Here is a 57,671-nt window from a genome sequence, read left to right on the forward strand (position 1 = left end):
GTTCATCAATTACCTTCACTGCAAATGTTCAGTACCTAAATTCGGTGTTTTCAGGGCTTAGAACACGTCTATCTTGAGATCAAGGTTCGTGTCGATCCAGTAGTCGTACAGCTACAAAGGGCCCCAACCAAGTCATCCAGCGATTGCGGCCGCTACTGATGTTCATTGGGAGTATTCATTAGGTGTGTTCACTACATTCATCAATGAGGTTCACTCATTGGTGCGTCTGACGTACATTCAAGAGGGATGCCACGCATGTCGGGTACATGTTAGCGTACTCGACGTACAGCGAGGCTGGCGGGGTGGGTAAAACCACGACCGCAGCGAATTTGGCAGTCGCGCACGCGCGCGCGGGACTCAAACCCCTTGTCGTTCCGCTCGACCCCCAAGACGGCGACCTCTCTCGGCTATTCGGCGTCGACGACGAGCGAACCGACCCCGTCGACAATCTCGTTCGGCACATGATTCGCCGGCCGAAAGGGGAGTTCGAGGATCTGATTCGGACGGTCGAAGGCGTCGATATCGTCCCCGAACACAACATGCTCTCGGACCTCTCGGAGTACCTCCAGCGCGAGAAAGACCAGGCAGAAGCGATGGGCGAAGCCTTCGGCGTGCACGCGCAGCTCCTTCGCGTCCTTCGGGAGGCAAACGTTCCGGACGAGTACGACGTTCTCATCTGCGACCCGCCCGCAACCGAAGGACCGCACCTCTACAACGCGATCCACGCCACCCGGTCGCTCGTCATCCCCGTCGAACCGAGTGCGAAAGGTCGAGCAGCAGTGGAAGGACTGGAAGCACTCGTGGCAGGGTTCGAAGAGCAGTTAGAGATCGACGTCGGGGTGCTCGCGGCCATCCCCGTCGGGTTCAAAAACACCCGAGACCAGCGGACGATCCTCGAAGAGATCAACTACGCCATTCCGGAGATCATCGGTGAGCGCGCATCGCTGATGGAAGGGTGCTGGATGCAGCAGTGCTCGGCGTTCACGTACGTCCGTGAACACCGCGACCGCCACCGCGACTACGAACTGGAGACCCTCGCACAGTTCGACCGGATCGCACGACATCTGGAAGCGGAAGTGGGTCTCGAAGCACCAAACCCCCCGGAGCCGGGTGACCTGAACCACGAGGTGCCGATTCCATGACGGGGATGAAAGAGGGTGCCGGTGAAGACCCCTTTGCGGAGGATACTGAGACAGGAGAATCCGATGATAAAGCGTTTAATGCGATATCAGATTCCGATGCGGGGGTAGAATCGGACGAGAACGCAGAATCGTCGACACGAGAACGATCGACACACCAGCAGGCGATACAGATTCCGTACAAATTCCGCCGCGACGGCGTACAGGACGGAAGAACCCGGGTGCCGCTGTTCCTCCAACCTGAAACGAAGAACGCCGAGCGCGACGCGCTCCGCGAGATGGAAGAACGATTCAACGACGGCGTGTCGTTGACCGACCTCCGGGAGGCGCTGATGAAAGTCGGACTCGAGCATCTGGACGAAGCCGAAGACCACCTCGAGGAGTGGGGCTACGGGATGACGTTCGAATGACATCCTTCTCGCCGTGAACGGCGAGGTTTCCTCATGCTGGGGTATCGCTTACCGGCCCACGGAGGCAACTTGCGGGTTTGTATGTTCCTCGTTGGGTCGGTGAGAGCGTGGTGACTCCGACCAGTTGTGGTCATCCCACTTGAGGCAAACAGGCTGTGCCATCGACCGTGTTACCGTTGTCTGCCGCCGAAGGAACGTCTCAGACGCGGTGAGGTCTGCGTGTCCCTCGAATCCACACGGACACGTCAGCGTATCTCTGTGCCGCGTTGTATTCTCTGTTGAACCGCAGTTCGGACACTCCTGACTTGTCCACGCTTCAGACCGAACTTCCACCGACATACCGTACTCTTCAGCGGTACACGCCAGTCAATTCACGAACGCTCGGAACGCCCAGAAATTGTGCGTCTTCTCGTTCGCCTCCACCGACCAGTGCGTTGAGAGTACGTCCGTGAGTGCCCCGACGTACACCGTCGAAACACCCTCATCGTACAGACGCTCGATGAGGTCACGGGCAAGTGCCTCTTGGGCGTGGTCGCACCGTTTGGTTCGTCGGTCGTGCAAGCGTCGGATGCGGTGGCTACTGTATCGACCCTCCTCTAAAGATAACAGCGAGAGTTCCACGGGTCACCTGACCCGTGGTCGTTTACGAGCGATTGGAGACGGGCGATTTCTCGCGTTGAGTCTCGGAATCGCTCGAACAGGTCGCGTCCTTCGTACAGGAATTGCTTATCAGTCCTGGCCGTGCAGGCGACGAGATTGTTCGCACCGATGTCCAGCGCGGCTTCTTCTGAAGCCAGTGGGTGTGCCAGTCGAGAATCATCAACGGTAACTGGCTGAAAGGTCCCGAACGTTTGTGCTTGCTCGTCGTAGTACAGTTCCAACCGACCCTGTTTGTCGTACACTTTCCAGTTGGGCTCGCCCCGGACTTCGAGGCGGAGCGTTCGCGGTATCCCAGTCCGTACTCGTCTTTCAGGAGGCGATCGCTAGCTTTAGAATTCAGAATCAAGAACCTTCGTTCACCCTCCACCACTCTACCAATTCCGGAGTAATTACTCGAATAACCTCCTATACCCCGCAAATTCACGAGATAACGTTGCTACGGAAATAGTGGTCTACCGGAGGGCGCATCTCACAATGTGTGAGAGTCTCTATCAATCTATTAAACGTTATGATTTGTGGTCGGACCACACCACCAGTTCCGAAGCTTTCGAGGAACAGATGGAGATCGGACACCCTCACTCCACTGTTTCCGAAGCTATCTCCTCCGAAGGAAGGAAACCCTCGGAAGTTCAGGCACGTTTTGCCGTGGCTTCGACGGGCAAATTCGAAGACGAATTGTGCGCGTTATTATTCTCAGATTAATTATAAACCATTAGAAAACACTACGGGTATGGTTTCTTACTCATTCATTTATAACTTCCCATTATATATAACCCGTTCAGCGAGGGGTGGCTCCCTGAATACGATAGCTTCGGAAATAGTGGAGTGAGAGGGTGTTATAAACGACCGGGGCTTCGGAAGTGGTGGTGGGGGGTGGGTATTAATATTTGGAAGCTCCGGACGCTCCGGAAACGGTGGTTTTATTCCTCGATAACCTATGTGGCCATCTATCATGGGAATGTTCGAGCGGGACCGTCTCGTCTTCGCCAACGCCGAACCGTTGGACGACTCATACGAACCGGAGGATATCCGCGAGCGAGATAAAGAGCTTGCAAAGTATCAGCGCGCACTTCAACCGATAATCGACAACCGTCCGACCTCGAATATCTTTCTCTACGGAAAAACGGGGACGGGAAAGACCGTTGCGACCAAGTTCATGCTCTCACACCTCGAACGTGACGCCGAGAAGTACGACGACATCGATCTCTCGACGGTCTGGGTCGGCTGCGAGAATCTCTCCTCGTCGTATCAGGTCGCAGTCGCCCTCGTGAACGAACTCCGGCTGGAAAAGGGCAAAGAGCGGATCAGCACCACGGGCTATTCTCAACAACGTATCTTCGATATTCTCTACGCCGAACTCGACACCTTCGGTGATACGGTCGTTATCGTCCTCGACGAGATCGACAACATCGGCGATTCCGACGACATCCTCTACGGACTGCCCCGCGCTCGCTCGAACGGGTATGTCGAAAACGTCCAACCCGTCATCGTCGGCATCAGCAACGACTTCCAGTTTCGAGATAGTCTCTCGCCGAAGGTGAAAGATACGCTTGCGGAGAAGGAAATCCTCTTTCCACCGTACGATGCGAACCAACTCCGCTCGATTCTCGAACCCCGCGCCAAAAAGGCGTTTCACGAAGGGGTACTCGAGGACGATGTCGTTCCACTCTGTGCGGCGCTCTCTGCACAAGATACAGGATCTGCTCGTCAAGCGATTCGGCTCCTTCGAGAAGCGGGCGAGCTCGCGCAGGCAGAACACGTCGATGCCGTGACCGATGAGCACGTTCGCGGTGCCCAAGACGAAATCGAGAAAAATCAGCTCTACGAAGGGATGCAGGAGCTGACGACGCAGGGGCACGTCGTCTTGTGTGCGCTCGCGTACCACGAAGCACGTGACGAGGTTCCGGTGCGCTCTCGCGATCTTTACGATCGGTACGTGACCATCTGTAACCAACTCGATGCCGACAGTGTCAGCGGCCGACGGGTTCGAGACCACCTCTCCGATTTGAATATGTTGGGGTTGATTAACGTCTACGAGCGAAACGAGGGCCTCTCTGCCGGTCGGTACCACGAGTACGAACTCAACCTTCCGCTGGATGCAGTGCTCAACGTCTTGCTCTCGGTATCTCGGTTCGAAGAAATCGCCAACTCGATTCAGTCAAACGCGAGCCAAAACAATTTACTTCAATCTGATATCTCCGATTACTGAATTTCGACCGCGTCTCTTTTTGGACCGTCCAAGCAGCCAGATTCCCTGTGTGAAGCTTCGGAAATAGTGGCGTCTCCGCTTGTTTCGCCGAATGAGAAAATCCGAAAATAGCGTGCGATTGAGAATACACTCGATAATAGCTTCGGAAATGGTGGAGTGAGGGCGCCCTATTACCACGGAAGCTACGGAAATCGTGGTGTTTCTTTCATCGCAGAACTGTTCTCTCTGTCTTAGAAAAATCAAACCCCCCCGTAAACGTCACAGACACCTTTCAGTACTATGATTAATCTCGCCGGATTTCAGCGGAACCTGCTGACTGTTGTGGCGGGTGAGCTAGCAGGCTCTTCAGGGCGTGACGCTCAGCGGGAGCTTCCGTTCTACCCATCGAGGGCAGTAGACAAACAGTCGGTATCCACGTTCACCCTCCTACTCTTCCGGTACACGCCTACGGTTAATTGACCACTTCACCTACGCTGTTAGTGCGACGTACTGGTCTTCCCATTCGCGGCGCTCCCGCATCGACTCTCTGCCTTTCTCGGTGATTGTGTAGTAATTCGTCCGACGGTCGATCGGTCCCTTCTCGACGTACTCTTTGTTTACGAGAGTGTCGAGATTCGGGTACAACTGGCCGTGGTTGATCTCCCCGTCGACGTACTGTTCGAGTTCTTCCTTGACGTCCTAACCTGACGGTTGACTGAAACCCGAAATCACGTACAGGAGGTCGCGTTGAAACCCGCTTAAGTCGTGCACATGCCATTCCGAACGACTCTGTATATAATCATTCTCAACATCATAATTTCTGTCATCTTCGTGCGTAGTGGTTCGAGATGGTAAATTATCTCTTCGTCGCCCGAAACGACACAATACGCGGTTGTTGAACGATTTCGGCGAGCGAGCGCACGTCTTTCAATCCTCCCCCGAGAAACGCATCGTATCGAATGTTGAACCGTCCCCTGAGGTTTGTGGCCTCGCCAAAATACTTATATTCTTGACAGATGATTCTACTCACGAGCTTTTGCTATAATACCTAGATACGAACGGATGTCACCGCACAGACGCGATCCCAGGAAAGTAAAGGAGATGTGTTCTCTGACGTAGGGCGGCACTCGACTTGGATTCGCCACGCTCCCTTCCTTCCTCAACGTCGCGTTTGGTTTGTGCGAACTTGGTCGAACGACAGTCAGCTACGAGTTGTATGCGTCTTGAGCGAGGCGGTGGAACTTGTGGACGGTGTGTTCGTTAGGGCCAAGCTGTGCTTGCGCGAGCGCGCCCGTCTTCAGTCCATCCCACTGCCGTTCGACCAGTTCGAAGTCCTCTTCTTGGAGTTGACGACTCGTCCGGATGAACTCACGTTCCTCCTCGGAGAGGTCACTGTCGCGGAAGTAGTAGTCTGCGATGAGTTGGAAGCGGTCGGTATCGACAGGGTCGATGATGTACGTACCGTAGCCGTCGGCGGTGCCGTACATGTTCACCGTGAAATTCGGCCAGAGGTAGTGGAACTGCGCCTCGTGTTCATCGTGGATACGCATCTCGTCTTCGACATCCTCCTCGTGGGTGTAGTGGAGCACCCAATGGTAGTCGTTGACTTCGAGTTCCGACTCATCCAACGAGATGCCCTTGATCCAGTCTTGGTGGTTCGCCTGGCAGTGGTCGCATTCAGAGTAGTTGCTTGCGAACACCTTCCAATTACACTCAACCTCCGAGACGATACGACAGGCGTGTTCGTACTCGCCAAGCGGAAGCGCCTCCAATCGGTCTTTCATCACGCCCGCCTGCTCGGACAACGGCATCGGGTCGTCGGCCAGATTCACGAAGACGAGCGGTCCGATACTGTCCACGTGGACGCTCTCTAGGTCAGTGAATTCGTCCGGGTCAATGTATCCCGGATCTGACATCGGTGTCTCGTCGACGATTGGTGCGCCATCGCGAGCCGAGAAGTTCTTGACGCTGCGGATGTCTCCGTCGGCGGTCCGAACCAGAATGAGAGTCTGGTTGCCGACGGTCCGGGTGAAGAACTGCCACGGTTCAGAGATACTGTTTGCGTGACCTGCGTAAATCCAGTACTGGCCGAACACTTTCTCTTTCTCCATCTCGAAGAACTCCGGCTCGGTGAAGTACTTTGCAGGCAGTGCGTTCGATCGATCGGTGATGTCGGGGCTCACTGGCTTCGCTTGAGCGCGTTCCCACTGCGTCATACAGTAGCATAGTTACGGCGTATCGTAAAAAGAATTAGCCAGTGATATAGAAGACTATTATAAGGGTTTATCACCCAGATTGGAGTGTCGTTGGGATGAGCCTGCGGCCGAGACACTGTCAGGCTAGCAAGCACACGCTCACGAATCCGAGACGATACTCTGTCGCTGCTGAAGAAGGATAAGCCGAGGATGGCGACTGACGCACTACGACGTCAAACGCACCCACGGTTCAGAATGCACCAAGGTAATTATCCCGTGGTTCGTAGAGACCGCCGGTCATCCGGACTTCGTGAATCTTGTCCAACGTTTCGCCGATCGTGAGACCGTGTTCGTTCATCACGGCCGCGACGACGCCGATGGGGACGCCGTTTTCGTACTGCTCTTCGAGTTGGCGAACGACACCCTTGATATCAGTGCTGGTTACCTCCTCGAAATTTAGCTCTGTACGTTCCAGTTTCACGTCGTGACCGGTGACGCGGTAGTGTCGTCGGTGGAACGCGACGATTTCGTTCGGCTCGTCCGTCTGCAGGTCGACGTCGCATTCGGGACAGACCGCGACGTACGACGCCTGTTCTTGCGTACTCATGATTCGGTTTCTGTGTCTTGGTGAGGGTTTGTCAGTTCTTCGGGAGTCTCCGCCCCACGATCGACCAACCGCAGATCGGAGGCGTTGCATCACCCGAGGACATTACGAGTTGTAGGCATCCTGAGCGAGGCGGTGGAACTTGTGGACGGTGTGTTCGTTAGGACCAAGTTGCGCCTGCGCGAGCGCACCCGTCTTCAGCCCATCCCACTGCCGTTCGACCAGTTCGAAATCCTCTTCTTGGAGTTGGCGACTCGTCCGGATGAACTCACGCTCTTCCTCGGAGAGGTCGCTGTCGCGGAAGTAGTAGTCTGCGATAAGCTGGAAGCGGTCAGTATCAATAGGGTCGATGATGTACGTGCCGTAGCCGTCGGCAGTGCCGTACATATTCACTGTAAAGTTCGGCCAGAGGTAGTGAAATTGTGCTTCGTGTTCATCGTGGATACGCATCTCGTCTTCGACGTCTTCCTCGTGAGTGTAGTGGAGTACCCAATGGTAGTCGTTGACCTCGAGCTCTGATTCGTCCAGCGAGATGCCTTTAATCCAGTCTTGGTGGTTCGCCTGGCAGTGGTCGCACTCCGAGTAGTTGCTTGCAAACACCTTCCAGTTACACTCGACCTCCGAGACGATGCGACAGGCGTGTTCGTATTCGCCGAGGGGGAGCGCCTCTAATCGGTCTTTCATCACACCTGCCTGGTCGGACAACGGCATCGGATCGTCGGCCAGATTCACGAAGACGAGCGGTCCGATGCTGTCTACGTGGACGTCGTTCAATCCGTTCTCCTTGCAATCGAACTCCTGTACGTCTTCATCGTCAAGGTCTGGATTGAGGCTCGCCTCCTCGAAGCTCTTAGGGGTACTCTGGAGATTGCCCTCCAGGTCGTAGGTCCAAAGGTGGTACGGACACCGGATTCGATTCGCCTCCTCAGGTTCGGTCATCGGCGTATCTTCCACCATCTTCGACCCTCGGTGAGCGCAGACGTTGTCGAATGCTTTGATCTCACCGTCGTGGCCTCGGACGACGATCAGTTGGCGGTTGCCGACATTTCTAGTGAAGAACTGTCCTGGCTCGGAGATACTATTTGCGTGACCTGCGTAAATCCAGTACTGGCTGAACACCTTCTCTTTCTCCATCTCGAAGATTTCAGGTTCGATGAAGTATTTCGCAGGTAGTGCGTTCGATTTCTCCGTGATGTCGGAACTCACTTCCTGAGTTTGTGAGTCGTTCCACTGTGTCATACGATACCATCAATACAACCGTCCCTCAAAGCCGTTCACCAGTGATATTCCACATAAATATATACACCCCGCTGTTTGTATCAACCAAGGAGAATTCTCGTGCGTCGCCCGAGGGGGGTGATTCTCAATCGAGAACAAACCGACCGGGGTTGACCATCAATGGATCGGGGCGACGCTTCCTCGGACTCGATTGGCAATTTCGTCGCGGCTGGGGGGATGTTCAGGATCCTCTGTTCCGTAGACTCGCTTCACGACAAGGTCGATGAGGTTCAATTTCTCCAGAAGCTCGCGGGTTTGCCGCTGGTCAAGTCCCAGTTGTCGTTGGACGTCGTAGAGTGTCATCGACGACTGGACCGCATCTATTAATTCCTCGAGTTCAACGTCATTCGGCAATCCAATTCCGTCGGCGATGAGTGGCTTTTGAGGTTCACCTTCGTCTGTCTCGTCGGTTCCTATCGGCTCAACTGAGGGTTCTCTCTCGACAGTCGGTGCTTCAACGTACTGATGGTCACCTTTCCGTGTGGGCGTCTTGTTGCTCTCGGTCGATGATTGGTCGTCTTCGGACCGACTCTCGGTTTCGTCGCTGGTGTCGTACGTGGTCGGCTGATGGACGCCGGCGTCTATCATGTACCGACGGACAGTTTCGGACGCGACGTCCATTTCGAGGGCGTCCGCCATCGCAGTGAATGTGTCGAACGAGTCGTACAGACACTGTAAGTACTCGGTGTCCTCGTAGGGAGGAACGTCTTCGTTCCGCGTGTCCGCGAGTATCCGTTCGATATCGGTCGCTGGAGCAGTCTCCGATTCGGTGTCTGGTCGCGAACTCGTCATGTTCAAGTTGTCACCGCCGACCCTGCTCTCGTCTTCGGACGATGAACTCGGGGATGTTTCGACGATAAAGTCGAGAGTAAATCCAACGAGTACAGTACCGTTCGCCGTCACGTCAGCCCCTGTTCGGTTCACCGACACGTTTTCCGGCGTGTGTTCCTCCAGCGCCGGAACTACCGCCGGCGAAAACTCGACCTGAACGCCGCCGTCATCTCGAAGCGTCGCCGCCTCCGGTGCGGTATCGACGTTCCTCCGATTGGTCGAAGAGTCGCTCACTGGCAACTCGACATCTACCTCGACAGATGCAGCCGCCCCCTCGTTTCGGGAGTCTCTGACTTCCGCGTCAACGCGGTGGACCGACCCCCCTGCCGCCTCGTACCGTTCGATGATTTGCGAGAGGTTATCAATCGTGTCACTTACTCCCATATCACTACCCGTCCAGCAGACGGCATAAGAATACGTGAGGAATAGTTCACCTATTCATAAGGAAGCTACTATGCCCCCGATTTGGACGGGAACTATCGTACTCCAGTAAATTTGACCCCAAAGGTATTCGTAGCTAGTTGTCACGAGAGTACCTCTTCGGGGGAGACCAGCAGGCGTACGGAACGGATAGATCGTCACCTCCGAGGGTCGACCGACGGAACGGTGCGTTGCATCGCCGAGGAAGGACTCCGTTCCGCGTTCGAATAACAACGATATCATTGTTATTTCCCTCGAAACTCGACTCATCAACACGTTGAATCGTTGTTGGCGATTTCTCGCTGAACGATAACTATATCCGTCCGTCTTGGGGATATGGCAGTGTCAGATATGAACACGCACGACAGCTTGCCGACCGAAGCGGATACTGTTGTTGTCGGTGCTGGTATCGTTGGGTGTAGTACGGCGTATCACCTCACCGAGCTGGGTCGCGACAACGTGGTCGTCGTTGACCAGGGTCCGCTCCCGACGACCGGCGGATCGTCCAGCCACGCCCCCGGTATCATGTTTCAGACGGCCGAGGAGAAGGTCCTTACCAAGTTCGCGATGTACAGTCGTGAACTCTACTCACAGTTCGAAGATGAGGACGGGAAACCGCTCTACAACCAAGTCGGCGGAATCGAAGTCGCACGTTCGGACGAACGGATGGACTTCCTGCAGCGCCGCGTGGAGTGGGGAAAATCGTGGGGACTACCGAACCCTCAGCTCCTCTCGCCCGAAGAGGTGGAGGAGAAGCTTCCGCTCGTCGACAGCGACGTGATAAAAGGGGGGTACTACTCACCCACCGACGGACAGGTCTCGGGAGTGAAGGCGTGTGCGGCGCTCGCAGAGGCGGCGATGGAACAAGGAGCGACGTTCATTCCTCATACGAGGACCAAGAATGTGTCCGTCGAGGACGGCGAGGTACGCTCGGTCGTCACCGAGAACGGCGAGATCGAGTGCAACGAGATCGTCATCGCGACGAATATCTGGGCGCGTCAGCTCGGAGAGAAACTGGGTGTTCACCTGCCGGTGACGCCGGTGGAACACCAGTACACGATCACCGAGCCGCTCGAAGAGCTCGCGGAGAGTCGAGAGGATGTCAGCAACCATCCGGTGTACGAGAATTACCGAGACGTTTCCGGAGAGAAAGCCGATAGACTTCTCGTCGGTCCCGACCGACCCATCCTCCGCGATCAGGACAACGCGATGTACTTCCGGACGCACGGGGACGCCTACGGACTCGGATCGTACAACCACGAGCCCATCGTCCCCGACCCGCAGGAACTCGGCGGCAACGAGGAAGACGGCGAGCAGGGTTCGATTCACGAGTTCTCCGAGTATCACATGAACAACGCGACTCACCCTGACCGCCCGGATAAAGCTCCCCGGAAGGCGAGTGACGAACTGCTGCCCGCGACAGAGGGGAAGATACTCGAACACAGGTACAACGGCATGTTCGCGGAGTCGCCGAACGGCCTTCCCGTGATGGGGCCGGTACAGGAGTACGACGGGCTCTGGTCTGCGGCCGCGATCTGGGTAACTCACGCCGGCGGTGCAGGGAAAGCGCTCGCCGAGTGGATGGAGAACGGCGTGCCGAGCCTTCCCGAAGGGCCAATCGACCTGCGCCACTGCGACGTCAACCGATTTCAGCCCCACGAGGGGAGCTGGGACTTCGCTCGCGACATCGGTGGCGAGGAGTACCGTATCGTCTACAATATCGTCCATCCGAAGTGGACCTGGACCGATCACCAACGTGACATCCGCCGGAGCTCGGTCTACCACAAGCTCCAGGAACTCGACGCCGAACTCTGGGCGGAGGCGGGCTGGGAGGAGGCTCACTGGTTCGACTCCAACGCCGACCTGCTAGCGCGGTATGGCGACCAGGTTCCTGATCGGGACGGCTGGGAGGCGAAGTATTGGTCGCCCATCGAGGGCGCAGAGGCCCTGCATGTGCGTAATGCGGTCGGGCTCCACGACATGACCTCCTTCAACAAGATGGAGATCAGCGGGACAGGAGCCGGTGAGTTCGTCCAGTACCTCTGTACGAACGATATGGACATCGACATCGGACAGGTCCGATACACGCTCATGTGTAATGAGGAGGGCGGCGTGCGTGCGGACATCACCGTCACGCGCGTCGACGACGACCGGTATCTAGTGCTCACAACCGGGCGCGAGGTCGGACAGAATCACCTCGCGTGGATTCGCCAGCACGCACCTGACGGCGTCGTCGTCCGCGATGTGACATCAACGCTCTCGTCGTTCGTCCTCACAGGTCCGAACGCCCGAAAGGTGCTTCGGAAGATTACCCGTGCAGACCTAACGAACGACGCGTTCCCCTACTTCTCGTCGCAGCAGCTGTTCGTCGAAAACGTTCCGGTCACCGCACTGCGCGTCTCCTACGCCGGTGAACTCGGCTGGGAACTGTACACCCCCACCGAGTACGGCGAACAGCTCTGGGAGATTCTCTGGGAGGCTGGACAGGAGTACGACCTCAGGCCGTATGGGAACGGTGCTCTCGATTCGCTTCGTATCGAAAAGGGGTTCCGTCTATGGGGTGAGGACCTCCACACCGAGCATAACCCGTACGAAGCCGGACTCGGCTTTGCCGTCGATTTAGAGACCGAGTTCATCGGCAAGGATGTCGTCGCCGAGGCTGCAGACGGCAACCGAATCCGCCACAAAGTTGCCTGTCTTACGCTCGACGACGAGGAGGCCGTTATCTTCTCCGACCGTCCCGTTCTCGACGAAGATGAGACGCTGGGCTACGTCCACAGCGCAGAGTACGGCTACACCGTCGGCGCTTGTATCGCCTATGCGTATCTCCCCCCGGAGTACGCCGAACCGGGAACCGAGGTAGAAATCCTCCACGAGGGCGAGCGTTACAGCGCGACGGTTCGCGAGGAGCCGCTCTTCGACCCTGAACGCGAACGCGTACGCTCGTAACCTACCAAACCTCGTTTTACTCTCAAGTCCGCGAACCGTGTTCTCGCTTGTTGTCATAGCGAATTGTCGGATCGGGCTTAGGCCGAGGGTCCATTATCGAAGTTGGACGGCCTTGTTTAGACGCGGAACAAAAGTCTACTGTTTCGCAGTCTACCAATGCTGTCATCTTGATTGATCTGAAGGTGAGTATGTCCAATTTGCGCAGTGATGGCTGGCCGAATAGCGGTCGAAGCCAATTGCATAGATAGCCTGCACGTCTCCGGTATCGTGAAGATTAGCGGAAAGTCGCAGGAGAGTTCGCCAGACCGCCATCTTGAGCTGCTGCTTCCGTGAGTATACGGTCGTGAAGTCCGGCAGCTCGCTCGGTTTAAGATTCATTTTCTTGACAATCTCGCGCATCTCGTGAAGAACATCGAGGAGCTGTCGATATGGAAGGTCAAGGTATTCGCGGAGACCGTAAATCACAACGATTACCCAGTCAGCGTAGCCGCCGTCACTCTTCTTGACCGCTGGTGAAGAATCGCCAGAGACAGCGCGTTTCGCCAATGTTTCGAGGCGATCTGTAAAGCGCAAGAGACGAGAGGGCACACTACTCGGGTCTGACTCAGAGGTCAGTTAGTTCGCCGGAGTGAGTGGTTCTCTACAACGTCTAAACAAGCCCCTCAGATATCATATCGCCTCCTCTCAGAAACGTTCGACATCCTATCACGTTGTGGATTCGACGTCGTCTATCTCGTGTCGACAGACGTTCACTCCGCGCTTTGACTTAAATGACCGGTGGACTTATGCGACAGACTGTGTCACTGGTATGTGTCATATGAGCACAGAGACTCTCCCGTCGCGAGCCGACACGGTGATCGTCGGCGCCGGGGCCGTCGGGTGTAGCGTTGCATATCACCTGACCGAACTCGGCGCCGACGACGTAATCGTCGTTGACCAAGGACCGCTCCCGGTCACAGGTGGTTCGTCGACGCACGCGCCGGGAATCATGTTTCAGACGTCTCCCTCGAAGATTCAGACCAAGACCGCTCACTACACGAGCCGACTGCTTAACGACGCGGGCGTCTACACGGAGGTCGGCGGCATCGAACTCGCGCGGTCGGAAGCCCGGATGGACTTCCTCCAGCGACGCGTCGAGTGGGCGACGTCGTACGGTTTGCCGGAGCCGCAGCTCCTCGAATCAGCGGAAGTCGCCGATAGGCTCCCCTTGGTCAATGAAGACGAGATTCTGGGTGGCTACTACTCACCGACCGACGGACAGGTCGCGGGTACCGACGCACTCCAGTGGTATATCGAATCCTCGTCGGCTCGGTTTTTCGGCCATACGGAACTGACGGACATTGAGATCGATGGTGGCGAAATTCAGGCCATTGTCACCGACCGGGGTCGCATCGAGTGTGAGCGGTGCGTCCTCGCGACGAACAACTGGGCGTACCAGACCGGTCAGATGGCCGGTCTCGACTTACCGATAACGCCCGTCGAGCACCAGTACGTCGTCACCGAACCACTCGACGAACTCCGAGATGGGAGAGCCGTCGGCTCCGCCACCGACGGTCTGGAGGTGCCCGGTGACCGCCGCCTCACCGAGTTCATGGCTCAGCCCCCAGACCGCCCGGTCGGGCGCGACCAAGACAACTCGCTGTACTTCCGCACCCACGGTGACGGCTACGGACTCGGGTCGTACAACCACGAACCGCTGGTTGTCGACCCAGAGGAGATGGGGAAGAACGACGAGGAGAGTCAGGCGTCGGTTCACAGCTTCACGGAGAAACACTGGACGGAGCCGACGCATCCGAACCGAGAGAAGTCGGCCCAGCAAGCGTTCGACGAACTCCTCCCGGCGACCCAGGGCAAGGCGTTCCGCGTGACGGAGAACGGCATCTTCGTCTACACGCCGGATGGAATGCCGGTGCTCGGCGAGACGTCCGCGGTCGACGGTCTCTGGACCGGTCTGGCCATCTGGTGGACTCACTCCGGGGGGTACGGCCGGATTCTCGCAGAGTGGATGGAGAACGGCGTCCCGCGACTCCCCTCGGGACCGGTCGACACGAGCGGGATTCATGTCAATCGGTTCGAACCGCACGCAGGGAGTAAGGACTACTTCACGGACCGCGGCGGCCTGCGGTACCAGCAGGTGTACAGCATCGTCGAACCGCGGTGGCAACCCGACGACCACCGCGGCCTACGGGTGAGTCCGTTCTACCACCACCAGCAGGAACTCGGAGCCGAGTTCTTCCAAAGCGGCGGTTGGGAGGTGCCGCAGTGGTACGAACACAACACGGACCTCCTCTCGAAGTATAGCGAACAGATTCCGGAACAGGAGGGGTGGCAGGCCATCAACCGCTCGCCGATAACGGGCGCCGAGCACCTCCACACCCGAGATAACGTCTCAATGTTCGATATGACCACGTTCAGCTCGATACGGGTTACGGGCGCGAATGCCGGCGAGTTCCTCCAACAGTACTGTACCAACGACATGGAACTCGACGTCGGCCAGGTGCGGTACACGACGATGCTGAACCACGGCGGGACGATTCTCGCCGACCTCACCGTCGCCCGTCTCGACGAGAACGAGTACATGGTGACCACCGGTGGTGGTAACTCTCCGGGGATACACGGGTCATGGCTCGAAAAACACGCTCCCGAGACTGTCTCCGTGACTGTCGAAGAGTCTGCGAAGTGTACCGTCGGCCTCTGGGGTCCGAACTCGCGGCTCCTGCTCCAGCGCGTCACCAACGCGGACGTCTCCAACGCCGGGTTCCCGTACTTCAGCTGCAAGCGAATCTACGTCGGAGATGTACCGATTATTGCGCTTCGGGTCTCGTACGTCGGCGAACTCGGCTGGGAACTGTGGGCACCGTCGGAGTACGGCCAGAAGCTCTGGCGCACGCTCTGGGAGGCCGGCCGTGACCTCGACATCAGGCCCATGGGCGCGGGCGCGCTCGAATCGATGCGCTTAGAAAAGGGGTTCCGACTCTGGGGGACGGACATCGACACGGACGTCGACCCCCTCACCGCTGGACTCCCGTTCGCGGTCGACTTTGACACGGAGTTCGTCGGCAAAGAGGCACTCGTCGATATCAGGGAAAGTGGCGTCGACAACCGCATCGTTCCCCTGACACTCGACGAATCGACGGACATCCTCTCGAGCGGCCGCCCAGTCCACGTAAACGATGAGGTCGGCGGATACGTGCAGGCCGCCGACTACGGCTACAGTGTCGGAGAGTCGATAGCGTATACCTACCTACCGAGCGAACACGCTGATCCTGGGACCGCAGTCCGGATAACGTGCGAGGGCGAGACATACGATGCGACCGTTCGTGACGAACCGCTCTTCGATTCCAGCCGCGAGAAAATTATCCGATGAACAGCGCCGACGAGTGAACACCCCATCTAAACTCATGAGCGAATCACGGGAAGACGAGCCGTTGATACGGTACACAGACGTTGAACAGGCAGCCGAACAGTTGACCGACGAGACGGTGGTCAAACGGACGCCAGTCGAGCGAAGCACGTCGCTCGGGGAACTGGTCGACGCGGAGGTGTATCTCAAGATGGAGCATCTCCAGTGGACGGGCTCGTTCAAGACGCGGGGCGCCTATAACAAGATCAGCCGTGCCGTTGACGCTGGGGCGGACGAGTTCGTCGCCGCCAGTGCGGGAAACCACGCTCAAGGGGTGGCACTGGCGGCGACGCGGTGTGGTGCGAATTCGACTATCGTCATGCCGAAACACGCACCGCAGGCAAAGATCGACGCGACACGGGGGTACGGAGCGACGGTCGAACTCGTCGGACAAAACTTTCAGGAGGCGATGGAGTATGCCCAGTCGTACGCCGCCGAGCAGGATGTCGAATTCGTCCATGCGTACGATGACCCGCACATCGTCGCCGGACAGGGAACACTCGGAATCGAGATGTACGAAGATTGTCCCGACGTGGACACGGTCATCGTCCCCATCGGCGGTGGCGGACTAATAAGCGGCATCGCCACCGCACTCAGCCACCTCTCTCCGGAGATACGGGTGGTCGGCGTGCAGGCTGAGGGTGCGGCGACCGTCCACGAGAGCCTTAACAAGGGACTTCCAGTTACACTTGACGAGGTGGACACGATCGCCGACGGTATCGCGACCGGCGGCATCTCAGAACTGACGCTGAACCTCATCGAGCGACACGTCGACGAGGTTGTCACCGTCACCGACTCCCAGATAGCCAACGCCATCCTGTTGCTGCTCGAACGGGCGAAGCAGGTCGTCGAAGGCGCGGCCGCGGCGTCGGTCGCGGCGCTCCTGAGCGAAGACCTCAACGTTCACGGCGAGACAGTCATGCCGCTACTCTGTGGTGGGAACCTCGATATGACAATGCTACAGACAATCTTGATTCACGCGCTCACGGAGCGAGGACAGATTCTCCGCCTGCGTGTGAAGATCAATGATATGCCGGGAAAGATGAACGCGATCTCCGGTATCATCGCTGAGCACGGCGCAAACATCCAAACCGTCAGACACGACCGCGCCGTCGAGGAACTTGAAGTCGGCGAAGCGTATCTCGTCTTCCAGATAGAGACGAGCGGGGCCGAACACGTAGCCTCGATAATTCAGGCACTCGAGTCGGAGGGCTATAGTGTCGAGGACGTCAACCAAAACAAGACAAATAGTTGATAACAGAGGTCGTTCGCGGTCGACCCCGACGGAGGCGGGCGATTTCTGCGCCAACGTCCGGTGAAACAGTTCCTGCATTAGTTATGTTTATATGCGAGAACAGAGACTGACCATGAGAGACAGTGACTACCGATGTCCAGGCGAACTAACGAGCAGACAGAGACGCGGTGCATTGCTCAAGCAAGAGAGAGAGCACGTCGAACAGGCCCGTCAGGCGGCGGTTACACTCCGTTCGCCGCCGAAGGCCCCAACGGGAGTGAGTAAGTATGGCTAACTCGGAATCAAACGGTCCGATCGGCCGGTTCACTGAGGAACTCGACCTAGTGGTGTTCACGGTCGGATTCGTCGTGTCAGCGGCCGCGGTAATCGCGTTCGTCTTCAGACCAGAGGCGATGTCGGGGTACATGACCAACGTGAACAACTTCCTGTGGACGGACGTCGGCTGGTGGTACTTGATCGCCATGTTCTTCCTGGTCGCCTTCGTCACGTTTCTCATATTTTCCCCGTGGGGGAATATCAAACTCGGAGCGAAGGAAGACGAGCCCGAATTCTCCTTCCTCGCGTACTTCGCGATGCTGTACTCGGCCGGCATTGCCGCTGGAATCGTCTTCTGGGGGCCGGCAGAAGCGATTTTCCACTACGACTCCGTCTCGCCGTTCGTCGGCGCGGAAGCACAATCGGCAGAGGCGGCCGTCGGCGCTATTCAGTACACGTTCTTCCATTGGGGACTTTCGGCGTGGACGGCGTACGTGGTGATGGCGCTGCCCATCGCATATTTCGCCTATCGGCACGACGCGCCGTTACGCATCTCGACGGTCATCGCACCGTGGATTGGAATCGAGAATCTCGACAGACCGATAGCGAAACTCATCGATATCCTCGCCGTCTTCGCGACTATCGGTGGTGTTGCGACGACACTTGGTCTCGTCGGCCGTCAGTTCTTGGTCGGTGTTGAGTGGATGTCCGGCATAAGCGTCGGCGATACTGGGACCATCCTCGTGATTACCGGACTGACCGTCGCGTTCACACTCTCGGTCGCGCTCGGCGTCGAGAAGGGGATTCGGCGAATCTCGTACTTCAACATGGTACTGTTCGCTATCGTGACCGTGGCGACGTTCGTTCTCGGACCGACGACGTACATCGTCTCCATCGGGACTGAGGCGCTCGGTGCCTACATCAATGATTTCATCACAATGAGCTTCTACACCGGCGCCACGGAGAGCATCGGTGGCGGTGTCGGCGCGTGGGTCGGCGGCTGGACCATCTTCTACTGGGCGTGGTGGTTCTCTTGGACGCCGTTCGTCGGCTTATTTATCGCGCGTATTTCACGCGGGCGAACGGTCAGACAGGTCGCCGTCACGGGCGTCATCGCCTCGACTGGCGTCACGATTCCGTGGTTCGCCACCATGGGCGGTACTGCCATCTTGCTCCAAGAGACCGGCCGAGCCGACATCCTCGCTGTCGTCGGCGAACTCGGAGAGGCCGGATCGGGCTACCCACTCTTCGAAGCGTTGCCGCTCGGCGGCCTCCTGACCGTCCTCTTCCTCGTTCTCGTGACGACATTCCTCATCACCTCCGCCGACTCTTCGACGCTCGCGCTGGGGATGCTCACTACTGGCGGCACCGAGAGACCGTCGACTATCAATCGCGTCGTCTGGGGATTCCTTATCGGCTCTCTTGCGTCGCTGCTGATGGTGACCGGCGGCGTCGACGCTCTGCAGCAGGCTGCCATCATCACCGGGGGACCGTTTTCGATTATCACTGTTCTCGCGGTCGCGGCGATGATTGTCTCCTTCGGCGATCACAGGCCGCTATTCCTCCGCGAGGAGGATGGGGTCTCGTTGCCGTCGCTCAGAAGCGAATCGTCTGAACCGGAGACGGCCGACCCCTCCGACGACTGAACCGCGATTCGCCCGCTCCCTCGCCTCCCCCTTCGGACGCCGTGCGACTAGTATCCGTTCTTTCCGGACCGTCCTCGGAGTCAGCTTTGACCGCATCTCAGTCGGTCTACACTGCCGTGCTTCGAAAATAGAGCATACTCTCCAGAAGTCCGTTTAAAATCGATTCGGACATCGTGTTCGAGGAATCCCTCTCACTCGTATATCGGGAACTCCTCGCAGAGCTCGTCGACAGTGCTTGTGACGCGGTCGCGGACGCGGTCGTCGTCGGGGGAGTCGAGTACGTCAACGATGAGGTCGGCGACGGTTTCCATCTCCGTGCCACCGAATCCGCGGGTCGTGAGCGCGGGTGTGCCGACGCGGATACCGCTCGTTACCATCGGCGACCGCGTCTCCCCGGGCACGGTGTTCTTGTTGACGATAATACCGACGTCGTTCAACGCCGATTCGGCCGCTTTCCCCGTCAGTTCGGGGTGCGAGTCACGGAGGTCGACGAGCATGAGATGTTTGTCGGTGCCACCGCTGACTAGCGAGAGCCCACCCGCTTCGAATCGTGACGCGAGTCGCTTCGCATTCGAGACAACCTGCTCGGCGTATGCCTCGAACTCGGCCGTCTGCGCCTCCGCGAATCCGGCTGCCTTACCGGCGATATTGTGCATCAGCGGTCCTCCCTGCGCGCCGGGGAAGATGGCCGAGTCAACGTCGTCTGCGAATTTCTCATCACAGATGATGAGTCCGCCCCGGCCTGCGCGAATCGTCTTGTGCGTACTTCCGGTAACGAACTCCGCGTGTTCGACCGGTGATGCGTGGATACCGGCCGCGATGAGTCCGGTGACGTGGGCGATGTCGGCGAGATGGTAGGCGTCGACCTCGTGGGCAATCTCCCCGATGCGCTCGAAGTCGAACTCGCGGGGGTATGCCGACGAGCCGCTGACGATGATGTCGGGGTCGACGTCGAGTGCCTGCGCCGCCAGTTCGTCATAGTCGATGTATCCCGTCTCAGGGTCGACCTCGTACTGTTCGACGTCGTAGAGCTGCCCTGAGAAGTTAACTGTGTGTCCGTGCGAGAGGTGTCCGCCGTGCGAGAGTGCCAGCGAGAGGATGGTGTCGCCGGGTTCTAGGGCGGCGAAGTAGACGCCCATGTTAGCCTGGGTTCCGCTATGCGGCTGAACGTTGACGTGCTCCGCGTCGAAAAGTTCCGTTGCACGGTCGATGGCGAGTTGCTCGACAGTGTCGACGTGCTGGCATCCTCCGTAGTAGCGGTTTCCGGGGTAGCCCTCGGCATACTTGTTCGTCAGAACGCTTCCCTGCGCCTCGAGGACGGCTTTCGAGACGTGATTCTCCGAAGCAATCATTCCGAGCGTCGACTCCTGCCGGTCACGTTCACGAGTGACGGCCTCGGACACGCTCGGAGCTATCTGGCTGAGTGACTGTTCGAACGCCATAATCAACCTCGAACGGATGTGTGTAAGTATCTTGCGAGAGCTGTGGGATGAACACAACCTGTAACGAGAGAGGAAGGCTGTGGACCGAGCGCGCTAAGAACAGGGATTTATGACGACTGAGAGGTTACTCTCACTCGATGCGAACTATTAGCACCGACGACGCGCCGACAGCCGTCGGAGCGTACAGTCAGGCGACGACAAACGGCGAAATCCTCTTCACCGCAGGACAGCTCCCGATGACGGTTGATGGGGAACTTCTAGACGACGCCACCGTCGGCGAGCAGACGAGGCAGTGTCTGAAGAACGTTGAGGCGATTCTCGAAGCCGAGGGACTGTCGATAGACGACGTGCTCAAGACAACCGTCTTCCTTGACGATATCGACGACTTCGATGCGTTCAACGAGGCCTATAGCGAGTTCTTCGGCGGCGAACCGCCCGCTCGTAGTGCCGTCGAAGTCGCAAACGTTCCGAAGGGTGCAGCAGTCGAGATCGAAGCGGTCTCGGTCGCTGACTGACGCGGTTTTGCTGCGGTCGCCTGTGGCCGGCAATCGGCCCCGGATGACGTTTATACGGCCCGGATTCGAGTCGTGTCGACATAGCAACAAGAGGGAACGGGCTGTATTTCACAGCGATATCACTGTTATTCGCGGGGAGACAGATGCGGCGGAGGGTGCTCGTAGAAGTCTTCGATCGGGACCGTCGACCAGCGGGAACGCCGTCAGTCGTCCGCTACGGCCGTCGTCTCACCGTCACTGACGGCGCTCTCCTCGTGTCTGTCCCTCGGAGCGTCAGGGTTCGCATGGTCCAGCTCCTCGGGAGCGCCGAGCTGTACGTCGACACGGTCGGGCTCTTCGACTTCCGTTCGGCCCTGCTGAACCGTGAGTTGGTCATCGAGGTGGAGCTGTACCGCCTCGATTAGCGCCTCGGCCTCGAGTGGCTGTCCGCGAGTCTTGAGCTCTGCCTCCGTCGCGTCAGCGGGGACGTTGAACGCTCGTTGAGTGATAATCGGCCCTTGGTCGAGGTCCGTCGTCACGTAGTGGGCAGTAACGCCGGCGACGCGGACACCTTCCTCCTTCGCCTGCCGGTAGGCGGCCGCACCGGGGAAGGAGGGGAGCAGACTCGGGTGAACGTTGATGATGCGCTGTTCGTACCGGAAGACGACTTCGGGCGAGAGAATCCGGATGTAGCGGGCCAGCGCAATGAGGTCGACGTCATACTCGGCGAGGTAGTCGAGTAACTCCTCCTCGTTTGGCGCACCATTCTCGTCACCGATGTCGTGGAACGGGACGTCGTATTCGGCCGCCAGCGGCTCCAGCGCGTCGTGGTTCCCGATGACAACTTCGATGTCGGCTCCGAGTTCGCCGTCGTGCCACCGTTCGAGAAGCGCTTCGAGACAGTGGCTCTCTTTCGTAACGAGGACGGCGATAGATTGGTTCTCGCAGTTAGACGGGAATCGGACCTGCACGTCGACGTCGAACTCGTCACCCAGTTCGTGCAGTTTCTCTCGGAACGTCTCCCGGCCAACTATCATCTCAGAGATATCGACGTTCATCGTCATCCGGAAGGTCCCATCTCGAACCGCCTGGTCGAGGTCGGTGATGTTGACGCCGTGGTCGAACAGGAGTGCGGTGATATCGGCGATGAGTCCCGAATCGTCGTCGCCGACGACCGTTATCTCGGTCGACTCGCGGGTCATCGTCCCCACCGCGTCATTTCGTTTGCGGAACCGTTCGTCGCCTGTCGTCGGGCGGCAGTTCGACACACGCGTTCCTGCCGCTGCCGCCGCAGTGGCGGCTCACTCTCTTGAGGTAGCATCCAATCGATACGTTCCAGACCACCGGTAATGAACGTTGGTTCTCGTAGTACCAGGCAGATACGATGTGTTTCCACACCACGTCGTATATTTCATCTGTTACTATGAAAAGTGATCTGCCGACCTTGCCAGACGCCGTCTCCGATGCCGTTGAGATATCCAAGTGCCCTCGGCGACAATTTGATGTCACCACCGAGAGGGACAGATGATATGGAGTATCACGAGTCAGTTGAGTACTTAGAATCGTTACAGCGGTCTCGACCCAAGCTCGGGACGGAGACGACTCGAAGGCTTCTCTCGGAGCTCGGGTCCCCTCACCGCGACGTCGACTGCGTCCAGATTGCGGGGTCCAACGGAAAGGGAAGCACCGCATGCATGCTCGAACGAGTTCTCCGCGAGGCGGGCCTCGACGTTGGCCTCTACACATCGCCGGATCTGAACGATCTGCGCGAGCGCATTCGGGTGAACGGTCGTACGATTCCGAGAGCACGTGTCAGCGAATTCGTCGAGGAGGTGGCTGACGCTATTGAGCAGCTCCGCGCCGAGAACGATGCGCCGACCTACTTCGAGGTGCTCACCGCCATGGCGTTCTCCCACTTCGATTCGGAGGCCGTCGATGTCGCCGTCCTTGAGGTCGGAATCGGGGGGCGGTACGACGCAACGAGCGTCATCGACCCCGTCGCCAGCGCCGTCACCAACGTCACGCTCGAACATACGGATATCCTCGGCGACACCGTCGAAGAGATTGCCCGCGATAAGGCGCAGGTCGCGCCATCGGAGGCACCGCTAGTTACCGGTGCGAAGGGGCCAACACTCGAGACCATTCGAGCGGAGACGGACGTCATCACCGTTGGTGCCGACGGCACGGACGTCATCGCCCGCGAGGAGGGTCTCGTCTCCGAGATCGAGAGCGCCGTCTCCATCTCGACGCCAAAGTGGTCGGTCGAGACGAAGGTTCCACTCCCCGGCCAGCACCAGGCGACGAACGCCGGTATCGCGGCGGCGTTGGCCGAGCAGGTGGCGGGCGTCGAACCGGAGACGCTCGCGCGCGGCCTCCGGAGCGCGCACTGGCCCGGTCGCTTCGAGATTATGTCGACGCAGCCGCTCGTCGTCCTTGACGGCGCACACAACCCAGGTGCCTGCGAGACGATTGCAACGCTCGTCGACCGCTATGAGTTCGACGACCTTCACCTCGTCTTTGGCGCGATGCGAGAGAAGGACCACGAGGCCATGGCGGAGGCGCTGACGCCCGCTGAAACAGCGATCCTCTGCGAGCCAGCCGTCGACCGAGCCGAGGATGCCGATGCGCTCGCGACGGTATTCGACGGCCGCGCTCGGCGCGTCGACCGCGTCGACCGCGTCGACTCCGTCCTCGAGGCGATTCATCGAGCACTGTCGAGGGCCGACCACGACGACTGCGTGCTCGTCACGGGGTCGCTGTACGTTGTGGCCGAAGCACGCGACCGGTGGACCAGCCGCCCGATTCCGATCGGAACTCGCCCATCTAGATATTCCAATCTGAGAGAGACATGTAGCGATGTCGGGGACAGTATCGCAGCGATCATCGCCGAATCAGCGGACAGTCGGACGTTGAAAGTGCCGCTGCGCGAACTGCAGGCCGAGCACGTAAAGCACACTTTCGAATCGGTCGGTGGCTCGTGTCTGCTCTCGACGCAGGGGCGGTCTGGCCGACGCGTTACGGCTATCCTCTCCGGGACAGTCTCTCAGTTTCGCGCGCTCGTCGATGCGTTGCCGAACGACAAACTCGGGTTAGCGGCCGTCTCGACTCAGCTCGCTCGCGCCGTCGACGGCAGCAGTCAGGGCCAACAGCGGTGGAGCAGCGGAACAGCGGTGATGGGCGTTCTCAACGTCACTCCAGACAGCTTCTACGATGGGGGCGTCTACGACCAAGTTTCGGCGGCCGTCGAGCGAGCCAACGAGATGGTCGCCGCGGGCGCAGATATCGTCGATATTGGCGGCGAGAGCACGCGCCCTGGGGCCGATCCGATTACGGTCGCCGAGGAGATCGACCGCGTCGTGCCGGTCATCGAACGCCTCAGCGGCCTCAACGTCCCCATCTCGGTCGATACACGAAAGGCGGCTATCGCAGACGCGGCCCTCGAGGCAGGTGCGGATATCGTCAACGACGTCTCCGGACTCGACGACCCCGAGATGCGATTCGTCGCGGCCGACCACGATGCGTCGCTCGTCATTACGCACAGCCTCGACGCACCCGTCGCACCCGACCGCCGCGTCGAGTACGACGATGTCGTCGAAGACGTACGTTCGGAGCTCCAGGAGACCCTCCTGCTCGCCGAACGGGCAGGTCTCGACCGTAGCCAACTCATCGTCGACCCCGGGTTCGGGTTTGGGAAGCGTCCTGACGAGTGTTTTGAACTGCTGGACAGGATGGACGAGTTCCGGGCGCTCGACTGCCCGATACTGGTCGGTCACTCGCGGAAATCGATGTTCGAACGCGTCGGCTCTGCCCCCGACGACCGCCTGCCGCCGACGCTGGCGGTAACTACGATGGCGGCCGAACGCGGTGTGGACGTGATCAGAGTCCACGATGTCGCCGAGAACGTTGCTGCGCTACGGACGGTCCGTGCGACGCTCGGCCAGGGGATGTCGACGTAATCCGTCTTAGTTTCGAAAACGAGAGAACGGTCGCACACTACGCGTCGGTGGTCGTCGACTACGACTCGGCGGCAAACGTCGCCGTCGAAATGGTCGGATAGGTCTCAGCGAGTTCCGTTGCCTCCTCGGGAAGGACGGCGGCGATGACGTACTCGGCGTGCATCTCGAAGTAGTCCAGTAGTCCCTGAATTCGCTCGGCGTCAAGCATCTCGACAGCATCGACGACGACGATTGGGAGTTCGCTCGCGACGTCGTGAGCGAGATAGCCCGCGAAGGCGACGACGAGACCGATGACCTCACGTTCACTCTTGCTTAGACTCTCGACCGTGTCCTCGTAGGCGGCGCCATCCTCGCTGGTTCGGACGACGTGGAGTTCGAACTCCGTCTCCGATGGTGTTTCGTCGCTCCCCGTGAGTCGTTCGATCCAGACGCGTTCGACGTTCTCGTAGTCCAGCCTGTCGAGCACTCGTTGCATCGCTTCGTTGAACGTCGTGACCAGTTCACGTTCGAGTGACTCTATCCGCTCTCGCTGTTCTCGAAGTCGGGTCGCGACGGAGTCTCGCTCGTCTTCGACGTCGTCCCGCCGTTCGAGATTCGACTCGAGGCGTTCAATCTCCGCCTCGATGTCTGCGAGTTCGTTCTCCCGCTGTCCCCGCTCGTACTCTAGGTCGGCGACATCGTCGTATCGGTCGAGCAGTGCGTCGTCACGCCCGTCGACCGTCTTCGCCTCCTCGGTGAGGCGGCCAACTTCGTCATCGAGGGCTGTCTTCCGTTCGCGAAGCTCGGACAGCAGTCCCTCTCGACGTTCGATCTCGGCTTCGAGGGACTGTTCGTCGGCTGCGAGCTCTTCTCGCTCCGCCTCTCGTTGCTCGACCTCTCGCTTCTGCTCTTCGAGTGTCCGAATTTGTTCGGTGAGTACTTCCCGCTGATCGCGCTTTTCCTGCAGTATCTCGCGGACGGTACTAACCTGCTTGGCAATTTCCCCCTGTTCGACGGCGGTACCGCATGTCCAGCAGGTTACCGTCCGTGAGGTCGGGTCGAGTTCAGCGACAATCTCGTCGGACTTCATCTCTCTGGGGATTTCCTCTCCGTCGTCCAACAGCTGCGTGTTCATCTCGACGATCGGACTCAACGCGTTGATGGTGGTCGTTAGCTGCTGTTTCTGGTGGTGTAACTGCTCTATTTCGGTGCCGAGCGATTCGACGTCTGTTTCCGAGTTGGCCGGGTCAAACTGCGCTTTTTGGGTAATCACCTCCTCCAATTCGGTCTTGAGCGATCGAACTGCTTCCTGTTGTGTTCGTATTTGGTCTCGTACCCGCTCTCGCTTCGCGCGCGTCTCGTTGAGTTCATCGAACACGTCGTCTTCACCGGACGCCGGCTCCTGCGATTCGATCTCCGACCGTACCTCCCGTAGCGACGCCTCGATGTCCTCTAGTTCGGCTCGAACGTTCTCCGCGCGCGCCTGAATTCCCGGAAGCCGGTCCTCCATCTTGTCGAACTCGGAGAGCTGTCCGTCGAGTTCGCGTTTCCGCTCGCTGAGACGTTCGATATTCTCCTCGATTTCTGCGGTATCGACCGGACGCATCAGCAGTTCGTAGAGGTCACCGTCTGCGAGGATACTTCGCCGAATCGGGTTCGTCTCACCCAGCGCGACAAACAGTTCGCAGAGATTCGAGCTCTCTGACACACGGTTCGCGCCCGTAACCACGTTTCTTCCGTCTCGGTTTTCGACCTCCAGATAGTACTCTTCGTCGTCGCTGCGGAGCGTGACGGTCCCGCGCTCGGCGTCGCTCTTGACGGGGGGTGTCGGACCACCGAGCACGCCGACAACTCCGCGGAGGAACGACGACTTATTTGATGCGTTCGACCCCGAGATAATAGTCACACCTGGCGAGAAAACCATCTCTCCTTGAGAGATTCCGCCGAGATTCCGAACTGTGACGTGTAACTCCCCGAGCGAGTGCTCGATGTCGGAATTAGAGTTATGCAGTGACATGGTATCGAGAGCGCCTTCGCGGGCGATTCATCGTTCATTTGTCTCGGTGGTATTTAACCTTGTATCACTTCTGCTCAGTTGCTGGTTCGCGGCGGTACCGGCGGTACTGGCGGCCTCACTGCTCTTGGCACGAGCAGCGGCCGCGGTCCACCAACCGAGCGAACGTGTACTCCTCTCCGCACGCTGAGCAGGCGACCCGCAGACTAAGCGTCACGTCGGGAGCACCAATCGTCAGTTCTCCGGCGTTAGAGAGTCGTTCGATGGTCCGTCCAGTTATCGCTTCCGTCCGGGAGAGGAGCTTGAACACCGTGTTCTTCGCCTCAGAGCGTTCGAGACCAGTCTCGCGGGCCGTCTCGACGCCCAGACAGTGGTTAAGGTGCGTTCGAATCGTTTGATAGCTCACGAAGTCGTCTACGACCGACTCGGGGTCGACTTCGTTCCGTTCGAGGCGTGAACGGACCTCGACTTTTGTTCCGGAGCTTACGTCTTCGTCGGTGTAGAGTCGGTAGATGTTTTCGACTTCTCCGTCGAGCGGGTCAACTCCAGCTTCCCGCATCGCCGCCTCGAGCACCTGCTGGTTGTAGTAGGACTCGAGATCGCGGAGGCTCGCCCCTGCCTTTCGCCGATCGAGAAGCGAATCGTCAAGCGAGGTGAGGTTCCACTTCCGAATTCCCGTGTCGACCTTGCAGGTCGATTCAGTCTCGTCCGGCATTGACTCCGCTGTGAGCCGTGCTCACTTCTGATTCCTCCCGTATTGGACCATTACTAGCTAGCGCTTTATTGCATCGGAACCATATATTTATGGCGGTCCCGAGAGAGCCATAGAGATATGTTCGACCAATCACAGGGATGGACGGCTTCGGGGGCGGACCGGCCGACCGTTTCGGAACAGCCGACCGAGAGATTGCCACAAAACCCACCTGACAGATGTCCATAACGGTCAAAGCCTACATCAAACACGACGAGCTCGCCCTCGTTCCGACGCTGCGACAGTCCGAGGACGTGTCCATCGAAGTATTAATGCAGGCGAACACCGACCCGGACTCCAACGTCTTTCCCTTCCTCATTAGACACGACAACCGCCGCGAGCTCGAATCGTGTCTCGAGTCGGACCCCACCGTCGAAGATTATGAACTCGTCGACGAAGGCGACAGCGTACACACCTATTATATCAAGCACACGCCGGATACAGAACTCCTAAGCCCAATCGTGATGACTGCCAACGGGTTCATGCTACACGCGGAGACGAAATCCGACGGGTGGTTCATCAAACTCCAACTCCCGGATAGAGAAGCGCTCAACACGGTCTGGAACTACACTGAGGAGCACGATATTCACTTCGACATCATCGAAGTATACGGTAATAGCGGTGGTGAGTCGGACGTCTCGTACGGACTGACGGACGAACAGACAGAGGCGATGAAGGTCGCGTTCAAGTGTGGCTACTTCAGTGAACCGCGGGAAATGACGCTCAGTGAGGTCGCCGACGAAATCGGCGTCTCCTCAACTGCGATGAGCGGCCGACTGCGGCGAGGAATGCGGAATCTAATATCCGCCGCGCTGATGGACGACGAAGAGTTCGAGTTTCGATAGCGGGCGACACTGAGAGGTTGAAACCCACTCTCCTCTCTCCATTCTGAACTCGTAAACGAAACAATAGTTTTCATCTAATTTCGGACCATTTGTCAGAAACCAAATGTTCTTTTCTGGCGTTTGGGGGGCCTACAGTACAAACAATTACAACTGTAGTAATGTTTCGTACGCTGTCCCGAGCTCTGTTACGGTTGAACTCGATTTGCCGAAATTAACAGAATCGTGGACGTTATTTTGCCTCGGCTATTTATATATCTGGAATATTACCCCCAAATTGTCATAGCGATGTTTTACCATGGTAGACCATGAGTAGCACAGCCAATTCGCCGTCAGAACGGAAAACCCATCATCTACGCCACGAATGGGGCGTAGACGGACAAATCAGCGACAGAATCGTCCGAGCCATCGCGGAGTACAAAAACAATCAACCGGAGGACCTGCCCGGTCTGGAAACGTGTATCAATCCGGAAGCACTCAACACTGTCTTCGAAACCGAAGGAAGCGGCGGTTGCGGAGCAGGTTGCATCACGTTTTCGTACTGCGGATACACCGTCCTCGTCCAGAGCACCGGCCACGTTCTCATCAAGAAGAACTAACGGAATCAACAACACCACAACAATGACTGATATCGGCGGTTTCCAGGACCACATCGCACGAATTGACCTCGGTGCACGTGACATCACGTACGATGGAATAGACGATGAAGACGCGAAAAAGTACATCGGGGCACGCGGCCTCGGCGTGAAGTATATCTTCGACGCTGGACCGGACGTCGATCCACTCGGACCCGATAATCGATTGGCGTTCATGAACGGTCCACTGACGGGCACGCAAGTGACCATGAGTGGTCGCATCGCAGTCTGTACGAAGTCGCCGCTCACCGGCACGGTGACCGACTCCCACCACGGCGGCTGGTCGGGGGCACGGCTGAAATGGGCTGGTTTCGACGGCTTACTGTTTGAGGGACAGGCTGAAGAGCCGGTCTACGCCTACGTCGATGATGGCAAGGTCGAATTGCGCGACGCGGCTCACCTCTGGGGGAAAGGTGTCCACGAAACTCGGGATACTATTGATTCGGAACTCGACGGCGAATTCGGGAAGAACCTCTCGATTATGGCTATCGGCCCCGGTGGTGAGAACGAGGTGCGCTACGCCTGCATTATGAATGAGGACGACCGCGCCTCGGGACGCGGCGGCACCGGCTGTGTGATGGGGTCGAAGAACCTGAAGGCGGTCGTTATCAAATCCGGCACGCGGATGCCGAAACCGAAGGACCCGGAGACGTTCCAGGAGGGTCACAAGCAGGCGATGAAGGCAATCACCGAGTCCGATGTCACCGCGCCGAACGAAGGCGGCCTCTCGATGTACGGGACGAACGTTCTGATGAACATCACCGAGGAGATGGACGGTCATCCGACCAAAAACGGCCGTTACACCTCCGGCGATGCGTACAACGAAGGCGAGAAAGACCGGCCACACGACCTTGATGCCGAGAAGATCAGCGGTGAGAACGTCCGCGAGAACATCCTTGTCGACGAGCCGACGTGTCACTCCTGCCCGGTCGCTTGTAAGAAGGAGGTCGAAGCCAATGTGATGCACAAGGGCGAGGAGATGAACGTCCGCATGGAATCCTTCGAGTACGAGTCTGCCTGGGCGCTGGGGACGAACTCGGCGAACGACGACCGGGACCGCATCGCCGTCATGATCGATCGCTGTAACGACATGGGCGTCGACACCATCGAGATGGGCAACATGATGGCAATGGCGATGGACGCGACCGAGATGGGATATCTCGACCAACTAGACGATGGCCTCGAGTGGGGCGACGCCGAGACGATGATTGAGATGATAGAGCGCGTTGCCCACCGGAAGGACGAACTGGGCGATCTTCTCGCCGGCGGTCAAAAACATGTCGCTGACGAACTCAACGCGCACGACTGTCGGCTCGACGTGAAGGGTCAGGCGATCGCGGCCTATGATCCGCGCTGCATGAAGGGGATGGGTATCGCCTACGCCACCTCCAACCGCGGGGCGTGTCACCTGCGAGGCTACACGCCGGCGGCCGAGATTCTCGGCATCCCCGAGAAGGTCGACCCTTACGAGTGGGAGGGAAAGGGCGAGCTCACCGCCACCTTCCAGGACCTCCACGCTATCTCCGACAGTTTCGACATCTGCAAGTTCAACGCCTTCGCGGAGGGCATCGAGGAGTATGTCCTTCAGTACAACGGCATGACGGGGCTGGAGTACAGCGAAGAGGAACTCCTGGAGGCGGGCGAGCGAATTTACAATCTTGAACGCTACTACAATAACCTGGTTGGCTTTGACGGCTCTGACGACTCCCTGCCCGAAGTGTTCCTCGAATCGGGTGAAACGCCTGGACAGGGCGCTTCGGAGGGAGAGTACTGCGAACTAGAGATGATGAAGGAGGAGTACTACGAGCACCGTGGCTGGGTTGACGGTATTGTCCCGGACGAAAAACTCGACGAACTCGATATCGATGTCGGCCCCGGAACGGGCGTATCGAGCGTCGACGGCAGTTCGGCGCCCGCCGACGACTGAACTGAAAGGGTACCCCTTCTTCGTGTAGGTTGAGCGGTTCGATACCCCCGACCGTTTTTCCGGGAATCAATTCTCCAAATCCATCGTCTTGCGTGCGTCTACGAGGGTTCTGGAACCTCTGTTAAAGTCGACCCGGAAGCGGGGACGAGTCAGACAGGCCACGAGTGTGGCGACTCCGACCCAACAGTTCGTCACATGGAGACACTGACGTGTCCGTGCGATTTCGAAAATCACTCACTCCTCCGGCATCAGAGACGTTCCTTCGAGATAACAGCGATTACGCAGTCAGGCCGATAGGAGAGTCGATGTAATTCGAGTGCGACGACCACGACTGGGCGGAGAAACTATACTTTCGTGAAAGACCCAACGCAGTACGCCCAAGTCTGCAAGTTACATCCGTGGGCCAGTAGCCGAACCCCAAAGAGAGATCTTCGTGGTTTAGTGCGGAGAGGATCTCAGAGATACTCGACGAACGCAGTTGCGAGCTTTTCTTCGGCGCGTCTGAGGTGGTGTTCTACCGTTCGGCGACCGACGCCCACCGTGTCTGCGATTTCGCGGGTTGTCGTTTCACGAGGTATCTCGTAGTATCCGCGTTCGTACGCGGTGAGAAACACCTCTCGCTGACGATTCGTGAGATTCGGAAGGAACGTACTGGCCGAGAGGACGGGTGTCTCCGATCTGACTGTCGTCAGCTTCTGCTTCGACTCGACCGTCAATTCGTGTTCCGCCGAGATATCGCTATACAAGGTAGAAAGGTTGGATGGGTCCAGTGCGAGTACGCGGACAACTTTCGCTCCGTGTTCGTATCGGAGGGGAGGTAACAGAAGACATCCGTTGGCGGCGATGTGGAGTTCGATGTAGTCGTCTCTGTACTCTTTCAGACACGCCTCGGTGATAACGGTCTGGTCGCCTCCGTTTTCGATTCGTTCACGGACGCCGACTCTCGATTTGACGTGTTCTACGACTTCGTCCCGTTGGTCGCCTTCGATGTGGAGTAAATCACAGTGGTCGTTGCACCAGAGTTCGATTCGGGTGTTGTTTTGGGCCGTCGAACTCGCGTACGGACTGTCGCTTTTGATCCGAAATACCGCCTTGTGCATGGACCCTATCCCACTCGACACTATTTAAACCCCTTTCCACATGGAGAGTCCAAACTATGGTTTCGCTAGTCGGTGGTACACGTACGCATGGCCGAGCAACAAACTAGGGACGAATCTGTACACGAGATCGAAAGCCCCTCATCGGAGTGGCTCGAATATCAGGGGTCGCCTACGGGAACGGAGATAGAGTGTGAAGGATGGCGACAGGAGGCCGCCCTCCGAATGCTCAACAACAACCTCGACCCGGAAGTCGGTGAGAAGCCGGAGAAGCTCGTGGTGTACGGCGGCACCGGCCGAGCGGCCCGAAGTTGGGATGCGTACGATAGTATCCTGGCGGAGCTCCGAACGCTCGCCGACGACGAGACACTGCTCGTCCAATCCGGGAAGCCAGTCGGACGGTTCACGACCCACGAGCGTTCGCCACGGGTGTTGATCGCGAACTCGAACCTCGTGGGCGCCTGGGATAACTGGGAGCACTTCCACGAACTCGAGTCGAAAGGTCTCATCATGTACGGTCAGATGACCGCTGGTTCGTGGGCTTATATCGGAACGCAGGGCATCATCCAGGGAACGTTCGAGACGCTGGCCGAAGCGGCTCGTCAACATTTCCCCGACCGCGAAGGGCTCCGAGGGACGATTACGGTCACCGCCGGCCTCGGCGGTATGGGTGGGGCCCAACCGCTGGCGGTGACGATGAATCACGGTGTCTGCATCGCGGCCGAAGTCGATGAAGACCGCATCGACCGACGGCTCGAAACGGACTACTGCATGGAGAAAACGAGTGATATCGACGAAGCCATCGATTTGGCCGAGGACGCCGCAGAGAACGGAGAGCCGTTCTCGATCGCCCTCCACATGAACGCCGCGGAGATGTTCGAGGGAATGCTCGACCGCGACTTCGTCCCGGACCTCGTCACCGACCAGACGAGCGCTCACGACGAACTGGAAGGGTACTACCCGGCCGGTTACACTGTCGAAGAAGCCGACGCGCTCCGCGAGGAAGATCCCGACCGGTACGTCGAAGAGAGCCTCGACACGATGCAACGTCACGTCAAAGGTATCCTCGCCATGCAAGAGCGAGGGTCGGTGGCCTTCGAGTACGGAAACAACATCCGGGGACAGGTGCAGACGCATCGAGGGATGGCGAACGCGTTCGATTTCCCGGGGTTCGTTCCGGCGTACATCCGTCCACTGTTCTGCCGTGGGAAGGGGCCGTTCCGCTGGGTCGCCCTCTCTGGTTCAGAGGCTGACATCCACCGGACCGACCGAGCCGTGAAAGAGCTCTTTCCCGATAAGGAACAACTGCATCGCTGGATCGACCTCGCACAGGAAGAGGTCTCGTTCCAGGGACTCCCGAGTCGCGTCTGCTGGCTGGGGTACGAGACTGACGAGGACGGCCTGACCGAACGTGCGCGGTTCGCCCTCCGAATCAACGAACTCGTCGCCGCCGACGAGATTACAGCGCCGGTCGTCGTCACGCGCGACCACCTCGATGCCGGTAGCGTCGCCAGTCCGAATCGGGAAACTGAGGCGATGCGGGACGGGTCGGACGCTGTTGCCGACTGGCCAATCCTCAACGCCTTGCTCAACTGTGCAGCCGGTGCCGATATCGTGAGCGTCCACGACGGCGGTGGCGTCGGAATCGGAAACTCCCTACACACCAACAATCACGTCGTGCTCGACGGGTCCGACCTCGCCGCCGAGAAGGCACAGCGCGTGTTCACCACAGACCCGGGCATGGGAATCGTCCGCCACGTCGACGCCGGATACGAGGACGCACTTGAGGAGGCCACGGCGTCGGACGTCCACATCCCAATGCGGGAGGACCAATGAGTGCCCTCACCGAACCAGTAGCCTGGACTGGGACATCGTCGGACCCCGTGGACGAACAGTTCGGCGACGTCGTCGACGAGGCCGATCTCGAAAGTGCAGACGAGTACGACGCAGTCCTCGTGGGCGAACCGTACGACGGAGCGGTTATCTCTCGTCGTGGTGCCGCGGAGGGTCCGTCGGCTATCAGAGAAGCACTGGAAGCGGTGAAGACCCATCACTTCGATGCGGGACCTGTCGACGGTCTCGCCGACCTCGGCGACGTGAACGTTCCCACGGGATCAGTTGCAGACGTACAGGATGCGATTCGGAACGTTACCGATTCCGTCCACGCACTCGATGCGCTTCCCGTGTTTCTCGGCGGCGACAACTCGTTGACCGTCCCGAACGTCGCACCGTTGCTCGAGGATGCGAGTGTCGGGGTTCTCAACGTCGATGCGCACCTGGACGTTCGGGAGGTACGAGACGGACCGACGAGCGGGACGCCCTATCGTCAGTTGCACGAGGCCGGACTCGACGGCTACGCCTGCATCGGCGCTCGACACTTCGAGACGAGTACGGCCTACCACGACTACGTCCGTGAGAACAGCGGAACAGTCGTGACAGCCGAGGAAGTCGCGGATGATCTCGTCGCGGCCGTCGACCGTGCACTCTCCGGTCTCGACACCGTCGACCGGCTCTATTGCAGCGTCGATATCGACGTTCTCGATGCGAGCTACCCCGGTTGTAGCGCGCCGACGCCCGGTGGGTTGCTGCCGCGAGAACTGTTCCAACTCGTCCGCCTCGTCGCCGCTGACGAACGAATCGCAGGCTTCGAACTCGTCGAGTGCGCGCCGCCGCTCGACGCCGAGGGTCGAACCGTCGACGCCGCCGCACGTACTGTCGCACACTTTCTTTCGGGGTGGTCTGCGTGACTGACCTCGTCGTCCACGATGCAGCCCAGGTCGCGACTCCGACCGTCGACAGCGATTTGGAGACGATTCGAGACGGCGCTGTGGCAATCGAGGACAGTGTGGTCGTCGCGGTCGGACCGACCGACGAAGTCGTCCGAGAACACCCACCAGAGAACGCGACGGCCGCCATCGACGCCTCCGGGAAAACGGTGCTACCGGGATTCGTCGACTCGCATACACACGCCATGTTCGCGGGCGACCGTGCCGACGAGTTCACCGCGAAACTCAGAGGCGCAACCTACCAAGATATCCTCACGGAGGGCGGCGGCATCTTGCGGACCGTTCGAGCGACGCGCGAAGCCTCTCACGAACAACTCGTGGAGAACCTCCTCGGGCATCTCGACGTGATGCTCGCCCACGGGACGACGACGGTTGAGGTGAAGTCCGGTTACGGACTCGACGTCGAAACGGAAGTGAAGATGCTCGAAGCCATCGCCGAAGCGGACGAACGCCACTCGATGGACGTAGTACCGACGTTCATGGGTGCTCACGCTGTCCCGAAAGACACCGACGCCGACGCCTACGTTGACCGGGTAATCGAGGAACAGATACCCGCAGTAGCGGCGGACGACCTCGCCGAGTTCTGTGACGTCTTCTGCGAGGCGGGCGTTTTTTCGGTCGAGCACTCTCGTCGCATCCTCAAAGCCGGACGAGAACACGGGTTGAAGCCGAAGATCCACGCCGACGAGTTCGAGCGACTCGGCGGCGCACAGGTGGCTGCCGAAGTCGGTGCCACGAGCGCCGATCACCTCTTGCAGTCGACGGCTGAGGATATTACGGCGCTCGGTGACGCGGACGTAACGCCCGTTCTCCTCCCGGGGACTGCGTTCGCGCTCGCGACTGAGTATGCCGATGCGAAAGCCTTCGAGGCGGCGAACATCCCGGTCGCGATTGCGACAGATTTCAACCCGAACTGCTTCTCACAGAGTATGGAGTTCGCAATCGACCTCGCCTGCAACGGAATGCGGATGTCGCCCGCGTCGGCTATCCGCAGTGCGACGGCGACAGCTGCCGAGGCGATCGACCGGACAGACGGCACGGGCACACTCCGAGAGGATTCGCCCGGTGACTTAGTCGTCGCCGACGTACCTGACTACGAGCACCTCCCGTACAATTTCGGCGTACAGAACGTGCAAACGGTCGTCAAGCGCGGGGAGGTGGTGCGCCGTGACTGACGACCCGGTCGTCGTCGACGGCGAATCGCTCACGCCGGAAGCCGTCGAACGCGTCGCACGGGAGGGGGCGACCGTCCGTATCCCCGACGACGCACGTGAGCGCGTCCGCGAGTCACGCGAACGCATCGTCGACATCGTCGAATCGGGCCAGGCCGTCTACGGTGTGAACACCGGCTTCGGCGAACTCGTCCAGGAGCGCATTCCCGCAGACGACATCGAAGCGCTCCAGCAGAACCTCGTCCGGAGTCACGCTGCCGGAACGGGCCGAGAACTCGACGAAGAAGAGGTTCGTGCGATGCTCGTCACCCGTCTCAACGCGCTCGTAAAAGGATACAGCGGCATTCGAGAGCGAATCGTGGACCTCCTCGCGGGGATGTTGAACGAAGGAATTCATCCCGTCGTGAAGGCCAAAGGGAGCTTGGGCGCGAGCGGCGATCTCGCACCACTCGCTCACCTCGCTCTCGTCGTTATCGGAGAGGGCGAAGCCACAGTCGATGGGGAGCGACTCCCCGGTGACGAGGCGCTGACCCGGAAGAATCTCGAACCGGTGACACTCCGTGCGAAGGAGGGATTGGCGCTCATCAATGGAACGCAACTGACCGTCGGACTGGCCTCGCTCGTCGTCTGTGACGCCGAACGAGCGATGCGTGCGGCGGATATCGCCGGTGCGATGACCACAGAGGCGACGATGGCTACGACGGCGAGTTCGCACGCCAGCATCCAGCGCGTTCGACCACACCGAGGGCAGGCCGAAAGTGCAGAAAATATACGTCGACTCACCCAGAACTCCGAAATCGTCGAATCGCATCGGAACTGTGACCGGGTACAGGACGCGTACTCGCTTCGCTGTCTCCCGCAGGTTCACGGGGCGGTCCGGGACTCCATCCGACACCTCCGCGAGGCCGTCGAGACGGAACTCAATAGCGCGACGGATAATCCACTCGTGTTCGCCGCCGAAGAAGCAGACGACCGCGCCAGCGGAACAGAGGGGGCTGCCGTCCTCTCCGGCGGGAACTTCCATGGGGAGCCGTTGGCGTTGCGGTTGGATTACGCCACGAGCGGTCTATCGGAACTGACCTCGATTTCGGAACGGCGGATAGATAGAATGCTCAATCCCAACGTCCAGGAAGAGTACCTCCCCCCGTTCTTGACCGAACGGAGCGGCCTTCGTTCGGGGTACATGATTGCGCAGTACACGGCCGCCGATCTCGTGAGCACGAACCGTTCGCAGGGACGGCCGTCAGTGGATAATATACCTGTCAGCGGGAACCAAGAGGACCACGTCAGCATGAGCGCGCAGAGTGCGTACGTTGCGCGCGAGACCGTCGAATCCACGCTGTCCGTCGTCGGGATCGAACTGGCCTGTGCGGCGCAAGCGCTCGATTTCGTTGCGGGCCAAGCTCCGGGTGTCGGGACCGAGGCTGCCTATCAGACCATTCGAGATCGTCTCGCTCATCTCGACGACGACCGACCGATCCATCGAGATATGGAGGTGATGACAGAGATTCTTTGTTCCGATACCCTACTCGAAAACGTGGAGGCGGCACTCGGCGCGAAACTGGCATAATGGATCCAATATGACCACCCCTTCCTTGCTCTCAGTCACCGTTTACAGTAGCTCGGATTTGTGCACGAGAGCGGCCGAATCCGCCGTTTGGGGTAGTTAGAAACTCGAGCACGCGGTAGAGCGTTTTGTAGCTTTGTCAATCCGAGCTACAGTTTAGGATCGGTACTCACAGAGATGCAAGGAGGAAGCCCACGGCTAAAGCCGTGGGAGGAGTCCGACACGGCTCGAACCTATCCACGAGCGATAGCAGTCCGACTCCCCCGTGTCAATCTAAACTCTCATAAATAGCTAGTTCGATATGTGAACCACCGATGGAGGTGATTCGCACCGTCAAAGTCAAACTCGACGTACCCACAGAGCGATGCGACGACCTCCATCAAACCAAAGACCGGTTCCTCCACTGTGCGAACACCACCGCAGAGTGGGCGTGGAGACAAATCGGCGGTCAAAACACCAGTTCGTGTGTCAAAAGTACGAGTACGAACTGAATGCGGATTACAACGCGAGCAAGAACATTGCTCGCAAACTCTTGAAGAGACTCCACTCGGGGCAGACGTCTTCGAGTGGAGGCGCACCCTGTCAGTGTGCGCTGACGTCAGGGACGCTGAACCTGAACGGCGAGTTCTACGCCTACTCCGTAACGGAGGCCGAAGGGGAGTCCACTGACAAGCCCACAACTTCAGTCGTGGGTTACTGACACCTTCGAACGAGTCGTCCATCGGCCTGGGTATCACGTCGCCTCCCTCCTGCGATATCCTGGATGGGTATACGTCGAACACCCATAGTTGCTCGACCAGCGACCGAGGCTGTTCTTTTAAGTACCTTCTCCGGACAGATACGAATACATGGCAGAACCGCGCGGGGCAACTGAACGGAGTTCCTCGTACCTCCACATCAGGTTTGCCCTTGAATGACGGATGGCAGCGATGTCCGGGCAGTTAGTGCCCTCCTCGAAGACGAGTACGCCCATGCGATCCTCATCCAGACGAGCAGACGGGAGATGTCCGCGCCCGAACTGAGCGAGGCGTGTGACGCCTCCGTCTCAACCATCTATCGCCGAATCGAGCGACTTCAGGAGTACGACCTGCTCGACGAACGCCTCCAACTCGATCGAGACGGCCATCACTACAACACGTACAAAGCACGACTCGAGCGAATCGAAATAGAGCTCACAGACGGAGAGTTCGAGATCGAAGTCACGTATCGGGAAGAAACCGCCGCCGACCGGTTTACCGATCTCTTCGAGGGATTACGCTAAGATGTGGTCGCTCAGCCTTCTCCAGACGTCGACGGGCGGCTCACCGGTTATCGTCGCACTCACCCTCCTCGGCCTGCTCGCAACGGTGCTTCTCTCCCTAGCCGTCGCCTATCTCGTGGTTCGCGGTTACAGGCGGAACCGAGACCGTGCTCGGCTGTTCCTCGCAATCGGGCTTCTCTTCCTCACTACCGGCCCAATCGTTCTCCAGTTCGTCCTCACGAATGTCACCACGCTGTCGCCGGGTATCCGGTCGGCTACTGCTAACGCGAGCAAGCTCGTCGGCCTCGCGTCGATACTCTACGCCATCTACGGTGGTACGCGACCACCGAAGAACCAACCCTCCAGCCATGACGAGGGGCGAGAACACGATCCTTCCCGGTCGGACGAGGTGGACTCATGATTCCAGTACTACTGGGAGTCGCGGCCGCTGTTGGGTCGGATAGTAGTCTGATAGCTGGCTTCGCAGCAGTGACTGCGATAGCGGGCTTCTTCGTCGCGACATTGGCTTTCCGTGGTTACCAACGAAACGCAAGTCGCCCGATGTTGTATCTCGCGCTTGGCATCGTCCTGCTCACTACCGTCCCTGTCAGCGTGGATTACGCCCTACAGGGAGTGACGGCTGCAACCGACGCGGAGATTCTTCTCGCCGTCACGGCTACGCATCTCGCCGGGATACTCGCAATTCTCTACGCTCTCACACGAGCGTAGGCGCCCGGTGGGTGTTACCGTCGAGCGAACGGATACCAGGTCGGCGTCGTCCAGTAGCGTGGTGTCGTCAGCATTCGCTGTGCGTACTGGCCCCATAGTTGGGCGGCGACGTTGCTGAACAGGAGCGTCACGAACAGCAGACTAACCCCAAGCGCGGCGACGAGCACCGCACCGAAGAGTGAGCCGATCTGCCACGAACCGAGTTGGAACGTCGTCGTGAGCCCGATGAGAAGGGAGTCCCACCCAAACAGGATGTCGAGTGTGACGTCCGTGGTGGGAATCGGTCCATACGCAGTAACTGGTGCCTCCGTGTAATAGAAGGGGGCGAGCAGAAAGCTCATCGATGTAGCTCCCGCAGACGCGAGGAGGCCAAACACGAGGGTAGCATAGACGAACTCCGAAAGGAGATACACGATTGATTTCCACGTCTGGAGGGCGGTGACGAGTCGTTTGGTCCGCGTCCAGAGTGATCCGTCAGTTTTCGCGGTAGACGCTGGTGTCTCAACGCCGAGTAGGCTTTGAACCAGACGTCGTTCGAGTCTCGCCAGCTCGATAGCAAGCACGAAGAACGCCAAGACGATTGGAACCCCGATGCCGAGGGGAATCAGGGACACACCAGTTAGAAACCCCACCGTCAGCAGCATGAAATAGCAGTTCCCCAGTGGAAACATCAAGACGAGATACACGAGGTTTCGGTACGTCTGGGGCTGAAGTGGTGTGCGGAGAACCGTATCGACTGGTGAGCCCGGTTCAGCGTCGTTCGAAGTCAGTGGAGTCGTCATTGTCTTGATCTCGGGGTTGGGCGGCGAATCTCTCTGGCTATAGAACCCTGGTGGTCTTAATCAGCGGGGTGGTAACCGACGTATCGATGAGCATCTAGGGGTAACTGCGAGCTACGCTGTCACGATACTCAGCAGTGTCTCATCCTCTATATATGCCTTGTGCACAAACGCTGTTCTGGCAGTTGTGCTATCCGCTCTATGGGTGGTCCGCGCTCAGGTGATGTATGGACAAGCGTACGACCTCCAAGCATAACAACTCGAACCAGGTCACAGACTCTCCGCCGGGACAGCCATCTGCTGACCGACCGACTGACCACTCTATTCACCGTACTGCATGTGATCGACGTCGATTCCTCAGTGCGGCGGGTAGCCTCGCACTCGTCGGTCTGCTCGGAGGTTGTACGAATACCGCAAACGACGGAGACTCCGGGTCGAATGGAGAAAGTGACCCAGCGAGCGTCGACGACTGGCTTTCGAATACCGGGAACTACGAGGGCGTCGTAGACACAACGGATGTGGATTCGGTGACCATCGAAGTCGGTGCTCGAGGGAATAACGGCGCAAACGCGTTCGCGCCAGCTGCGATCGAGATCTCTCCCGGAACGACGGTGACGTGGGAGTGGGTCGACGGCTATCACAACGTCGTCGCCACGGAGGGGCAGTTCGATAGCGGTGAGGTCGAACAGAACGCGACCTTCGAACACACGTTCGATACGACTGGGACGGTGTACTACTACTGCGAGCCGCATCGCTCGATGGCCATGAAAGGTGCAATCGTCGTCTCAGATGGCGCCAGTGGGGGTTCGCCATGACCTCTGGTGACTCTGAAACGCTCGCACAGAACGCGGGAACTCCCGCGTGGTGGACGCCGCGACGGAGAAAACTCGCGGGACTCTGTGGTCTCGTCGGTGGCGTCGGTGGCCTCCTCGTGAGCCTCGCGGGATTCGGTCTCGTTGGTTTTTCACTCGACGACACCGGAATCGGACTCACATCCAGGACTGTCATCATCTTCCTTCCCCTCTTGCATATCTTGTTAGCAGTCAGCCTGTTTGCGGCCGACGCGAGCTACGGTTCCAGTTACGGTCGTCGTGGCCGCACCGTCGCTCGATTGCTCGTACTGTCTTTATGTGGCGAAGCAGTCACCATTCTCGTCCTCATGATGGGGCCGTCCATGCTCGGCGGACTGCTGATTCCCATCGGGATTCTTCACGCCGCGATATACATGGCAATACGCCTCTTCGGGAGTCTCTACGGGCTCAGTCTCCGACGACACGAGAGTTCGAGTCGGTTGACTGTGGGCCTGTTCATCGTCCTCTTTCCGTCGATATTCGTCCTTGCACCGCTCACCCAAATCGGCTTTCCGAGCGCGTTCATCGGTGCACCGCTCGACCTGGCGTTCATCGCGCTCAGCTACGAACTCTGGACGACCGACACGGACGCGATCGGTAGCGAAAATTCGGTGATAGGATGACTGGTTTACTACTTAGTGCGCTATCCCGATCTGTACATCGTCCATCGAGGACAATCAGTCCGATCGTCTCGCCGGTAAGCGGCTGTGATCGTTGGCACGGCTTCCGGGAGTGAAGCCATCGCCAGTGAGGCTATCGGGGCTGAGGTTACCGATCACGTCGCCGTGACGGAATCGACAGAACAGCTGGTTGAGGAGCTCTTGGACTGAACCGAACGAGCAGTTCGGTCCGCACATCGGACAGCTATCCAGTGAGAGCGCGCTCGGCAGTTCGCTGCAATCTTTAACGACTCGCGGGTTCCACGTATACTGTATCGACAATCCTCGGAACTCGCCTAGGCGGCACTGCGGCACAAGAGCATCGAAACGACGCACCAGTCGTATTCGCACATCGTAGCGAGTGAGGTAAGCGAAGACGTCGGGATATCCTCGGTGATAAATGAACCAGCCACATTTGGCTGTTCTACCGACCAGCACAACCACGATCGACGTCTCGTACGCCGAATCGAAAAGTGAATCATAACCCGAAGAGAAGCAATAACGAGCACGTCGGGTCTCTCCTTAGAGTTCCGCGAGATAGGCACGACCTTCCTGACTAATTCGGTAGATTCCTTGGTCTTCGTTGTAGTATTCAACTAATTCGACTTCGAGCAGTTTTACTAGCTTGACGATGAGACATTGGGGGTTCTACTTCGACAAGACGCTCTTGACGATGCTGAAGACTTAGTAGAGATGGGTGTGAGTCGTTCCAGAGTTAAGGAACTAGCTCGTGGAGGCTTCCGAATCAAAAAGCACCTCACTGGTATCAAGATCATTCGGAATTCACCCTATACGGTAAAAGATCGCGACGATGTCGGTGAAATCTTAGCAGTAAAAACAGTACTCCTGAAACACCTCAACCCTGGCGATGAAATCTCACCCCCATCTCCTCAGAAAGGAGTCGATATTGTGTTCGAGAATGGGGCTACGAAAGTTCTGCTCTGATGCACTAGAATTCGGAGTACGCCCAGTCATCTATCGGAACTAAATTCAACCGGTCACCCATTTCTGCTCATAAAGGTGACACCTGACGGAATCTCCGAACGCCTCTCGATGCCGACCGTCGATGGTATCCTTACATCGTATCCTATCCATAAGTACGAGCGCGTCAATAACAAGATTCGACACAAGCGAGAGCAGTTAGTCCACGAGGTGGCGAACCAAACTCTTGCGCTCGCCTTCGTGTACAACGTTGATGCGATTGTTCACGAAGACCTGCGAAGCCTCAGTCCGCCTCGGGGTGAAGGGCAGTTGTCGTGGGAACTCTCGTCGTGTGCACGTCGTGAGATCATCGAGAAAATCGAGTACCGGGCGGACATCGCCGGATTGCACGTGAAGCGGGTGCATCCGGGCAATACGTCACGCTCCTGTCCTCGGTGTGGTTCGACAGGCCACACTACGAAGTCCCCTGATCACTCCTTTGAAGTGTGGTGGGGCGGACACTTCCGCTGTGAGAACGCTCGATGTGGCTACCAAGCTGACCGAGACTATGTTGGCGCGGTGAACGTGGCTCGCGTGTTCTTCAGCGACTCGGCTTCACTGGAACACGATTTTATGTCTTCCTATACGGGGGACTGTGAAATCGTGCCAGCTGACCGTTCCGCTGGCCCGCGTCTCGCGTTCGGTAACGCTCCTGTAGCGTATCTCGGACAGTCGGATGAAGATGTGACTGCTGGTGGTGGGTCGTGCTTGATAGCGCCCGCTGTCACCCCGACAGAGACGAAAAACAACAGTAGCAACACTGCATCAAGCCCAGCGATGTTTGGAGTGACCAGTTTTAACCGAGTCACTACCAATTGCTACCGAAAATAGGAACGGTCGCCGCATCGATTAGTGATATGCCGTTTCTCAGCTTTTGAATATCCCGATTGGAGTATTGTACTCAACCCCGGGAGATCATGTACAATTCTTGAGATAAAGTTATGCATTCGAGCATCGTTACTAGTTCCTGCTATGCTACATGGTACCACTCGTCGGGATTTCCTTGTCGGTGCCGGGACGGCAGCGATTGGCCTCACCGGTGCTACAGGAACCGTCAGCGGGCAGCAGCAACAACAGCAGATCAGGGTTGGCGTCCTCCTCCCAGTGACCGGCGATCTGGCGTCAGTCGGCGTTCCGATGCGCAACGCCGCCTTGTTACCGGAAAGGCAGTTGAACAACGCAGACACCGACTATCAGATCGTCACCCAGGCCGAGGACACGCAGACTGACCCACAGGCCGGAATCAGTGCGGCACAGGCGCTCGTCGATGCCGGGTTTCCGGCGATCACCGGCGCAGCCTCCTCGGAAGTGACTATCCAAGTCGCGTTGAACGCCCTCGTTCCGAACCAGGTCGTCGGGTGCTCACCTGCGAGCACGTCACCGGAGATCACGGGGCTTCGAGACAACGGCTTCATCTGGCGGACATGTCCAAGTGACGTAATCCAGGGTCGGGTGTTGGCCCAGATTGCCACCAATCGGGTGAACATCTCGTCGGTGTCGGTTATGTACGTCAACAACTCGTACGGGCAATCGCTCGCGAACAGCTTCGTGCAGTCGTTCAATGGTGAGGTTCCGGCACAGGTCGCCTTCGAGCAGGCGCAATCGTCGTACGCCGCACAGCTGCAGGAGGCGATGGCGAGCCAACCTGAAGGGTTACTCGTCATCGCTTACCCCGAAAGTGGTAATCAGCTGTTCCGAGACTACTACTCGAGTTACAGTCGTCAGACCCAAATCCTCGTAACTGACGGGCTCCGTGACCCCGCCCTACCCGGAAACGTCGGGCAACCCCTGACGAACGTTATCGGAACGGCCCCCGCGGCCGCGGGACCAGCCCGGCAGTTCTTCGCCCAGCAGTTCCGGAACGCGTACGGCTCTGAGCCGGGTGTGTTTACCGCTCAGGCGTACGACGCCACCGCGCTACTCATCCTCGCTAACATCGCCGGTGGAGCGCGGAACGCCGGGCCCGCCGTCCGGGACAACTTACAGACAATCGCGAACCCGCCGGGACAGAACATCGGACCAGAGAACCTCGCCGATGCGGTGACGCTGGTCACCGACGGGCAGGAGGTCAACTACCAGGGCGCATCGAGCAGCGTCTCGTTCGCCGACACCGGCGACATCACCACGGCTACATACGAGATCTTCACCTTCACCGAGAACGGACAGCTCAGACAACTCGATGTCGTCGAGTTCCAAATCGATCAGGGCTAGGGCGGAAAACACCCACCAAAATCTTCGGTCGGTGCGCCGAGATTCCGGGGTGGACCAGTTACAGTTACTACGACCTGTCGTGACGCTTCTCAGCCGCCGAGGAACTCCCGGCGAACCTGCTCGTTGACGAGTAACGCTTCGCCGGTGTCGCTGAAGCGGTTCTGCCCGTTGACGAGGACGTAGCCGCGGTCGGAGCGGCGCAGCGCCTCCTTGGCGTTCTGTTCGACCACGAGAACGGCCGTGCCGGCCGCGTTGATCGCATCGATGCTGTCGAACATCTCGTCGACGAGATCGGGTGCGAGGCCGGCCGAGGGCTCATCCAAGAGCAGTAATTTTGGGTCCAGCATGAGCGCCCGTCCCATCGCGAGCATCTGTTGTTGTCCACCAGACAAGTTCGCTGCGCGCTGTGACTGGCGCTCTTCCAGCACCGGAAAGCGGTCGAACACGTCCCGGAGCGCGTCCTGGGGCACCTCATCGAGGATGTACGCCCCCATCTCGAGGTTCTCTCGGACCGTCAGCGATGAGAACACGTTGTCCGTCTGGGGAACGTAGCTGATTCCGCGTCGAATCACCGCTTCGGGCGGGAGACCGTTGATCGCCTCGCTGTCGAAAGTGATCGTCCCGCCCATGTAGGTGGTAAGCCCAAAGACCGACTTCAACACCGTCGACTTACCGGCCCCGTTCGGGCCGACGACGGCGACGTACTCGCCGTCAGTCATAGAGAGATCGATGTCGTTGAGGATCTGCAGGTCCCCGTACCCCGCATCGAGACTCTCGATGACGAGCAGGCCATCCCCCTCACGGTCGATTGTGCGCTGGCCGTCGACACTCTGGTTTCGGCTGTCGGCGTGGAGGTGGTCGTCGGTGGGGTGAGTCCTGTTCGAGTTCATACGTTCGCCCCCAGATACGCGTCGATCACACGCTCGTCCTCCATGATCACTGCAGGTGTGTCGTCCGCAATGATTCGCCCCTGGTGCATCACGATGACGCGCTCGCAGTTTTTCATGATCACGTCCATGTCGTGCTCGACGAGCAGGAACGTGTACCCCTGCTCACGGAGGTCGTGGATTCTATCGAGCAATTTCTGCTCCAGCACAGGGTTCACGCCAGCGAGCGGTTCGTCCAACAGGAGCACCTCTGGATCGGTCTGTAGCGCCCGCGCCAACTCGAGCAGCTTCCGCTGGCCGCCGGAGAGGTTACCGGCGTACTCATCGGCGAGGTGATCGATCTCGAAGAACTCGAGCGTCTCCCACGCACGGTCGCGGAGGCCACGCTCCTGTTCGACGACCGCTTGTCGAGCTCCCGGCAGCACCGCCCGCCAGAGCTTTTCGCCGCGCTGGCCCTTTGGCGCGAGCATCATGTTCTCCAAGACTGTCATCTCTGAGAGTTCACGGGCGATCTGGAACGTGCGGACGAGCCCGCGATTGGCGATCTCGTACGGCCGCATCCCGGTGATCTCCTCGTCGTAGAGGTAGACTGTCCCACCGTCCGGGCGGTGGATACCCGTGATGCAGTCGAACGTCGTCGACTTGCCCGCGCCGTTCGGTCCGATGAGCCCCGTGAGCGACCCAGCCGCTACGTCGAAGCTCGCGTTATCGACTGCGACGAGCCCGCCGAACTGCTTCACCAGGTTCTTCACTTGAAGCGGATGATCCGCGGGCGTCTCCTGATCCAGTGCCTGGCTCGGCTCCTCGACGGTCGCCTCTTGGTCGACGGTCGTCCGCTCCGCATCTGGCTCGTTCATCGGCTCTCACCACCGTTCGAATCCGACGGCGATCGTTTCTCATCGGTCCTCGCGGCCGGCGACGATGACTGAGAGAGGTCGACGCTAGCTGCAATCTCCTTGCGGTGGCCGAGTAGCCCCTTGGGCCTGCGTTGCATGAAGTAGACGAGGACCAGTCCCACGAGTACGAACCGGAGGAAGGCGATGTTCGACATCGAGTATGCGAGCAACGGGGTGATGTTGAAGGAGGCGAGCGGAGCGACGGCAGCGACGAACGTATTCGGTGCATCACCGAGTGCGACCGTCTGTTCGACGACGCGTCGGACGAACGTCGGTCCCTCGAACAGGAGACCGACGAACAGCGCGCCACCGATTACGCTGCCGGTGTTCGATCCCGACCCGCCAATGATGAGCGTGATGAAGATGTAGAACGTCAGAATCGGCAAGAAGCTGCTCGGGCTGGTGTACGCCTGACTCCCCTGCCAGAGGATTCCACCGAGACCCATGAGCGCGCAACCGAGCATGAACGCCTTGATCTTGAATAGACCGGTGTTCTTCCCGAGCGCGCTCGTGACGAGTTCGTCCTCTCGGATGGCCTTCAGCACCCGACCGAAGGGAGAGTTACCAACGCGGGTGAGGATCAGGTAGAACAACCCTACGAACGCGACGAGTACGAGCGTGTACGCCCAGTCAACGATGGTCGTATACTCCACACCGAGGGTCCGGAAGAGGCCGAACACCGCCTCTCCGAACGGAGTCGGCGGCGACGCCGGACTCGCCGGATTGCTGTAGAACAGCCAGTAAATCGGATTCCTCGGAAGCGGCATCCCCTGAGAGCCTCCGGTGCCCAGGTTGACGCCCTCAACCGAGAACGACTGCAGGGTCGTCGAATTGTACGTGAGGCGGATTATCTCCGACAGTGCGAGCGTGACAATCGCGAGGTAGTCGGCCTTTAGTCGGAGCGCAGGCAACGCCGCGAGCGCACCAACTAGCGCCGCCGCGAGCATCCCACCGACGATGCCGACGGCGAGGGGCTGTCCGAGGCCAGGAATCCCCCCGGGTGGGGGGTTCACGGGGGCGGTGAGAATCGCCATCGTGTAGACGCCGACGGCCATGAAACCGGCCACACCGATGTTGAACAGGCCGGCGTAGCCCCACTGGAGGTTAAGCGCGAGTGCCAACAGCGCGTAGACCGCTGCGAAGAAGGTGATCCGCTGGAGAGTGCTCGCTAGTCCGTCGGCATCGAGTCCGAGGGCCACACCGAGCAGCGTGAATCCAACGTACAGTCCGAGGAAAACGACGAGAATCAATCCGACGTCGCCACCGGGCAGCCGATTCGATCGGCGTTCGGTCTGGCTGCTCATTGAAGACCACCTCGTGTATCACGCCTGAATGGTCGGCTGTGTCCGTTTCGAGAATCGTACACGGTCATGCGGTGGTCACCCCGCTGAAGAGCCCTGCCGGTTTCGTCAGGAGGATTATGATCATCACGCCGAAGGCGGCGGCGTAGGTGAACTCAGAGGGGAGCCAAATCAACGACATTGTACTCGAGATACCGATAGTGAGCCCCCCGAGGATTGCCCCGTAAACCGAACCGATTCCGCCGAGAATGACCGCCGCGAAGATCAACAGGAGCAGCGTCCACCCGTAGTCGAACGAAATCGTCCCGGTCTCAAGCACGACGAGGAAACCAGCGGCACCCGTCAGTCCCCCGCCGACGATCCAGGTCGAGCGGATTACCCGCTCTGTTGGGATGCCCGTGATGAGCGCGAGTTCGGTGTTGTCGGCCATCGCCCGCATCGCCTTGCCGAGTTTCGTTCGCGAAAGCAACAGGTGAACGCCGCCCATCATCGCGAGGGCAGCAGTCACCAAGGTGAGTTCGTGGCTACTGACGATGAGGTTTATCCCGGGCACGGTGTACGTCGACAGCATCCCGCCGGTGATCCCCGTACGGCTCGTCCCGAAAACGAACGCGATGAGATATCGAAGCATGAGCGCGACACCGATACTCGCGATGAGCAAGGCAATCGCGCCCTGACCCCGCATGGGTCGATAGACGATGCGATCGATTACGAGTGAGAGCACGATACCGAACGTGACCGCGACAACGAATCCGACGAGAACCGCGATCGGCGTCGAGATGACGCTCGCGCCGACGGTACCCGCACTTGCACCACCGCTGACGCCCAGTAGGAACAGATCGCCAGCGCTGACCGTACCGGATCCGGCGACGAGATACGCCGCTATCCAGCCGGCGAAGGCGCCGCTCGTGAGATAGTCGCCGTGGGCAAAGTTCGCGAAGTTCAGGATACTGTACGTCATCGAGAGTCCGATTCCGGCGAGTCCGATCACGAGGCCGATGATGATTCCGTCTTTGAGAAAGAGAGAAAGCGTCAGGGCCGTCACCTCTCCTCTCGACATCAGCGAGGCTAAATCGAGAACTAATGCTACGACGACCACCCAAACGATGATATCGATCCACCGTCCGGTGATGTACCGCTTCCCTCGTGCGTACTGGTCTGCTGTTCCCATTGTTACCACCCCACAAAGAGAGGTGTCGTGGAGCGACAAATATATTCGCTCAAACAGGAATTCTAATTCCACGTATTGTCCTTTCTCATAGCGGTGAGAGTCATGTGACACGACCAATATACCAATAAATTTACCAATGGCCGAGGAGGTATCGCAGAACTGTCCTGGCGGAGCAACGTCGGGTCAGAGACGACCGGCCACAGAAGTGGACGGCGAGAGCGACCTCTGAGACTGCGGGTACGAGCCGAGCGTGAACTCTCCTCCAGCACTGGCGTCACACTCACAGCACCGACGGCACGCTCGCGTTTCTTGTGAGAAACCAGACGTTGAGCTCCCCTCAAGTGTCATCCGGAACGGCGAGTTGGTTCGACGGCGCGTTCGCCGCCCCAAACGCATCCGCCGGCGATTCTTTTCACAGTGACAGGCAAGTACGTGGGTGGCACGCCGTTGGAGGTGAAGTGGCGGCAGGATGCCTTAGCGGGAATTCATCGGGAGTATATTTCGGATGTGAGTGAGTCGCAATCACAGAACGGCCCTAAGACTGTAACTGACACTGAGACTGAAAGTTCAGTGAAACGAGGTGGGCTTTCGGATTCAGAAGTGATTGAGAAGGCAGTGGGGGCGTCGAATGGCGCGAAGTTCGAGCGACTCTGGAATGGGAATACAAGCGGCTACGACAGCAATTCGGAGGCGGATATGGCGTTGTCTTGTTTGTTGGCGTTTTGGAGTGGGGGCAATAAGGCTCAGATGGATCGGCTCTTCCGACGGTCAGGCTTACTACGTGGGAAATGGGATGACGTCCATTACGCGGATGGGTCGACGTATGGAGAGAAGACGATAGAGCGAGCAGTACAGACGACGTCTGAGTTCTATACGCCGTCGCAGAAAGAGACGACTAAGTCTGTCTCAGAGCCATCGGAGTCATCTACTGCTTCTGAAAGCCACAGTGACGCGTACCTAACTGAGAAGAATCGATTGTTGGCAGAGCGTGTGAAGACACTGGAGACGCGTATCAAGCGGAAAGAAAAGCGGATTGAGTGGCTTGAAGCGGAGGTCCAGCGACTGGAGTCGAAGCTCTCAGACGACGATACTGAGTCAGTGAGCCAAGAGGAGAGTCGAGAGGCGAGTAACGATGGGGAATCGGAGTCAGCGTCGTTGAGGGGGCGGACGAAGCGACTCTTTGGAAGTGGAGAGTAACTCTAACACAGATATTTGAGCTAGAGACAACATATGTGTGTTTGGGTCGCGAAGATGAGTCTATGACCGAGGAGAGACCGTCTGAAGATGGGGCACGTGGGCAGTGGCAGAAGAATCGGACGACGTTTCAGCGTGTCTACGACGTCCTCGTTGGGACGTACGAATCTGGGTCTGCGAAAGAGTTCGCTGAGTGGGCAGATTGTTCGGAGAATGGTGCTCGAGAAGCGCTCTCGCAACTCGTCGAAATGGGGATTGCAGAGAAAACTGACACGCGGCCTGCTGGCTACAGGCGAAATCCGTCGTACTTTCGGTGGAAGCGCATCGAAGAACTCGCTGGTGAATACAGCGCCAGTGAGTTGCGGCGTCGGGTTGACGAACTAATTGAGGAAGACCGCCAATTCCAAGATGAATATGGTGTTCCAAGCCCAGATGCAGTCGTCGAACCCGACGATGTAGAGGCTGATCATGAGTCGGTGCATGAGCGGTGGGATGATTTGAGTGAGTGGCGGACGGTTCGTCGTGACATTTCGGTGTTGAAGCAGGCGGTTCAGCGAGCCGAATCGACGCATGACGACCGGGCGCGAGCATAACATGGGCGACCGATCTGAAGGTCCGAGCGGGCCACTTGATGTGACAACATTGGAGTTGCTGGCGCAGCGAGCCGCAACCCATCCGCTGGTTTGTGCGTGGGAGTTTCGACCCGACTTGCTCTCACCGCGTGTGCTTGAACTCCAGATTGATTCTGAACAGTATCCGGCGTCAGTCACTAACGTGCGGCTTGATATCCGGTGGTTCGAAGGCAGTGCGTATTCACTAGTCCCTCCGTCGCACAGCTACTCGGTTTCTGGCTCTGTTGAAACCCTCAGTTATTGATAATTCGCTGAAGCCGTGCTGAATACAGTGCGCGAATGCAGCACGACCTACGGTACACGCCCGGCAGCAAAGGTGATTGCTATCGCGACACCGACCAGTAGCGTGAAGATACCGCCCCTAGCCACCTCCCGTCGAGACATATTTACACCCACGTACGGGAATCGATCGGACCACGTTCCGTACACTTGGACGACTTGCGTGATGCCGACGAGCAGGGTTCCACCCACGCCGACAAAGCCGCCGAGAAACGCTACGAACCAGAGTGTGGTGAACGGATCTCGAAAACCCAACGCAATTCCTGCGACGATTGCCGTGAGCCAGGGTGACATGAGCAAGAGCGCACAGCTAAGTGCGACGAGGCGCTGCGTCCACGAAAGACGAAGTACCCGATTTCGGTGAAGTACCGACTGATTCGAAAGGGCGAGTCCGAGGACAACCAGCGCGAGCCCAAACTGAACGGTCGACCAGTCGTACAACTCCGCCGAAACGGCATCTAGCGGGACCGTCTCTAACTGTGGTGTCAGGGGAAAGAGCTGCTGAGCGTAAACTAAGGAAAGTTGGTAGCCGACGAAAACGAGCGGCAGTTGAATTTCGTTTGGATACTGGTTCACGAGCGACCGAATCATATTCGGTCGTTGAAGAGAGGTATTAAATAACCTCTGGCCTCCGACGGATGGCTGGTCTTCCTTGATACTCTAAGTCGAAGTTTCAGGTCATATCTCAACGGCCAGGATGAGAGTCACAATGGAGATTTTCAATACGTTTGTTAGCACTCGCCCCGATGAATACATCCTCTGGGCCTTGTTTTGACGCGGTGAAGTTCGTCCTCTACGGCCTTTTGCCAACCGACAAAATGGGTGAGAGAGGATCTCTCGGATGGATTCTGATCACCCAACAGAGCCACCAACCGACGCTATCTAGAGCGTCTAAACAAGGCTCATCCTCTGTATTCAGCAGGCCGTTTGTGTCACCTCCAGAGTATTTTCAGCAGAGCTCAGTTTCTTGCAGTAGCGCTCGTACGGTACGCCCGCTCGCCGTCTCCGGCGGCCGGCCGCAGTGGTCGCAGTTCATTGCCGCTCGGCTTGTTCGTCCCAACGCTTCTTATCCAACCATTTCGAAAGTTCGTCCCGTTCGGCCGTCTCGCCCTCGAGCGCCTCGTACTCGGCTTCCGCACGGTCGAGAAGCGTCTGTTCAATGTCGGGGTCCGTAGAACCCGTGGTCGTTCACCGTTCAATTGACCGCTTTGGATAACTCAGCGCCGGCTTTGAATTTCACGTCGTTCGAGAGGGCAGCAGCCTCAACGAGATGGAATACCGGAGCGTCTAACGCCATCATGACACTCGTACCGGTCACTTTCCCTCTATCTACATCCGCATTGTCGCCAGTTTGAGTCCGTGACACGTCCGATTTCGCTCTATAGTAGTCGTACCCCTTCTCACTCCCGGATGACGTCCGGAGTGCTTCCGGGAGGTAGTCGGCGTCCGGGTCGTGCACCCCACTGAACACCATCGTTCCATATCGACTGCGAGCACGTGAGAGTCGACGGCTGATGAGGTCACCGTACCCGTCACCGTCGACGTCGCCAGCGGAAACACCAACGACCTCCGTCGGGCCCTCACTGATTAGGAGGGTCAGTGTATTCTCGTAGAGTGCACCGTCGTCGATCAGCCAGCCACCGGTGTAGAGGTACTGATTGTCGTGCTTGCACCGCCGGGCGTAGAACAACGAGGGCATCGGGCACGGACAATCCGCCGGCGTCGCCAGCACGGGGCAGACGAGCGTCGGCGTCACGGCGACGCCGTCTTCTACTGTTTCTTCACCCCACTAGTCGAGGGAATCGGGTGAGTATGCGACGCCATCGTACAGCTTCGGTGTCGCCTTGTCCTCCGCGACATACAGCATCTCTTCGGCACCGTCGGTATCCGGTGGTACACCCGTGACGCAGACGCCGCCGCGCGTCGCGAAGGCGGCGACGCCTCGGCTGCCTTTGTAGGCCTGTTCGTCGAGCCGCGCGGAAAGGAGATTTCGGCACGCAATGTGTCGGTGTATTCCGACAGCCCCGTCTCGTTCGCTCCCTTCGCACCGGTCGCTGCTCCGCTCGCCGGTGAAGTAGTTTATCAGCCGTCTCGGTGTGAGTTCGTCGGCCAGCGCACCACGGTCGCCCGGCAGACGAGCGTCGGGCAGACAGACGGTGAACCGCTCCCCGATGGTCGGCTCGTCGTCGAGGTACTCGTACAGCGCCTCGACTTCGTCAGGAACGCCGTCACCGTCGTCGTCCGCGTCGTCTATCCAGTCTGGGGCCTGTATCGTAGCTCTGTTGCTCCGCGAGTTGTTGTAGTTGGCACGGGCTTCTTCCAACCGCACGATATCACCTTCGACGATCTCCCGTACCTCTCCGAGTAGTCTGTCCGACTCGCAACGACTTCCGGTGTGTGAAGTGCGGGTCTGAAGCGAACGCGGATTATAACGCGGCGAAGAACTTCGGGATGCGGTATGTCCGTCGAGGTCAACAGTCGTCTCGGCGGACGGGCAACAGTCAGCTTGCCCTAAAGTCTGGAACGGTGACCCCGAGTGGCGGATTTACCGCCCACCCGGAAGGGTTCGAGGCCGAGTTCATGGACAAGCCCCACCCTCAACGAGCGAACTCGTCAGGGTGAGGTCGGTGACTTGTCCGGATCGCGATTGACGCCTCGGTGAAGTTCGTGGACCGACACGCGTCCACTTCCCAACTCCGACGCTTTGTCTTTCAGCCGCTGGATGAGACTCTCGTTTATGTGGCCATACACGTCGATGGTTTCGAGGTCGATGAACTCGCCGATTGGAGGGAACTTCGGGCCCCCAACCTGCATGTGAAACTCCAATGAGGCTTGATCGGCGTGCATGTGCATCACGGTCATCCGATCCTCGTCGGCGCTGAAGTAGACATCGTACGCCAGTATCTCCGGCTCGTTGGCCTCGACGAACTCCACTAACTCCGCCATCGCCGGTTTGAGTTCCTCCAACTTCCCGTCACGCACCACGGACCGGTCGATGTACACGATGAAGTCAGTCATCTCGCCCCCTGCGTTTGACGCTGCAACCGCGTTGTACCGCTTCCGTGTTGGTCGTTAATGGTGTTGTCAAAGGATCACTCCCGTCGCTGCACCCAGCACAACAGAACGGCCTTGAGTACCGAGACGGCGGAGCAGGCGCTACTATTCGCTACGTCGCGTATCACGTTAGCTGTTACCGTGTACAAAGTGGCGGAGGGAACCTCGGATACGTTCGACCAAATCACATCCGCTACCGCCGAAACGGATTTAGAGAAATCATGAGGTTCAGAAGATAGTCTACTGTTCGGACTTCGACCGTTCCTCCCGAACTATTCCGGTAGTTGGTGGGTCAGTAGCGATCCACGCTCTCGATTTCACTGAGTGCAGCAATCGACGTGCGGACGATCGTACCACTGACCAAGACTACGGTTCCAAAGATGAGGACTGTACTCACGGTTTCAAGCATCTCAACGCCGTACACAATACTCACCTGCTTACTTGCGGTGGCGACACCCCCCGAGAGCAGCATCACTGCGAAGTAACCCTTGATGTCAGTCTCGTTTACCAGCCGCGTCGCACTCACACCGATGCGAGCGCCGAGCGCGCTCCCGCCGAGTAACGCGGCGACAACGGGAATATTGACGGCGTTCGACTGGGCGTAGACGAACGCACCGAACGCACCGGAAACCGAGATCTGGAGGATGCTGGTCCCAGCAGCGATTGCAATAGGAACGCCGAACCCGTAGACCATGACGGGGAGCAGAAGAAATCCCCCACCGACGCCGAGACATCCAGAGAGAATGCCGATGGCCGACCCAACGACAAGGATAACCCACACCGAGACGGTCGCACCGCCAGGTAGCGACACCATCGGTGGGAGCTTGATGGCATGAACCTTGGTAGCGACTCGGCCCGTTCTCGCATCTGTACCGTCAGTGCGGGCATCTCGGAGGACAGAGAGGCCGACGGCACCAAGAAGTCCGACGTACACTACGCTGATGACGGCGTCAGCGCTGCCGAGATCCGCAAGCAAGAACACGACCCGAGTGCCGACCTCGATACCGAACGTCATTCCGAGAATCATCACCGCCGCCAGTGTGTAGCTGACCTGGCCGTGATCGAGGTGTCTGAGCGCACCGATGACACTGGTGCCGAAGACGAACGCGAGTCCGCTCCCAACGGCCACCGGTGCCGGATATCCGACCACCAACAGTGCTGGCGTCACGAGGAACGACCCGCCCATCCCGAAGAAGCCGAAGAGAATGCCGATGAGCAGGCCGAATCCGACGAAGAGACCGATCATCGAGATACCGAGGCCAAGAAGTTCCACGGTCAGGTGCTCACGAGTATTTTACGGGCGGCCGGGCTAGCAATCCGCACCAGCGCCCCGTATCCGACGTACAACACGAGTGCCTCCGCCAGAACGAAACCAACCGTGGCAGCAGCCTGTCCGGACTCACTGAACACGGGAGCGACTAACAGGAGGCTCAGCGACACCGCTAGTAGACTCATCAGCACGATCCAGCCTGTCGATACCTGCCAGACTGCCGTACATTCGGTGTCTAGATCACTCATGGCATTCCCTGCCGTCGGCTTGAGCGTTTTCGGACGGTGTGATATTCTGATTGAGGCGGAACAGGTTTGTCGGATCGTACTCGTCCTTTAGCGCGATTAACCGCTTGTACTTCGGTCCGAACGTGGACCGCATCATGTCGTCGCCCTCTTCGAGGAATCCCGGGAAGTTCAGGTATACCGAGCCATCCGAGAACTGGCGCATGTCGTCGAGACAGTCGCGCACCCACTCGACGTTGGCGTCGTCGTCCTCCGGGCGTTCCCAGTTCGCTTCGACGCCCAGCAGGAAGGGCGCGTGTCGCCCCGCGAACGCACTGTCCTCGACGCCAACCTGGGCGATTGCGCCACCCAACTGCCAGACATCCACTGTCGAGAGCGGTGAAGGTGCCACATCGGACCAGTAGACGATTCGATCGATGGCGGACTCCGATAGGCCGTCGAGGTACAGCGACTTCCAGTAGTAGCGCATCCCGGCGGGGTAATCCTCGTCGAAGAGTTGCTGAAACTCTACGTACGGCATCGGCCCGCTGAAGTCGGCGATCGGCTCAGCGATTTCTCGCAAGGGTGCCAGTGCGCGTTCGCCGTCGGCGACCGAGCCCGCGTAACAGCCCGCGATTGCGATCTTGAGTTCGTCCACCGTGTCCGCCGGGAAGATTTCCTCGTCGGGAATCACACCTGACAAGGTGAGCAAGCTAACTTCCGGGGGCGCATCCGCGACGTAGTCGAGGTAGGCTTCCAACACCTCGACCATCCGGTCACCCGAATAGAACACGAGGCAAATCGCCACGTCCGTGCCGACCGGGTGGAGGTCGAACTCGAAGTCGGTGACCACCCCGAAATTTCCGCCGCCGCCACGGAGTCCCCAGAATAGGACCGGGTTCTCGTCCTCGCTGGCAGTCAGGTAATCGCCGTCCGCCGTGACCAGATTTACGGATGCGAGGTTGTCACAGGTCAAGCCGTACTTGCAGCGGAGATGACCGATGCCTCCACCGAGCGTCAGTCCGGCGACCCCCGTCTCTGAGACGGCCCCACCAGGCGTTGCCAGCCCGAAGGCCTGGGTTTCGTGGTCCACGTCTGCCCACGTGGCACCGGCCTGGACCCACGCTGTCCGTGCATCAGGGTCTACCCGTACACTTCGCATCTCGGAGAGATCGATGACGAGTCCGTCGTCGCAGACAGCGGTTCCGGCGACGTTGTGGCCACCGCCACGTACCGCGACCAGGAGATCATTCTCTCGCGCGGAATCAACCGCGCTGATGACATCTTTGACGCCTCGACATCGGGCAATCAGGGCCGGACGCTTGTCGATTATCCCGTTCCACACCAAGCGCGCATTGTCGTAGTCAGCGTCACCGACACGAATCAGATCGCCGTGGAATTCTGCTTCGAACTGTTCG

The 57,671-nt window shown here is 58.7% G+C and carries 46 protein-coding genes and 4 pseudogenes (1 of these 50 running past the window's edge); 27 read left to right on the plus strand and 23 right to left on the minus strand.

Features of this window, described 5'->3' with window-relative positions; translation table 11 throughout:
* The first annotated feature begins 266 nt into the window (after positions 1-266).
* Both LAQ58_RS16775 and LAQ58_RS16780 read left to right on the plus strand, forming a co-directional pair.
* A complete protein-coding gene (locus LAQ58_RS16775; RefSeq protein WP_224450414.1) occupies positions 267-1,142 on the plus strand; it encodes a ParA family protein in 876 nt (291 codons plus the stop codon).
* On the plus strand, positions 1,139-1,549 hold the full coding sequence (locus LAQ58_RS16780) for a DUF7970 domain-containing protein (RefSeq protein WP_224450415.1): 411 nt from the start codon (positions 1,139-1,141) through the stop codon (positions 1,547-1,549). Before LAQ58_RS16775 ends, LAQ58_RS16780 begins: the two co-directional genes overlap by 4 nt.
* 48 nt (positions 1,550-1,597) lie before the next feature.
* Here the strand turns inward: LAQ58_RS16780 and LAQ58_RS16785 are convergent.
* A pseudogene (locus LAQ58_RS16785) lies at positions 1,598-2,522 on the minus strand (transposase); the annotation flags it as partial.
* A 639-nt stretch (positions 2,523-3,161) separates the two neighbouring features.
* Between LAQ58_RS16785 and LAQ58_RS16790 the strand changes: the two are divergent.
* Positions 3,162-4,418 (plus strand): orc1/cdc6 family replication initiation protein, encoded by a 1,257-nt coding sequence (locus LAQ58_RS16790; RefSeq protein WP_224450416.1) that lies wholly within the window; start codon positions 3,162-3,164, stop codon positions 4,416-4,418.
* Between the two features lie 468 nt (positions 4,419-4,886).
* On the opposite strand, the pseudogene LAQ58_RS16795 reads toward LAQ58_RS16790, so the two are convergent.
* The 5 genes and pseudogenes from LAQ58_RS16795 to LAQ58_RS16815 form a co-directional block, all read right to left on the minus strand.
* Positions 4,887-5,168, minus strand: a pseudogene (locus tag LAQ58_RS16795) (PadR family transcriptional regulator).
* A 434-nt stretch (positions 5,169-5,602) separates the two neighbouring features.
* A complete protein-coding gene (locus LAQ58_RS16800; RefSeq protein ID WP_224450417.1) occupies positions 5,603-6,613 on the minus strand; it encodes an aromatic ring-hydroxylating oxygenase subunit alpha in 1,011 nt (336 codons plus the stop codon).
* Positions 6,614-6,842: 229 nt separating this feature from the next.
* Positions 6,843-7,199, minus strand: coding sequence for a hypothetical protein (locus LAQ58_RS16805; RefSeq protein WP_224450418.1), 357 nt, complete (start codon positions 7,197-7,199; stop codon positions 6,843-6,845).
* A 102-nt stretch (positions 7,200-7,301) separates the two neighbouring features.
* Complete coding sequence (locus LAQ58_RS16810) at positions 7,302-8,435, minus strand: aromatic ring-hydroxylating oxygenase subunit alpha (RefSeq protein WP_224450419.1); 1,134 nt, start codon at positions 8,433-8,435, stop codon at positions 7,302-7,304.
* A 156-nt stretch (positions 8,436-8,591) separates the two neighbouring features.
* Complete coding sequence (locus LAQ58_RS16815) at positions 8,592-9,689, minus strand: DUF8073 domain-containing protein (protein WP_484494511.1); 1,098 nt, start codon at positions 9,687-9,689, stop codon at positions 8,592-8,594.
* 387 nt (positions 9,690-10,076) lie between these two features.
* On the opposite strand from LAQ58_RS16815, the gene LAQ58_RS16820 reads away from it, so the two are divergent.
* The 4 genes from LAQ58_RS16820 to LAQ58_RS16840 all read left to right on the plus strand — a co-directional run bounded on the left by LAQ58_RS16820 (position 10,077) and on the right by LAQ58_RS16840 (position 19,233).
* Complete coding sequence (locus tag LAQ58_RS16820; protein ID WP_425490744.1) at positions 10,077-12,674, plus strand: GcvT family protein; 2,598 nt, start codon at positions 10,077-10,079, stop codon at positions 12,672-12,674.
* An 817-nt stretch (positions 12,675-13,491) separates the two neighbouring features.
* Positions 13,492-16,041: a GcvT family protein gene (locus LAQ58_RS16830; protein ID WP_224450422.1), complete on the plus strand. Its 2,550-nt coding sequence runs from the start codon at positions 13,492-13,494 to the stop codon at positions 16,039-16,041.
* Between the two features lie 34 nt (positions 16,042-16,075).
* The gene (gene ilvA / locus LAQ58_RS16835; RefSeq protein WP_224450423.1) at positions 16,076-17,332 is read left to right on the plus strand and encodes a threonine ammonia-lyase; all 1,257 of its coding nucleotides are present in this window, start codon (positions 16,076-16,078) and stop codon (positions 17,330-17,332) included.
* Between the two features lie 266 nt (positions 17,333-17,598).
* Positions 17,599-19,233 (plus strand): BCCT family transporter, encoded by a 1,635-nt coding sequence (locus LAQ58_RS16840; protein ID WP_224450424.1) that lies wholly within the window; start codon positions 17,599-17,601, stop codon positions 19,231-19,233.
* Positions 19,234-19,424: 191 nt separating this feature from the next.
* Here LAQ58_RS16840 and LAQ58_RS16845 read toward each other — a convergent pair whose 3' ends face one another.
* Positions 19,425-20,675 (minus strand): serine hydroxymethyltransferase, encoded by a 1,251-nt coding sequence (locus LAQ58_RS16845; RefSeq protein WP_224450425.1) that lies wholly within the window; start codon positions 20,673-20,675, stop codon positions 19,425-19,427.
* A 137-nt stretch (positions 20,676-20,812) separates the two neighbouring features.
* On the opposite strand from LAQ58_RS16845, the gene LAQ58_RS16850 reads away from it, so the two are divergent.
* On the plus strand, positions 20,813-21,190 hold the full coding sequence (locus LAQ58_RS16850) for a Rid family detoxifying hydrolase (protein ID WP_224450426.1): 378 nt from the start codon (positions 20,813-20,815) through the stop codon (positions 21,188-21,190).
* Between the two features lie 203 nt (positions 21,191-21,393).
* On the opposite strand, the gene LAQ58_RS16855 is transcribed toward LAQ58_RS16850, so the two are convergent.
* The gene (locus LAQ58_RS16855; protein ID WP_224450427.1) at positions 21,394-22,371 is read right to left on the minus strand and encodes a formyltetrahydrofolate deformylase; all 978 of its coding nucleotides are present in this window, start codon (positions 22,369-22,371) and stop codon (positions 21,394-21,396) included.
* Between the two features lie 327 nt (positions 22,372-22,698).
* Between LAQ58_RS16855 and folP the strand changes: the two genes are divergently transcribed.
* Entirely contained in the window at positions 22,699-25,125 is a 2,427-nt protein-coding gene (gene folP, locus LAQ58_RS16860) for a dihydropteroate synthase (protein WP_224450428.1), read from the plus strand.
* A 58-nt stretch (positions 25,126-25,183) separates the two neighbouring features.
* Here the strand turns inward: folP and LAQ58_RS16865 are convergent, their stop codons facing one another.
* Together LAQ58_RS16865 and rdfA are read right to left on the minus strand one after the other, a co-directional pair.
* The gene (locus tag LAQ58_RS16865; RefSeq protein WP_224450429.1) at positions 25,184-27,121 is read right to left on the minus strand and encodes an archaea-specific SMC-related protein; all 1,938 of its coding nucleotides are present in this window, start codon (positions 27,119-27,121) and stop codon (positions 25,184-25,186) included.
* A 115-nt stretch (positions 27,122-27,236) separates the two neighbouring features.
* The gene (gene rdfA, locus LAQ58_RS16870) at positions 27,237-27,833 is read right to left on the minus strand and encodes a rod-determining factor RdfA (RefSeq protein WP_224450430.1); all 597 of its coding nucleotides are present in this window, start codon (positions 27,831-27,833) and stop codon (positions 27,237-27,239) included.
* Positions 27,834-28,048: 215 nt separating this feature from the next.
* On the opposite strand from rdfA, the gene LAQ58_RS16875 reads away from it, so the two are divergent.
* The 3 genes from LAQ58_RS16875 (at position 28,049) to LAQ58_RS16885 (ending at position 31,273) form a co-directional block, all read left to right on the plus strand.
* Positions 28,049-28,714 carry a helix-turn-helix domain-containing protein gene (locus LAQ58_RS16875; protein WP_224450431.1) on the plus strand — a complete coding sequence of 222 codons (666 nt, stop codon included), beginning with the start codon at positions 28,049-28,051 and terminating at the stop codon, positions 28,712-28,714.
* A 305-nt stretch (positions 28,715-29,019) separates the two neighbouring features.
* Positions 29,020-29,310 carry a DdfA family disk-determining factor gene (gene ddfA, locus LAQ58_RS16880; RefSeq protein ID WP_224450432.1) on the plus strand — a complete coding sequence of 97 codons (291 nt, stop codon included), beginning with the start codon at positions 29,020-29,022 and terminating at the stop codon, positions 29,308-29,310.
* 22 nt (positions 29,311-29,332) lie between these two features.
* Entirely contained in the window at positions 29,333-31,273 is a 1,941-nt protein-coding gene (locus LAQ58_RS16885; protein ID WP_224450433.1) for an aldehyde ferredoxin oxidoreductase family protein, read from the plus strand.
* A 455-nt stretch (positions 31,274-31,728) separates the two neighbouring features.
* Here LAQ58_RS16885 and LAQ58_RS16890 read toward each other — a convergent pair whose 3' ends face one another.
* A complete protein-coding gene (locus tag LAQ58_RS16890; protein ID WP_224450434.1) occupies positions 31,729-32,373 on the minus strand; it encodes a helix-turn-helix domain-containing protein in 645 nt (214 codons plus the stop codon).
* A gap of 87 nt (positions 32,374-32,460) precedes the next feature.
* Here LAQ58_RS16890 and hutU point away from each other — a divergent pair, with 87 nt between their 5' ends.
* The 8 genes and pseudogenes from hutU to LAQ58_RS16930 all read left to right on the plus strand — a co-directional run bounded on the left by hutU (position 32,461) and on the right by LAQ58_RS16930 (position 39,864).
* Entirely contained in the window at positions 32,461-34,206 is a 1,746-nt protein-coding gene (hutU, locus tag LAQ58_RS16895) for a urocanate hydratase (RefSeq protein ID WP_224450435.1), read from the plus strand.
* On the plus strand, positions 34,203-35,117 hold the full coding sequence (gene hutG, locus LAQ58_RS16900) for a formimidoylglutamase (RefSeq protein ID WP_224450436.1): 915 nt from the start codon (positions 34,203-34,205) through the stop codon (positions 35,115-35,117). The genes hutU and hutG overlap by 4 nt, the downstream gene beginning before the upstream one ends.
* A complete protein-coding gene (hutI, locus tag LAQ58_RS16905) occupies positions 35,114-36,331 on the plus strand; it encodes an imidazolonepropionase (protein ID WP_224450437.1) in 1,218 nt (405 codons plus the stop codon). Before hutG ends, hutI begins: the two co-directional genes overlap by 4 nt.
* Positions 36,324-37,898, plus strand: a complete 1,575-nt coding sequence (gene hutH / locus LAQ58_RS16910; protein ID WP_224450438.1) for a histidine ammonia-lyase — start codon at positions 36,324-36,326, stop codon at positions 37,896-37,898. Before hutI ends, hutH begins: the two co-directional genes overlap by 8 nt.
* Positions 37,899-38,328: 430 nt before the next feature.
* Positions 38,329-38,595: pseudogene (locus LAQ58_RS16915) on the plus strand (RNA-guided endonuclease InsQ/TnpB family protein); the annotation flags it as partial.
* Between the two features lie 213 nt (positions 38,596-38,808).
* Positions 38,809-39,156 carry a helix-turn-helix domain-containing protein gene (locus LAQ58_RS16920; protein WP_224450439.1) on the plus strand — a complete coding sequence of 116 codons (348 nt, stop codon included), beginning with the start codon at positions 38,809-38,811 and terminating at the stop codon, positions 39,154-39,156.
* A 1-nt stretch (position 39,157) separates the two neighbouring features.
* Positions 39,158-39,556, plus strand: coding sequence for a DUF7521 family protein (locus LAQ58_RS16925; RefSeq protein ID WP_224450440.1), 399 nt, complete (start codon positions 39,158-39,160; stop codon positions 39,554-39,556).
* Positions 39,553-39,864, plus strand: a complete 312-nt coding sequence (locus tag LAQ58_RS16930) for a DUF7521 family protein (RefSeq protein WP_224450441.1) — start codon at positions 39,553-39,555, stop codon at positions 39,862-39,864. The genes LAQ58_RS16925 and LAQ58_RS16930 overlap by 4 nt, the downstream gene beginning before the upstream one ends.
* A 14-nt stretch (positions 39,865-39,878) precedes the next feature.
* Here LAQ58_RS16930 and LAQ58_RS16935 read toward each other — a convergent pair whose 3' ends face one another.
* On the minus strand, positions 39,879-40,646 hold the full coding sequence (locus LAQ58_RS16935; protein ID WP_224450442.1) for a sensor domain-containing protein: 768 nt from the start codon (positions 40,644-40,646) through the stop codon (positions 39,879-39,881).
* A 224-nt stretch (positions 40,647-40,870) separates the two neighbouring features.
* On the opposite strand from LAQ58_RS16935, the gene LAQ58_RS16940 reads away from it, so the two are divergent.
* From LAQ58_RS16940 to LAQ58_RS16955, 4 genes are all read left to right on the plus strand, one after another.
* A complete protein-coding gene (locus tag LAQ58_RS16940; protein WP_224450443.1) occupies positions 40,871-41,458 on the plus strand; it encodes a halocyanin domain-containing protein in 588 nt (195 codons plus the stop codon).
* The gene (locus tag LAQ58_RS16945) at positions 41,455-42,117 is read left to right on the plus strand and encodes a hypothetical protein (RefSeq protein WP_224450444.1); all 663 of its coding nucleotides are present in this window, start codon (positions 41,455-41,457) and stop codon (positions 42,115-42,117) included. Before LAQ58_RS16940 ends, LAQ58_RS16945 begins: the two co-directional genes overlap by 4 nt.
* Positions 42,118-43,206: 1,089 nt before the next feature.
* Positions 43,207-43,965, plus strand: a complete 759-nt coding sequence (locus LAQ58_RS16950) for a zinc ribbon domain-containing protein (RefSeq protein WP_224450614.1) — start codon at positions 43,207-43,209, stop codon at positions 43,963-43,965.
* Between the two features lie 141 nt (positions 43,966-44,106).
* Positions 44,107-45,345, plus strand: a complete 1,239-nt coding sequence (locus LAQ58_RS16955) for an ABC transporter substrate-binding protein (RefSeq protein ID WP_224450445.1) — start codon at positions 44,107-44,109, stop codon at positions 45,343-45,345.
* A gap of 89 nt (positions 45,346-45,434) precedes the next feature.
* Here the strand turns inward: LAQ58_RS16955 and LAQ58_RS16960 are convergent, their stop codons facing one another.
* From LAQ58_RS16960 to LAQ58_RS16975, 4 genes are all read right to left on the minus strand, one after another.
* Positions 45,435-46,235, minus strand: a complete 801-nt coding sequence (locus LAQ58_RS16960) for an ABC transporter ATP-binding protein (protein ID WP_224450446.1) — start codon at positions 46,233-46,235, stop codon at positions 45,435-45,437.
* Positions 46,232-47,089, minus strand: coding sequence for an ABC transporter ATP-binding protein (locus LAQ58_RS16965; protein WP_224450447.1), 858 nt, complete (start codon positions 47,087-47,089; stop codon positions 46,232-46,234). Before LAQ58_RS16965 ends, LAQ58_RS16960 begins: the two co-directional genes overlap by 4 nt.
* Positions 47,086-48,432 (minus strand): branched-chain amino acid ABC transporter permease, encoded by a 1,347-nt coding sequence (locus LAQ58_RS16970; RefSeq protein ID WP_224450448.1) that lies wholly within the window; start codon positions 48,430-48,432, stop codon positions 47,086-47,088. Before LAQ58_RS16970 ends, LAQ58_RS16965 begins: the two co-directional genes overlap by 4 nt.
* 64 nt (positions 48,433-48,496) lie before the next feature.
* Positions 48,497-49,600, minus strand: coding sequence for a branched-chain amino acid ABC transporter permease (locus LAQ58_RS16975; RefSeq protein WP_425490739.1), 1,104 nt, complete (start codon positions 49,598-49,600; stop codon positions 48,497-48,499).
* A gap of 417 nt (positions 49,601-50,017) precedes the next feature.
* Between LAQ58_RS16975 and LAQ58_RS16980 the strand changes: the two genes are divergently transcribed.
* Both LAQ58_RS16980 and LAQ58_RS16985 read left to right on the plus strand, forming a co-directional pair.
* The gene (locus LAQ58_RS16980; protein ID WP_224450449.1) at positions 50,018-50,797 is read left to right on the plus strand and encodes a phage NrS-1 polymerase family protein; all 780 of its coding nucleotides are present in this window, start codon (positions 50,018-50,020) and stop codon (positions 50,795-50,797) included.
* A gap of 62 nt (positions 50,798-50,859) precedes the next feature.
* Entirely contained in the window at positions 50,860-51,387 is a 528-nt protein-coding gene (locus LAQ58_RS16985) for a DUF7342 family protein (protein ID WP_224450450.1), read from the plus strand.
* Between the two features lie 330 nt (positions 51,388-51,717).
* On the opposite strand, the gene LAQ58_RS16990 is transcribed toward LAQ58_RS16985, so the two are convergent.
* The 3 genes from LAQ58_RS16990 to LAQ58_RS17000 form a co-directional block, all read right to left on the minus strand.
* Entirely contained in the window at positions 51,718-52,296 is a 579-nt protein-coding gene (locus LAQ58_RS16990) for a hypothetical protein (protein WP_224450451.1), read from the minus strand.
* A gap of 604 nt (positions 52,297-52,900) precedes the next feature.
* Positions 52,901-53,461 (minus strand): hypothetical protein, encoded by a 561-nt coding sequence (locus LAQ58_RS16995; RefSeq protein WP_224450452.1) that lies wholly within the window; start codon positions 53,459-53,461, stop codon positions 52,901-52,903.
* Between the two features lie 33 nt (positions 53,462-53,494).
* Positions 53,495-54,034, minus strand: a complete 540-nt coding sequence (locus LAQ58_RS17000) for a hypothetical protein (RefSeq protein ID WP_224450453.1) — start codon at positions 54,032-54,034, stop codon at positions 53,495-53,497.
* A 47-nt stretch (positions 54,035-54,081) separates the two neighbouring features.
* Here LAQ58_RS17000 and LAQ58_RS17005 point away from each other — a divergent pair.
* Positions 54,082-54,327 (plus strand): annotated as a pseudogene (locus tag LAQ58_RS17005) (zinc ribbon domain-containing protein); the annotation flags it as partial.
* Here the strand turns inward: LAQ58_RS17005 and LAQ58_RS17010 are convergent.
* The 4 genes from LAQ58_RS17010 to LAQ58_RS17025 form a co-directional block, all read right to left on the minus strand.
* On the minus strand, positions 54,319-54,723 hold the full coding sequence (locus LAQ58_RS17010; RefSeq protein ID WP_224450454.1) for a putative quinol monooxygenase: 405 nt from the start codon (positions 54,721-54,723) through the stop codon (positions 54,319-54,321). The pseudogene LAQ58_RS17005 and the gene LAQ58_RS17010 overlap by 9 nt on opposite strands.
* Before the next feature lie 328 nt (positions 54,724-55,051).
* The gene (locus tag LAQ58_RS17015) at positions 55,052-56,005 is read right to left on the minus strand and encodes a sulfite exporter TauE/SafE family protein (protein ID WP_224450616.1); all 954 of its coding nucleotides are present in this window, start codon (positions 56,003-56,005) and stop codon (positions 55,052-55,054) included.
* 29 nt (positions 56,006-56,034) lie between these two features.
* A complete protein-coding gene (locus LAQ58_RS19160; protein ID WP_425490745.1) occupies positions 56,035-56,184 on the minus strand; it encodes a DUF7512 family protein in 150 nt (49 codons plus the stop codon).
* An 85-nt stretch (positions 56,185-56,269) separates the two neighbouring features.
* Positions 56,270-57,671: the 3' portion of an FAD-binding oxidoreductase gene (locus tag LAQ58_RS17025; RefSeq protein WP_224450456.1), read on the minus strand. The gene runs 32 nt beyond the window's last position; 1,402 of the gene's 1,434 nt are visible here — the last part of the coding sequence; its start codon lies beyond the right edge, outside the window; it ends in the stop codon at positions 56,270-56,272.

This window comes from Haloprofundus salilacus (assembly GCF_020150815.1).
Taxonomy (GTDB): domain Archaea; phylum Halobacteriota; class Halobacteria; order Halobacteriales; family Haloferacaceae; genus Haloprofundus; species Haloprofundus salilacus.

Coding starts and splice junctions, on each gene's coding strand:
- LAQ58_RS16855 (WP_224450427.1), bottom strand. CDS start 22,371: ATGACCCGCGAGTCGACCGAGATAACGGTCGTCGGCGACGACGATTCG.
- LAQ58_RS16890 (WP_224450434.1), bottom strand. CDS start 32,373: ATGCACAAGGCGGTATTTCGGATCAAAAGCGACAGTCCGTACGCGAGT.
- LAQ58_RS16775 (WP_224450414.1), top strand. CDS start 267: ATGTTAGCGTACTCGACGTACAGCGAGGCTGGCGGGGTGGGTAAAACC.
- LAQ58_RS16830 (WP_224450422.1), top strand. CDS start 13,492: ATGAGCACAGAGACTCTCCCGTCGCGAGCCGACACGGTGATCGTCGGC.
- LAQ58_RS16975 (WP_425490739.1), bottom strand. CDS start 49,600: ATGGGAACAGCAGACCAGTACGCACGAGGGAAGCGGTACATCACCGGA.
- folP (WP_224450428.1), top strand. CDS start 22,699: ATGGAGTATCACGAGTCAGTTGAGTACTTAGAATCGTTACAGCGGTCT.
- LAQ58_RS16845 (WP_224450425.1), bottom strand. CDS start 20,675: ATGGCGTTCGAACAGTCACTCAGCCAGATAGCTCCGAGCGTGTCCGAG.
- LAQ58_RS16885 (WP_224450433.1), top strand. CDS start 29,333: ATGACTGATATCGGCGGTTTCCAGGACCACATCGCACGAATTGACCTC.
- ilvA (WP_224450423.1), top strand. CDS start 16,076: ATGAGCGAATCACGGGAAGACGAGCCGTTGATACGGTACACAGACGTT.
- LAQ58_RS16920 (WP_224450439.1), top strand. CDS start 38,809: ATGACGGATGGCAGCGATGTCCGGGCAGTTAGTGCCCTCCTCGAAGAC.
- LAQ58_RS16970 (WP_224450448.1), bottom strand. CDS start 48,432: ATGAGCAGCCAGACCGAACGCCGATCGAATCGGCTGCCCGGTGGCGAC.
- LAQ58_RS16925 (WP_224450440.1), top strand. CDS start 39,158: ATGTGGTCGCTCAGCCTTCTCCAGACGTCGACGGGCGGCTCACCGGTT.
- LAQ58_RS16865 (WP_224450429.1), bottom strand. CDS start 27,121: ATGTCACTGCATAACTCTAATTCCGACATCGAGCACTCGCTCGGGGAG.
- LAQ58_RS16780 (WP_224450415.1), top strand. CDS start 1,139: ATGACGGGGATGAAAGAGGGTGCCGGTGAAGACCCCTTTGCGGAGGAT.
- LAQ58_RS16955 (WP_224450445.1), top strand. CDS start 44,107: ATGCTACATGGTACCACTCGTCGGGATTTCCTTGTCGGTGCCGGGACG.
- hutG (WP_224450436.1), top strand. CDS start 34,203: ATGAGTGCCCTCACCGAACCAGTAGCCTGGACTGGGACATCGTCGGAC.
- LAQ58_RS16935 (WP_224450442.1), bottom strand. CDS start 40,646: ATGACGACTCCACTGACTTCGAACGACGCTGAACCGGGCTCACCAGTC.
- LAQ58_RS16800 (WP_224450417.1), bottom strand. CDS start 6,613: ATGACGCAGTGGGAACGCGCTCAAGCGAAGCCAGTGAGCCCCGACATC.
- LAQ58_RS17010 (WP_224450454.1), bottom strand. CDS start 54,723: ATGACTGACTTCATCGTGTACATCGACCGGTCCGTGGTGCGTGACGGG.
- LAQ58_RS16840 (WP_224450424.1), top strand. CDS start 17,599: ATGGCTAACTCGGAATCAAACGGTCCGATCGGCCGGTTCACTGAGGAA.
- LAQ58_RS16875 (WP_224450431.1), top strand. CDS start 28,049: ATGTCCATAACGGTCAAAGCCTACATCAAACACGACGAGCTCGCCCTC.
- LAQ58_RS16990 (WP_224450451.1), bottom strand. CDS start 52,296: ATGATTCGGTCGCTCGTGAACCAGTATCCAAACGAAATTCAACTGCCG.
- ddfA (WP_224450432.1), top strand. CDS start 29,020: ATGAGTAGCACAGCCAATTCGCCGTCAGAACGGAAAACCCATCATCTA.
- LAQ58_RS16810 (WP_224450419.1), bottom strand. CDS start 8,435: ATGACACAGTGGAACGACTCACAAACTCAGGAAGTGAGTTCCGACATC.
- LAQ58_RS16985 (WP_224450450.1), top strand. CDS start 50,860: ATGACCGAGGAGAGACCGTCTGAAGATGGGGCACGTGGGCAGTGGCAG.
- rdfA (WP_224450430.1), bottom strand. CDS start 27,833: ATGCCGGACGAGACTGAATCGACCTGCAAGGTCGACACGGGAATTCGG.
- LAQ58_RS16945 (WP_224450444.1), top strand. CDS start 41,455: ATGACCTCTGGTGACTCTGAAACGCTCGCACAGAACGCGGGAACTCCC.
- LAQ58_RS16815 (WP_484494511.1), bottom strand. CDS start 9,689: ATGGGAGTAAGTGACACGATTGATAACCTCTCGCAAATCATCGAACGG.
- LAQ58_RS16960 (WP_224450446.1), bottom strand. CDS start 46,235: ATGAACTCGAACAGGACTCACCCCACCGACGACCACCTCCACGCCGAC.
- LAQ58_RS16950 (WP_224450614.1), top strand. CDS start 43,207: ATGCCGACCGTCGATGGTATCCTTACATCGTATCCTATCCATAAGTAC.
- LAQ58_RS16930 (WP_224450441.1), top strand. CDS start 39,553: ATGATTCCAGTACTACTGGGAGTCGCGGCCGCTGTTGGGTCGGATAGT.
- LAQ58_RS16850 (WP_224450426.1), top strand. CDS start 20,813: ATGCGAACTATTAGCACCGACGACGCGCCGACAGCCGTCGGAGCGTAC.
- LAQ58_RS17015 (WP_224450616.1), bottom strand. CDS start 56,005: ATGATCGGTCTCTTCGTCGGATTCGGCCTGCTCATCGGCATTCTCTTC.
- LAQ58_RS16940 (WP_224450443.1), top strand. CDS start 40,871: ATGGACAAGCGTACGACCTCCAAGCATAACAACTCGAACCAGGTCACA.
- LAQ58_RS16820 (WP_425490744.1), top strand. CDS start 10,077: ATGAACACGCACGACAGCTTGCCGACCGAAGCGGATACTGTTGTTGTC.
- LAQ58_RS16965 (WP_224450447.1), bottom strand. CDS start 47,089: ATGAACGAGCCAGATGCGGAGCGGACGACCGTCGACCAAGAGGCGACC.
- LAQ58_RS16805 (WP_224450418.1), bottom strand. CDS start 7,199: ATGAGTACGCAAGAACAGGCGTCGTACGTCGCGGTCTGTCCCGAATGC.
- LAQ58_RS16790 (WP_224450416.1), top strand. CDS start 3,162: ATGGGAATGTTCGAGCGGGACCGTCTCGTCTTCGCCAACGCCGAACCG.
- hutU (WP_224450435.1), top strand. CDS start 32,461: ATGGCCGAGCAACAAACTAGGGACGAATCTGTACACGAGATCGAAAGC.